This is a genomic window from Parvibaculum sedimenti, from assembly GCF_009184905.1.
GTDB classification, from domain to species: Bacteria; Pseudomonadota; Alphaproteobacteria; order Parvibaculales; family Parvibaculaceae; genus Parvibaculum; species Parvibaculum sedimenti.
In genome coordinates this window covers 56,941-113,113 of record NZ_WESC01000001.1, presented here as the reverse complement: position 1 = coordinate 113,113, position 56,173 = coordinate 56,941, and the positions used below count along the sequence as shown (strand labels likewise).

The window sequence follows — 56,173 nt, the reverse complement described above, 5'->3', positions numbered from 1 at the left end:
AAGCGTGGCGGGCCGTTTCCTGTCCATGAGGGGAAAATAGGACCCGCATGGCCCCGCCGTCAAGCCGGTGAGGCCCTATGGCACAGATCGACGGGCCGCTCAGAGATAGGAGGCGATCTTCTCGGCCATCTGGTCCGGGCTGACGCCGGGTGGAAAGAAGGTCAGGAATTCGCCGTTCGGCCCCATCAGATAGGCGACCGAAGAGTGGTCGACGGTATAGTCGGCATCCGCAGCCTTGGAACCATCGGCAGGCTGCTCCTTCACCTTCTCGTAGAAGACCCGGTAGGCTTTGGCCACAGCGGCGATCTGTTCGGCCGAACCGGTAAGGCCGATCAGGCGCGGATCGAACTGCTTGACATATTTGGCCAGAACCTCGGGCGTATCGCGATCGGGATCGACGCTGACGAAGATCGGCTGCACGTTCGCGGCCTTGTCGCCGAGCTTTTCAAGAGCGCCGGAAATGACCTGAAGCTCGGTCGGGCAGACATCGGGGCAAAAGGTGAAGCCGAAATAGATCAGCATGTATTTGCCCTGAAAATCCTTGTCGGTGACCGTCTTTCCGGTCTGGTCGACAAGGGTGAAGGGCCCGCCGACGCGCGGCTTTCCGACCGACTGGACGTTGGCACCCGCCTCCCCGTTCGGCCCGGTATTGTCCACAAGCCGGTCGACCTTCGGCGCAAGCGCCAGGCCAATGATGGCCGCGACGGCAAGAGCTGCGATGAGGATGATGAGGCGCTGGCGTGTCATTCGGCTTATCTCCCTTGGATATTCCTGACGTCACGGACGGGCGACCGTGACCCTGCGGCTTGAACCCGAGGGCTTGGCGAGCCTATAGAAGAGAGGAAGGTCGCCCAAGCCCAAGTCTGGCGAACCACGGCCCGGAGGCGCGACGGGTTTCGTGCTCTGGAGGGGTTTAAGCACACTCCGGCACCTTAGGAAATCCGAGGACGAAGCGATGCACGACGAAATGACACCCAGGAAGAGCCTTTTCCGACATGCCGGGCTCATACTCGCCGCTGCCCTTCTCGGCCCGGCACTGCTGGCGGGAACGGCGGTCCGCGCCGAAGACCCGCCCGGCATGAACATGCAGCTGGCGAATAATGATCTCGTAGATGCGGCCCGGGACGGCGATCTCAACGGCATCCACCTTGCGGTCATGCGCGGCCTTTCGCCCGACGACAGTGGTTCCGGCGATATCCCGGCCATCGTGGTTGGCGCCGACAAGGGCAATCTTGAGGTGGTGAAGTACCTCCTTTCGCTGGGCGCCCATCCTGACAACAAGGACAAGGACAGCCGCACGGCGCTCTCCGTCGTTGCCCAGTCGGGCCGCGCCGACATCGCCGCCGCCCTGCTCGACAAAGGCGCCAATCCGAACCTGACGGCCGAGAACAAGGACACGCCGCTGATGATCGCGATCCGCGCCCACCGGACAGCCGTGGTGAAGCTGTTGGTCGACCACGGCGCAGATCTCGAGGATACGGATGTCACGGGCCGTACGCCGCTGGATATGGCCGAAGAGCGCCATTACGAGGACATCCTCAACATCCTTCGGCAGGCCGGCGGCTAGGCCTCGATTTTCCCTCTTTTCCGGCAGGGCCTTTGCGAAGGCCCCGAGCCACCCTATCTTTGAGGGAAGATGGACATTTCCGAGAAATCGCCCCGTGTTGCCCGGATCGCTGCCAGGGTCCGCCGCAGACGCACGCCCGAAGATGAGGCGCGCAGGGATGGTGAGATGCCCCCCCGGCCCTTCCACCATTTGCCCGATGGCACTTTCCGCAACCCGAAGGGCGCGCCGAAGCGCAGCCTCGGGCGGCTGAAGCATGCAGGCCCCTTCTTCCTCGAAATGCTGAAGATGGGCGTGCGCAAGGTCGATATTCCCGAAGGCCATGTGGTGCCACGCGCCGATGCAGTGCGCGTGCTGGACGAGCACGTGGAAGCCCCGGGCGATTTCCTCACCTGGCTCGGCCATGCCGCCTTTCTCATTCGCATCGGCGGGCTCAATGTGCTCACCGATCCCTATCTGACCACCTATGCCGGCCCGGCAGGCCTGGGGCCCCGCCGCTTCGTCAAATGCGGCATCCCCATGTCCGAGTTGCCGCGCATCGACCTGCTCATCGTCAGCCACAATCATTACGATCATCTCGACGAGCGCGCGCTGGCGCGGCTGCCGAACAAGTCGCACATGACGGTGGTCGTGCCGCTGAGACTTGCCTCCTTCTTTCATGAGCGCGGTTTTCCCAATGTCGTCGAACTCGACTGGCACCAGAGCCACAAGATCAAGGGCGTGACGGTCACGGCGCTGCCCGTGGTTCACTGGTCGCGCCGCACGGGGCTCGACACCAACCGCACGCTCTGGGCGGGCTTCGCGCTCGAAAGCAAAGACCACAAGCTCTTCTTCGGCGGCGACTCGGGCTATGCCTCCGTCTTCAAGGAGATTGGCGAACAATACGGCCCCTTCGACACCGCGCTGCTCGGCATCGGCGCCTACGAGCCCCGCGCCATGATGAAGGCCTCCCATGCGAACCCCGAAGAGGCGGTGCAGATGGGCCTCGACCTCAAGGCGCGACGTGTCGTCGGCATGCATTGGGGAACGGTGCTTCTCACCGTCGAGCCGCCATTCGAGCCGCCAGAGCGCTTTCTCAAGGCGGGCGCCGAAAAGGGCTTCGCACCCAACGATGTCTGGATCATGTCGATCGGCGAGACGCGGCGGCTCAAGGGTTGGCCCTCGAACGAGTGAACCCCTCCGCTCGGCGACTGCGTAACTTTGCGTAGATGAGACAGCGCGCGCGCCACGCTACACTCCCGGCCGAACGAGACGGGAAATCATCATGGCTATTGTCGAAGACCGCGGGAGCATGGACTGGCTGAGGCGGCGTTTCCTCGCCAGTGGAAATGCGGATGTCGGCTCCGAAGCGGGCCGTGTACGTCTGCAGACGCTGGTGCTGCTGCGCTGGCTGGCGCTTGGCGGCCAGCTCGCGGCCATTCTCATCGTTCATTTCGGCTTCAGGTTTCCGCTACCGCTCGGCCTTTGCCTGACGGCGATTGCCGCCTCCGCATGGCTCAACGTCTTCCTTACGCATCGCTACCGCACGACCGTGCGCCTGCCCGACTGGCAGGCCGCCGTCTACTTCGCCATTGACCTGATGGAGCTTGCGGTGCTGCTCTTCCTTACTGGCGGGTTGCAGAACCCCTTCGCGCTCCTCTTCATGGCGCCGGTGACGATTTCTGCGACGACGCTTTCGCTCCGCAGCACCATTGCGCTGCTCTCGCTCTCCTTCGTCTATGTGACGCTGCTTGCCTTCTTCCACATGCCACTGCCCTGGCAGCCGGGCGAGCCGATCAACATTCCCTCGCTCTATATCGTCGGCCACTGGACCGCGATCTCCCTCGGCCTCGGCTTCATGGCCGCCTATGCCTGGCGCATCTCGCAGGAGTCTCGGCGCATGTCGGCGGCGCTGTCGGCGACGCAGTTCGTGCTGGCCCGCGCGCAGCGTCTTTCCGCGCTCGACGGCCTCGCCGCCGCCGCCGCCCATGAACTCGGCACGCCGCTCGGCACCATCTCGCTCGTCGCCAAGGAATTGCAGCGCGGCGGATTGAGCCCCAAGGAGATGGAGGAAGATCTCGAACTGCTGCGCAGCCAGGCAGAGCGCTGCAAGGACATCCTGTCGAAGCTCTCGCGCGAACCGAAGGGCGAGGACGCGCTGTATTCGCGCCTGCCGCTCCATGTGCTGCTCGACGAAATCGTCAAACCCCACCGCGACATGGATGTGGCCTTCAGAATTTCCGTCGAGGCGGGTGAACCGGATGTGCCGGAACCCGAAATCTGGCGCCGCCCCGAAATCCTCTACGGCCTTGGCAACTTCATCGAGAACGCCGCCGACTTCGCCCATGCCGAGGTCGCCGTGACCGTTGTATACGACCACCGCAACATCGCCATTTCCATCATGGATGACGGGCCGGGCTTCGCGCCCGACGTCATCGAGAAGATCGGCGAACCCTATGTCACGACACGGCCACGCGCCGCGCGCTCAAACGAGCCGGGCAGCGAGCACGAAGGCATGGGACTCGGCTTCTTCATTGCGAAAACACTGCTCGAACGCTCACGCGCCAAGGTCGAAATCTCCAATCGCACGGATGGCAAGCAGGGTGCGCTGGTCAAGGTAGTCTGGCCTCGTCAGGCCATCGAGGCCGAATCAGCCTTTCCGATGCCTGCCTGAAGCGGGCCTAAGCCAAGCCTGACATAGGGATTTTCCCTGAGTTGGCCTATTGCCGCAGGAAGGCCTAAAATCCGGCAGTCGAAACAGGTTGGCGGCGCCTGCCATTTCGAAATGGAAGGAAGAGAGAGCGTGCAGCACATGGCGGAGAAAATCGAGGATCAGGGCGCAGCGCCTTTCATTCCCGAAGACAAGACACTCCTTCTCGTCGATGACGACGTGCCGTTCCTGACACGCCTCGCCCGCGCCATGGAAGCGCGCGGCTATGAAGTCACGACCGCGAACACGATCAAGGAAGGCCGCGAACAGGCCCGCGCGAAAAAGCCGGGCTTCGCCGTCGTCGACCTGCGCCTCGAAGACGGCAACGGTCTCGACGTCGTCGCCGCCATGCAGGAGGCACGGCCCGAGGCGCGCATCGTCGTGCTGACGGGCTACGGCAATATCGCGACAGCGGTCGCCGCCGTGAAGCTCGGCGCGGTGGACTATCTCGCCAAGCCGTCCGATGCCGACGCCATCGAAGCCGCGCTGCTCGCCAAGACCGGCGACAAGGCGCCGCCGCCCGAAAATCCGATGTCGGCGGATCGCGTGCGGTGGGAACACATTCAGCGTGTCTATGAACTCTGCGACCGCAATGTTTCCGAGACGGCCCGCCGGCTCAACATGCATCGCCGGACGTTGCAGCGCATTCTCGCCAAGCGCGCGCCGAAGTAAGCGTCACTCCACATCCAGAATCCGGAACACGCGCCTCGCGGCGACGCGGGCGTATTGCAGCGTCAGCGCCTTTCGTCGGGCGGCGGGCAGCTGCACGTCATGCTCTCCTTCGCGCAGGATTTCCGCATCGTACTTGTCAGCGATGATGAGGCCGACATCGAGCGGGATGACCTCGCGCGGAAAATCCGGCGGCACGGCGAAAAAGAAGCGGTCGCAAAAGTCGAGATAGTCTTCCCACTTTCCATCCGTCAGATAGTCGGTGAGGCTCGACTTGATTTCGATGATGATGATCTCGCCCTTGGGGCCCAGCGCAATGATGTCGGCGCGGCGGCCCGTAGCGAGCGTGAGTTCGGTAAGCGCTGCATAGTTCATCTGCGCGAGAAGACGACCGCAACCGCGCTGCACGGCGGCCGCCGTTGCGGATTGACGCCCGTCAAAGAGGCGGAATGAGTCCTCTGTTTCGTCGCTGAAATTGGCCATGGGGCTCAAGCTACGCTTTGGCCGATGGAGTCTTCAAGGCGTCAATCTATCCCGGCCTGTGCCAGCGCCTCGTCGAGCCATTGGCGGCGGCGAAGCCCTTCGCGCGGATGGCCGCTCTCGCCGCCGAGTGCCAGCGAAACGGCCGCATTGACGGCAACCGCGAGCCGGTAGCGCGGAAGATTGGGGCTCGCGCCCGAGGCCGCAGCATAGCCGCGGAAAATGGCATCACGGAGCGGCCCTGCATTTTCGAAATGCCTGAGATCGGCTTCCGGCGCGCCGACGCCGGCTTCCGCGAAGTCGATGAAAGCAAGACCATCTCGACGCTCTTCGAGCACATTGGAGAGATTGAGGTCGCCATGCAAAAAAACGGGCGCGGGCGCGTCACGGCGCCACGCCTCTTTCAGCGCGTCGAGCTTGCGGCGCTGCTCCGCCGCGCTGATGCGCGTCATCGCCTCGTCGAGGCTTCGCATCAGACTGTCGCCGAGCTTCGCGGCGTCGGGCACCAACGAGCCTGTCAGGCGATGAAAATCGGCGATCGCCGCGCCGAGATCCTCGCCGAAGCGGTCCCTGTCGCCGGAGGCACGACCGAAGAAACCTGCCTCCTCCATATGACGTCCGGGCATCAATTCGCACCTGAGCCAGCCCGCAAGCGGTGGACCTGAATAGGTGCTGCCGAACCCCCAGGGATCGTCCCAGAGCCCCTGCCCGATGAGCTTCGGTGCGCGGAGCCGAGGACCCGAGAAGCCATCGAGCAGCCGCAAGGCGGCCGCTTCGCGGATGATCTTGCTCTCGCCGGTCCCGAGCCCGCCATGCCGGCGGGTCAGCTTCAGCACCGTGCCGTCGCCGAGATCGTAGACGCTGCCCCACAGTCCCTCGCTGACGAGACGCCAGGGCGGGGATGGAAGATTTTCGAGTTTTTCGGCGATCTTTGCCTGAAAGGCATCGCTTGTGGATTGGTCGAACATGGGCCGACTCTATCAGCCCGCCCATCGCGACGAGACAAAAAAGGGCGGCCCCGAAGGACCGCCCTCGCCTTGCCTTGGCGTCTCCGCGTTTTTATTCAGCAGCGACTGTCTGGGCGGTCTTCTTCGCGCCGAAATTGACGGTCTTGAGAAAGGCGATGCCCTGCTCTGCGATATCATCGCCGACCATGCGGTCGTCTTCGTTCTTCAGCTCGTCCATATCGACATAGATCGCATAGAATGCCTTGGTGCGGTCGGTGATGATGCCCGCCTTGAGCAGCGTTTTCACCAGAACGCGGAAGACGTTGGCAGCATCCTTCATGCCTTCGCGACGATCTTCGTCCGTCACCGCTTCGAGCATCTCGGCCTGTACGATCCGCCAGTCGAGGCCGAAATCGGCATAGATGACCTTCTTCTGCTCGGGGTTCACGAGGTTGAAGAGCAGTGTCTGGAAGACATTGGCTGCCCAGTCCTCGATGATGTCGCGCTCTTCCTGGGTGAGCTTCGGGATCGTGCGATCAGCCCAGATCTTTCCGAACTTGTGGTGGAAAGCCTCATCCGTCATGGCGAGCTGGCAGAGCTTCACCAGCAGGGGATCGCGCGCCGTGTTGAAGAAGGTCGCGAAAGTGCCCATCGCCAGGCCCTCGACGAGGAGCTGCATGCCGACGATCTTCTTGTAGACCTCCTTGGCATTGACCATTTCGGAGAGGAGGCTGCCGAGCGTCTCGCCGACCGGAAGCGGCTTGCCCCAGCGCGATTTCACATAGGCCGCGAAGGCCGTCACGTGGCGGGCCTCTTCGCGCGCCTGGTTCGCGGCATATTCCTGCGCGCCCGGATCGAGAAGGATGTGGCACAGCGAGGCGGAGAGGTTCAGCGCGCCCTGCTCGCCATGAAGGATCGCCGACATCATCCAGCGCGCCGTCTCGTTCGTGAAGCGGATCTTCTCCTTCTCGGACAAGGCCGCGAAGCAGGGAAGCGTCAGTTCCGGCACCAGATCGGGCGAGATCATCATCTCGTTTTCCTGATCGAAGGGCTCGCTGAAGTCGATATAGCGGGGGTCGACCGGGTCCCAGAAATGGTCATGGGTCGCCGAGATGATCTTGTCGAAGGCGCCGGAGCGGCGGTTGTAGCGCTCGACATTCATCATCGCTTCGAAATCGTCGGGCGAAACGGCTTCGTAGGCGTTGTCCTTCGTAATCTGACGGGCTTCGGTCATACCCTTTTCTCCCTATGGCTGGGGCGGTCCGCCGAGGCGCCGCCTAAAGTCACAATTAAGCTAGGGATTTCGAGGCGGGCTTGGCTATAGGGAAAATGACGGATGCGTCAACTTTACGCGGGTCTCTGAATATGAAAGTGACGCCTATGTCATCTTTTTTTGTGGCGCGAGGCTTCCCAAGGGTTATGCTCATCTCAACAAGATAAAAATACGGAGGAGAGATCCATGGGAATTGCCATCAAGACGTCCGGCCTGAGCTCGGCGGAAGCCGTTGAAGAGGCCTATTCGATTCCGCTTTCGGAAATCGATGTCGCCAAGCCCGAATTGTTCCGCACCAACAAGATGTGGCCCTATTTCGAGCGCCTCCGCAAGGAAGCGCCCGTTCATTATTGTCCGCACAATGAAGATGCCGGCGCCTACTGGTCGGTGACCAAGTACAACGACATCGTCTCGGTGGACACGAACCATCAAGTCTTCTCGTCGGAAGGCGGCATCACGCTGCGCGACCAGGATGAAGACTTCAAGCTGCCCATGTTCATTGCGATGGATCCGCCGAAGCATGACGACCAGCGCAAGACCGTGAGCCCCATCGTCGCTCCGGCCAATCTGGCCAAGCTCGAAGGTCTCATCCGTGAACGCGCGGGCAAGATTCTCGACAGCCTGCCCGAGAACGAGCCCTTCAACTGGGTGGATCGCGTCTCGATCGAACTGACGACGCAGATGCTCGCCACGCTGTTCGACTTCCCCTTCGAGGAGCGCCGCAAGCTGACCCGCTGGTCGGACGTCGCGACCGCTTCGACGGATTCGGGAATCATTGAGTCCGAAGATCAGCGCCGCGCCGAACTGCTCGAATGCGCCGAATATTTCATGGGTCTCTGGAACGAGCGCGTCAATGCGCGCGAGCCCGGCAACGACCTCATCTCCATGCTGGCGCATGGCGAGTCGACCCGGAACATGGACAAGATGGAGTATCTCGGAAACCTGATCCTCCTCATCGTCGGCGGCAACGACACGACGCGTAACTCGATCTCGGGCGGCCTTTACGGGCTGAACCTCTTCCCGAACCAGTACAAGAAGCTACTGGAGCAGGGCCCCGGCATCGTGCCGAACATGGTGTCGGAAATCATCCGCTGGCAGACGCCGCTGGCCTATATGCGTCGCACCGCGCTTCAGGACGTCGAACTCGGCGGCCAGAAGATCCGCAAGGGCGACAAGGTGGCCATGTGGTACGTCTCGGGCAACCGCGACGACGAGGTGATCGAGAATCCGAACGAACTCGTGATCGACCGCCCGCGTGCGCGTCAGCACATCTCCTTCGGCTTCGGAATTCATCGCTGCGTCGGCAACCGCCTCGCCGAGATGCAACTCCGCATCATCTGGGAAGAAATCCTGAAGCGTTGGCCGAACCAGCCAATTGAAGTTCTTTCTGAACCCCGTCGCGTTCATTCGAGCTTCGTGAAGGGCTATGAAGAGCTGATGGTTCAGCTGCCGAAGCGGGCCTAATCATTTCAGCAAGCGCCTCTTCCTCCCTCTGAAAAGGGGGAGGAATTTGGGCTCCGGCATATCGACAAAGAAAAAGGGCGGCTCCATGGAGCCGCCCTTTCGCATTCGTGCCCGACCGGATTATTCGGCGGCCGAAATCGTGACATTCCGCAGCGCGTCCACATTGGCGCCGAAGTTGATCTTCTGGAGGAAGCGGATGCCATCCTCGGCGATGTCGTCGCCGACCATGCGGTCGCCTTCGCCCTTCAGCTCGTCCATGTCGACATAGACCGCATAGAAAGCCTTGGTGCGCTCGGTGATGATGCCGGCCTTGAGCAGCGTCTTGATCAGAACACGGAAGATGTTGGTCGACTGCTTCATGTCCTCGCGGCGCTTCTCGTCCGAGATCGCCTCGATCATCTCATTCTGGACCTGCTGCCAGTCGAGACCGAACTCGCCATAGAGGATCTTCTTCTGCTCGGGGTTCACGAGGTTGAAGAGCAGCGTCTGGAAGCAGGACGCCGCCCAATCCTCAATGATCTCCTGCTCTTCCTTGCTGAGCTTCGGAATGGTGCGGTCAGCCCAGATCTTGCCGAACTTGTGGTGGAAGGCTTCGTCCGTCATGACAAGCTGCGTCAGCTTCACGAGAAGCGGATCGCGCGCGGTCGAGTAGAGCATCGCGAAGGCGCCCATGGCGAGGCCTTCGACCAGCATCTGCATGCCGACGATCTTCTTGTAGACCTCCGGCGCGCCGACGATGTCGGTGAGGAGATCGCCAAGCGTCTGGCCGACGGGGAGCGGCTTGCCCCAACGCGCCTGGACGTATTTCGCGAAGGCCGTGACGTGGCGGGCCTCTTCGCGCGTCTGGTTCGCGGCATATTCCTGAGCGCCCGGATCGCGGAGAATGTGGCAGAGCGAGGCGGAGAGGTTCAGCGCGCCCTGTTCGCCGTGAAGAATGGCGGAGAGGATCCAGCGGGCCGACTCATTGGCGAAGCGCACGCGCTGCTTCTGAGTCAGAGCCTGGAAGCTCGGGAGTGTCAGTTCGAGAACCAGTTCCTCGGGGAGGATCATCTCGTTCTCGATGTCAAAGCCTTCCGAGAAGTCGATGTACTTCGTGTCCAGCGGATCCCAGAAATGGTCATGGGTCGCGGAAATGATCTTGTCGAAAGCGGTCGAACGGGCGCCGTAGCGGTCCACATCCATCATCGACGGGAAATCGTCGGGAGCGACGGCGTCGTAGGCATTGTCTTTGGTGATCTGGCGCACTTCGCTCATGAAATCCTCCATTCGAGCGCCGGTCGGCAGAGCCGCCGGACACATTAAGGGCGCGCGCGGCATTCTTCAGTCCGCGCGATCTTGCTGCCAAAGATAAGCAGTCTCAATCTCAGGTCAAGAAAAAATGACGGGGGCGTCAGGTTTGTGAAGGATTCCTTATTTTCACAATTGTAAATTGTTTAATTTACCCGGCCCGTGCTATCGATAATGCAAGAGGGAAAGACCATCCCGGTCGGAAAGCGGTGGGGGCCGTGTGCTGACGAAAGAGGGATGGCGCAAAGGGAGGGGTAATCCTGCCGGATTACACGAAAAGCGCCGCGACAAACGGTGGCGCAAATGCCTGTCGGCAACCTCCGATGCGAACCGGATGATTGCGCCGGTCGGCTTCACGCACCCGCAAGGGAGCGAGGCCGCACCGGATGCGAGTTGATTTTGGCTTCGTAACCGGACCTGCCTTCCATATCAGGAAGGCAGGACAGAGACAGGTGTGCTCCAATGATCAAGTTTCTCGAGAATCTGGTCTTCAGACTCCGCGTCGTCATCCTGGCGACGCTCGCTTGCGTCACGGCCTTCGGACTTTACTTCGCCTTCCAGCTCCACATGACGGCGGGCTTCGACAAGCAATTGCCGATCGGCCACGAATACATCCAGACCTTCCAGCAATATCGCGACCAGCTCTTCGGCTCGAACCGCATCATCGTGGTTCTGGAGCCCAAGCAGGGCACGATCTGGAACAAGGATTTCTTCAAGGTCTACAAGAACCTCACCGATGAAATCTTCTTTCTGCCCGGCGTGTCGCGCCCGACAGTCACCTCGCTCTGGACACCCAATACGCGCTACCGCGAAATCACCGAGGACGGCATCAGCGCCGAAGATGTGATTTCCGGTAAGGTCACCGCCGACACGATGACGCCGAAGGCATTGACCAAGATCGAGAGCAACGTCATTCGCGGCGGCTTCGTCGGACGCCTCGTGTCGAACGATTTTACCGCCGCGATGGTCTCTGCCGAACTGCAGGATTACGACCCCTCGACCGGCCAGAAGCTCGACTACTTCGATCTGGCCGACAAGCTCGAAAAGCAGATTCGACAGAAATATGAAAACGATCAGTATACGGTCCGCATCATCGGCTTCGCGAAGTCGGTGGGCGACATCGCCGCGGGCGCCAATGGCGTTCTCGTCTTCTTCCTGATCGCCTTCCTGCTCACAGCACTATCGGTCTATCTCTATTCGCGCTCGGTGCTGCTCACCTTCGCCACGCTCTTCTCTTCGCTCACTTCGGTCGTGTGGCAATTCGCGCTGCTGAATCTGCTCGGCTACGGTCTCGACCCGCTGGCGATCCTCGTTCCCTTCCTCGTCTTCGCCATCGGCGTCAGCCACGGTGTGCAGCAGATCAACCTCATCACGGCGGAATTGAGCAACGGCGCGACGAGCGAAGAAGCGGCGAGGGCGAGCTTTTCGGGACTTCTGGTGCCCGGAACTATGGCGCTCACCACGGCGCTTGTCGGCTTCGGGACGCTTTATCTCATCCCCGTGGGCATGATCCGCGAGCTGGCCATCACGGCCTCGATCGGTGTTGCACTCAAGATCATCACCAATCTCGTTATGCTGCCGCTCGTGGTGAGCTACATGACATTCGACAAGGATTTCGTAAACCGCGTCGCTCGCTCCCGCGAATTCCGTCTGAAGATCATGCGCTGGCTGGGCAAGGTGGCCGAACCGCGCAACGCGGTTGTCGTACTTGTCGTTTCCTTCACGCTTTTCGGCTACGCGGCCTGGGAGAGCCGCAACCGGCATGTGGGCGCGCTTCATGCGGGGGCGCCGGAATTGCGGGAAGACTCGCGCTACAATGTGGACTCGCGCGACGTCGCATCGAAATTCGCTCTTGGTCTCAATCAGCTTACCGTCGTCGTCGAAACGCCGCCGGATGCCTGCGTCGATTATGAGACGCTCAAATTCCTTGATCAGTTCTCTTGGCACATGGAGAACACGCCGGGTGTGAGCCTCGTCCTGTCGCTGCCCTTCGCGGTCAAGTCATCGTCAGCCGGATGGAACGAGGGCAACCTCAAATGGCAGGCCATTCCGCGCAACAAGGACGCACTCGCGCAAGCCGTCGCCTCGGTTCCCGGCCAGAGTGCCATCATGAATCAGGAATGCACGCTGCTTCCGCATCTCATCTATCTGAAGGACGCGAAGGCAACGACCATCGCCACCGTCGTCGCATCGGTCAAGGCGTTCCGCGCCGCTCACAATATGAAGGGCGTCAACATCCGCCTTGCCTCGGGCAACATGGGCGTACAGGCGGCCGTGAACGAGGAAATCTCGCAATCCGAACTGCCGATGATGATCTGGGTCTATGTGGTCATCATCGCGCTGGTCACGCTGACCTATCGCGACTGGCGGGCGGTCATCGCCTGCTGCCTGCCGCTCACCTTCGCGACCTTCTTCGGCTACTGGTTCATGGAGGTGCTGCAGATCGGCCTCACCGTCGCGACGCTACCGGTCATGGTGCTCGCGGTCGGTATCGGCGTCGACTATGCCTTTTACATTTATAACCGTATCCAGTTCCATCTGGCGGAGGGCCGGAACATCACCGAGTGTTTCCAGATGGCGCTCCTCGAGACCGGCATGGCGACCTTCTTCACCGCCATCACGCTGGCCATCGGCGTCTCGACCTGGGCTTTCTCGGCGCTCAAGTTCCAGGCCGATATGGGCCTGCTGCTGACCTTCATGTTCCTGGTCAACATGGTCATGGCGATCACCGTCCTGCCGGCCCTCGCCGTCATTCTCGACATGATCTTCCCGCGACGTGTGCCGGTAAGGCACCGCAAGAGCATTATGGCGCACTGACAGGCACGACCAAATCCCGGGTGGGCGACCGCAAGCCCGCCCGCCCGGGCATGCGGCGCAAAAGCGCTTACACTTTTCAGGATCGCAATCTAAACTGCCCGCCAAGAACAACAGGGGGGGCCGTCCCGGGAGGGGCCGCTTCACGATTGGAGCTGAGAAAAGAATGCTGGAGAGGATTATCGAAGCCCTGAAAAAGGGCGTGGCCAAAAATGCAGCACCGGCCGCCGGCGCCGAAGTCAAGCGCCTGGCTGCCGCCGCGCTGATGATCGAGGCCGCCCGCCGCGACAATGACTTCGCGGATGACGAGCGCGCCGCAATCACTCGTATCGTCGGCGAACACTTCAAACTCTCTACCGACGACGCGGAGGCCCTGGTTGACCTTGCGGAACAGCGCCAGAAGGTTCCCTTTGGCGAGACGATCTTCACCCGGACCGTTCGCGACTCCTTCACGCCGGAAGAGCGCAAGGACGTGCTGCGCATGATGTGGGAAGTCGCCAATGCCGACGGCCAACTTCACCGTCTTGAGGGCGTGATGATCGAGCGCCTTGCGGTCGAAATCGGCCTCAACAAGGCGGATAGCGAAAGCGCCCGCGCCGAAGTAACGGCCAAGAGCTGAGCTCCCAGCCGGATTGATAAATGAAGGCCGCGCCCGGCACCGGGCGCGGCCTTTGTCATTTCCGGGTCAGACGCTGTAACGCACCGGCATTTCCTTGATGCCGGAGATGAAATTCGAGCGCAGACGGCGCACCGAACCCGAGACGTGAATATCCGGAAACCGCTTCAACAACTCCTCGAAGAGCACCGTGAGCTGCAATTCGGCAAGGCGCGAGCCCAGGCAGAAATGCTGCCCGGCACCAAAGCCGAGCTGTGTCGGCGCCGCCGCCGAGCGGAAGCGCGTCACGTCGAAGCGATAGGGGTCTTCCCATTGCGCCTCGTCGCGATTGGCCGAGGCGTACCACATCACGACCTTGTCGCCCCTGGCGATCTTCTGCCCGCGGATTTCCGTGTCTTCCGTCGCCGTGCGGCGCATGTGGAGGACGGGGCTAACCCAGCGCACAATCTCCTGAACGGCGGAGGGAATGAGCGAGGGGTCATCGAGAAGTTTCCGTCGTTCCTCCGGGTGCTCGGAGAGAGCGAGCAGCCCGCCCGAGATCGAATTGCGCGTCGTCTCGTTGCCGGCAACGACAAGCAGAATGAAGGTGCCGATATAGGCGGGGAAGGTGAGGGGCTCGCCGTCGATCTTGGAATGGACGAGCATCGAGATCAGATCCTCGCCCGGATTTTCCAACCGCTTCTGCCAGAGCCCGGCGGCGTACCCCGCCATCTCGCCCACGCATTTGCGCATATATTCGTCGGAAACCCGTAGCTCCGGGTCGTCTTCGCCGACGGTCGCGTTCGACCATTCGAAGAGTTTCGGCCCATCGCTCTCCGGCACGCCGAAGAGCTCTGCCAGAACTTCGATGGGCAGGGCGGCAGCAACGGCGGACACGAATTCCGCCTCGCCGGTCTTCGGCAGATTGTCGAGAAGCCGCGTCACGCGGGCTCTGATGCGCTCCTCCATGTTCGATATGCGCTTCGGGACAAAGCCCGGCGTGATCATGCGGCGATAGGAGGCGTGTTCCGGCGGATCCATGGAGATCATGGTCGCATCGGTCTGGTTCTCCTCAATCTCGTTCTCGTTGAAGATCCGGTGCCCGCCCATCTGCTTGGCGGACGAGAAGAGCTTCGGACTTTTCGAAATCGCTTCTATGTCGTCATAGCGCGTGATCGCCCAGAAGCCCGTGCTATCGGCTTCCGGATTCCAGTAAACCGGCTCCCGCACGCGTAACGTCCGGAAAATCTCGTGATGATCGCCGCGCAGATAGAGGTCCGGATCCTTCAGATCTGGCCTTCCGTCAAGCGCGAGCTTCTCAGCCTTGGGCCTCAGCATGTTTTCCTCCCCATTTGTTCCGGTTTTGTCAGGAAGGATATTCCCGAACCCGCGCTCTTCTCAACATCCCTCCCGAACCGGCCAAAGCCGGTCTTCCACTCCCCGACAAATTATTCCGCCGGAAGCGCTGGAATCCGCATGTCTGCCCGTATATCAAGTGCGTTGCTTTCCATGAACTAAACTATTGTTTGATTTAGGGTTTGTTCCCTCCATGAATATTCCGTGTACTGTTATACAGAAGAAAAAACTTCGTTCAGCCCTGCTCTCCCCCTTCTCGAGAAGCCACCGCAACCGGCATGAAATCAATAATCTGGACCCCGAGCTTGCCGTCGCCTATGCGCATGGCGTGACGACGCCCGATGGTCGCCTCTTCTATCTGAAGAATGCCAAATGCGGCTGCACCACGATCAGCCAGATCCTGCACACTTATGTCTTCGGTGCGCCTTTTCAGGGCAATATCCACGAATCCGGCACGCTCCCGCTCGGACTCCGGCATTTCCGTCTCCACAGGGCAGCGATCGCTAACCCCGAAGCGGTGAAATTCTCGTTTGTCCGCCATCCCGTTAATCGCCTGAGGTCAGCTTTCTGCAATTTCTTCGTCGATGACGAGAGAAATCCTCAGGCGTTGCGTCACTGGGACAATATGCTCGCGCTCGGATTCAAGCCTGGCGGCGAAATAAATTACAACTTTGATGTCTTTCTCGACTATGTCGCACTCAGCCTGGAAAAAGCGCGACTACTTTGCGACGAGCACTGGCGGCCGCAATTCATCTCTCTCGGCAGCGGAAAGATCGTCTATGATAAAATCGGTCGTTTCGAGAATTTTTCGGCGGATTTAAGTGAGATCTTTTCCAATGCGGGGCTCCCATTCCTCGTCGCGCTGGCGGAAAGAAAAATGATCTTCAACCAGAGCAGCAATGGGAAGCGTGACGATCTGATCGTCAGCCGCACACAGGCAACGAAGATCCGCTCGCTTTATGCGATGGACTTCGAAGCCTATGGCTATCAATAAAATGGAAAGGGGGCGGCCTAGCGCAGCGGGAAGCCGACCGCCTCTTCGAGTTCACGCAATGCCTGTTCGGCATTCACGACCTTGATGGTGCGCATGCCGAGCTGCGCAGCCGGCTTCAGATTGATGCCAAGATCGTCGAGATAGACCGAGCCGGCAGGAGAAACGCCCAACGCCTCACAGGCCATGCCGTAGATGCGCGGATCGGGCTTTCGAATGCCGACCTTCGAGCTCTCGATCACATGGTCGAAGAGCGACATGATCCCGGCGACCATCGCGGCCTTTTCTTCGGAGCGCGCCATGCCGGCGCCGGAACCGGCAGCCACATTATTGGTGATGCAGCCGACCTTCGCCCGTTCCTTGCAGCGCCTCAACGCCTCGACCATTTCCGGGCGGATGTCGCCGGAGAGAAGCTCGACGACATCGCGCCCGCGGACCAGCGCACCCTTCGCTTCCGACTCCTTGGCGAAAAGCTCGTCGAATTCGTCCAGCGAGCACTCGTTCCGCTCGAAAAGCGCCCAAGCATTCGTGTCGGGATTGGTGGAGTTGATACCACGGATGAAATCCTTCGGCAGCCCGCGTTCGGCTTCGTAGCGGTTGAAAGCCTCGAAGGGGCTCGACGTCAGAACGCCGCCGAAGTCCCAGATGACAGCTTCGATCATGATGTTCCTGCAGATCAAATTTCGGTTGGCGCGACCCTACACCGGGGCCGTCCAAAGCGGAATAGCCGAGCGAAATGGCGTCCTCAATTGCCCGGATGGCCGGGGGCGAGCGCTGAGGGAGGATTGTTGCGCGAAGCGCCGAAGAGCCGTTCGAAGAAACCTGGCTCTTCCCAATCGCGCTTCCGGTCAGGATCTTCAGCGCCCGCATCCGTCGTGGCCGGCTGCTGCGTCTGAGAGATTTCAGGTTCCGCCAATTGCGGCCTGTAGGTGCCCGGAAGATCGGCCACCGGAATGCCCGTCTGTGTACGAACCATGAATTCATGCCAGATCGTCGCGGGCAAACCGCCGCCCGTCACCTTTTTCATCGGCGCTCGGTTGTCATTGCCGACCCAGACGCCGACGACGAGATCATGCGTAAAGCCCATGAACCACGCGTCGCGATAATCCTGGCTGGTGCCTGTCTTGCCGGCGTCAGGCCGGTCGGAAAGCGTCGCCTTGCGGCCCGTACCCTCTTGCATGACCGCTTGCAGCATGTTGTTCATCTCGGAAAGCGCCGTCGCGCTCATCACACTACCAAGGCCCGAGCCCGAGCGGCGATAAATCTGGTCGCCGTCGCGCGTCATCACCTCGTCGATGCCATGCGGGATGACACCAGAGCCGCCATTGGCGAAGGCGGCGTAGGCGGCGGTCAGTTCGAGCAGGTTGACATCGCAGGTGCCGAGCGCGAGCGAAAGATTTGGCGGCAGCGTCTCCTGAATGCCGAGACGATGCGCGGTGCGGATGACGTTCTGTACGCCCACCTCCTGCGCCACCTGCACGGCGACGGTATTGACCGACTCCGCCAGCGCATGGCGCAGCGTCATCTCGCCTTCAAAACGGCCCGAGTAATTCGACGGCGACCAGCCGCCGTAGCTCACAGGCTGGTCGACACGTATCGTTTCCGGCGTGAGCCCATGTTCCATCGCGGTGAGATAGACGAAGGGCTTGAATGCGGAGCCAGGCTGGCGCCGTGCCTGCACCGCGCGGTTGAACTGGCTCTGGGCGTAGGAACGCCCGCCCACCATCGCCCGAACCGCGCCATCCGGCGTCATCGCCACAAGCGCGACCTGAGAGGCACCGACCTTCGCCCCCTCCGTCGCCATGAATTTTGCGACCACATCCTCGGCGACGCGCTGCATGTCCGGATCGATGGTCGTGCGGACGACGAGATCGGTATTGGGTTCGCCCGCGAAGCCGGGCAGCACATCGGCCACCCAGTCAACGAAATAATTGATCGAGCCGGAGGCCGAATAGCCTTCGAGCGAGGCGGGGTGCGCATCGGCTGCAGCGGCCTGCGCGGGTGTGATGTAACCCGCCCGTACCATGTTATCGAGCACGATGTGGGCGCGGCTGCGCGCGAGCGCCAGATCGTTGGTCGGCGAATAATGCGAGGGCGCCTTCAGCAGACCTGCCAGCATGGCCGCCTCCGACAGCGTGAGTTCGCGGGCGCTCTTCTTGAAGTAGCGCTCCGATGCGCCCTCCACGCCATAGGCGCCGCCGCCGAAATAGACGCGATTGAGATAGAGCGTGAGGATCTGAGCCTTCGAGTAGCGAGCCTCAAGCCAGATCGCGAGCAGCATTTCCTTGATCTTGCGCTCGATGGTGCGGTCCGGCTTCAGGAAGACGTTCTTCGCCAGCTGCTGCGTAATGGTCGAGCCACCCTGCACGACGGTGCCGGCGCGGTAGTTCTGGTACAGGGCACGGAAAAGGCCGATAGGGTCGATGCCGAAATGCCAGTAGAAGCGTTCGTCCTCCGTCGCGATGACCGCTTCGGGCAGATAGCTCGGCATGTCCGCCAACGCCACGCGACCGCCCAACAGATCGCCGCGATGACTGAGCGCCTCGCCATCCGCCGCGAGGATCGAGAGCGAGGGCGTATGCGCGACATCGTAAAGGCCCGACGTATCGGGTAGGGTCATGGCGAAATAGAAGAGCAGGCCGCCTATGCCGATCGCGACCCAGAGCCCGAGGACAAGCGTCCAGTAAAAGAGGCTGCCGATGATGCTTCCACCCGATTTGCGGTGCTGCCGTTCGGCGCGAGGGTGGCGGGGCGGACGCTCTGCCCTATAGGAGGAGAGCGGCGGCACGGCGCGCGTCTGCGGATCGGCGCGCAGCACCATGCCTTTGACGACGGACTTCTTCTGGGTGGATTTCGGCCTTGCCGGCTTTTTAGGGGAGGCGGGATGGGGAGGGCGGCGCAAATTGGCATCGACGCCGATACGCACCGAGCCGAGCCCCGGCACGCGGCGCGTTGTCCAACTGCCGTCATCATCGTCCCGATCGTCGGGCGGGCCGCCTCTGCCTTTTCGCGATGACATATACGCCTTGCGGATCAGTTCACTGGCCGGTTGGGCCGCCGGAACCCGTCCCGGAAACCACCGATGATTTGCGCTCTCAAATTAGCAGCCGTTCGCCGCGTCGCCAAACCGGGGCGCGCGGCAGGGCGGTCATAAAACCCAATCGGGGTCGAAATAGGGCAAGAGCGCGGGCCCGCGCGGCGCTGGAGGGACCGGGAAGGACGTCCTGTCCTTCCCGGTCCCTCCGACAATACGTCGCCTGACGTCAGGCGACGAGACCTGTCGTCACGTTCGAGCTTGCCTGGTTGGCATAGCCACTCATCATCTGCTTCAGATAGGCCTCGATCTGCTTGGCGAAATCCGAAGAGGTAGAGCCCGTGGAAGTGGTGCTGTCCGTGCTATCGGAGCTGCTGCTCGAAGCCGAGGCCAGCACATCGGCAAGCGAGGTCGCGCTATCGCTCGTCGAGCTACCGTCCGTCGAGCTCGAACCCGACGCGCTTGAGGGCGGCGGAGGCGGCGGGGGCATGTCACCCGCGCGGCCGGGACCATGCGAGGCATCGAAGCTGCTCAACTCGTCCTTCGTCACCTGGCCATCGCCATTGCTGTCGATCTGGCCGAACATCTCCTTGGCCTTGTCCGATACCGTGCCCGAAGAGCCGTCAGGACCGGCCGCCGCGAATTCAGTGAGCGACAGCGAACCATCGCCACTCGTGTCGGCCTTCGAAATCAGATCCGACGCGCGGTCGGACGATCCCTGCTGCTGAAGCTGCAGAAGCGAGGAGGTAGTGTCGGAGGTGAGCTTGCTGAAATAGGCGCTGAATTCGTCGCCCGTCACCTTGCCGTCGCCGCTGGTGTCCATCGACTTGAAGAGCGCCTGGGCCTTCGATGTGTCGGCAGAATTTGCCGAACCGGAAGAACCTGCCGAGCCGGTCGAGGTAAATTCGTCGATCGAAATCGAGCCGTCCGTGTTGGTGTCGGCCTTGGCAAATAGCATCTGCTGCAGCTGTTGCAGGTAGGAACTGCTTGATACGCCTGAGATTTGCATCGTGTTGACCTCATTTTTGCGAAAAACGCATCGCCTGAAAAGCGACGGAGTCACGGCGTCGCGCCGTTAACTCGACATGTGCGGATGCAAACCGCGCACAGAGCAGTTTTAAACATTCGTTTGAGGACTTGGATCGCGTGGGGCGACAGAATACGAAAGAACGCTTGCTGGAGGCCGCACGCGGGCTATTTGCCGAGCGCGGATTTCACAACGCGACGGTGCGTGATATTGCGGCGCGAGCGAATACCAACCTCGCCTCGATCAATTACTATTTTCGGAGCAAGGACGATCTCTACCGCGAGGTGCTGAGCCATTCCTTCCGCAAGGCGATCGACACGGACGATCACGGGGACGCACCAGCCGAGGCCGACAGTCGCGAAGATCGTTTGAAGGGCTTCATCCGCGGAATCATACCTAAATCCATCGAGGATGGGGAAGGTGCCCAGCACATGCGGCTGCTTGCCTGGGAGATGTTGTCTCCAACCGGCGCGCTGGATCACATTGAGGAAACGGAGATCAAGCCGCACCTCGATCGCGCCAAAGAGGTGGTGCGGCCCTTCCTCGCGCCCGACACGCCGGCCGCAGACCTCGCAGCCGCTGCGCTCTGGCTCGTCGGCCAATGCCTGATCTTTCGCGGACTGGCCGAACGCGTCAGGCTGGGCTTCATGCCCATCCCGACCGGGGCCGATCACGCCGAGCGCCTCGTCGCGCTCGTCACCGATCTCTCCCTCAGAGGCCTCGTCTCGAAGTCGCTTTGATCCTCAGATATCGAGGTTCGCGACGTTCAGCGCGTTTTCGCGGATGAAGTCGCGGCGCGGCTCGACCACGTCGCCCATCAGCTTCACGAAGAGGTCGTCCGCCTCGTCGAGCTCGCGGATCTTCACCTGGAGAAGCGAGCGCGCTTCCTTGTCGAGCGTCGTCTCCCACAGCTGCTCGGGGTTCATCTCGCCGAGGCCCTTGTAGCGCTGCATGGCAATGCCCTTGGAGCCCGCCGCGAAAACGGCATCCAGGAGCTGCGAAGGCGAGCGGATTTCGTGCACGTCATCCTTGCGGCGCAGCGATGCCGCCTTCACATAGATCTCCTGCAAATGGCTCGTATAGGCGTCGAGGCGGCGCGCATCGGCGCTGTCGATGAGGGGCGCGTCGATCATCACTTCCTCGCGCACACCGCGGACGTCGCGATGGAAGGAGAGGCCGCCATCCACCGTCACCTCGCCGACCCAGCCGCGCTCGGTCTCGTCGGACAGCAGATCGAGGCGACGGGCGACATAGGCCGCCGCTTCCTTCGCATGCTCCGGCTCTTCGAGAGCCTTGGGCGTAAGAGCGCCAGCAATCGCCGCCTGCTCGACGACGAAATGCGGATATTTGGGCGGCAGGCCCTTGAGAATCTTGCGGATACCACGTGCCTTTTCGACGATCTCGCGCAGATCCTCGCGCGAGCGCTGAGTCCCGTCATGCAGCGTCAGCACCATGTCCTCAAGACCCGTCTCGACGAGATAGTCTTCGAGCGCACTCTCGTTCTTCAGATAGGTCTCGGACGAACCGCGGCGCACCTTGTAGAGCGGCGGCTGCGCGATATAGAGGTGGCCGCGCTCGATGACCTCCGGCATTTGCCGGTAGAAGAAGGTGAGCAGCAGCGTGCGGATATGGGCGCCGTCGACATCGGCGTCGGTCATGATGATGATCTTGTGGTAGCGCAGCTTCTCGATGTTGAAATCATCGCGGCCGATGCCCGTGCCGAGCGCAGTGATGAGCGTGCCGATTTCATTCGACGACAGCATCTTGTCGAAACGCGCGCGCTCCACATTGAGGATCTTGCCACGCAGCGGAAGCACGGCCTGGTTCGCGCGGGCGCGGGCCTGCTTCGCGGAGCCGCCGGCCGAGTCGCCCTCGACGATGAAGAGTTCGGACTTCGACGGATCGCGCTCCTGACAATCGGCGAGCTTGCCCGGCAGGCTCGAAATGTCGAGCGCGCCCTTGCGCCGCGTGAGCTCGCGCGCCTTGCGCGCCGCTTCGCGGGCGGCGGCCGCCTCGACGACCTTGTTCACGACCGTCTTCGCATCGCCCGGATGTTCCTCGAGCCAGGTCGTCAGCGCTTCGTTGACGAGGCTTTCGACCACGGGACGCACTTCGGACGAGACGAGCTTGTCCTTCGTCTGCGACGAGAATTTCGGATCGGGAACCTTGACCGAAAGAACGCAGGTGAGGCCTTCGCGCGCGTCGTCGCCGGTGAGCGAAACCTTCTCGCGCTTCGCAATGCCACTCTCATTCGCGTAATTATTGATGACGCGCGTGAGCGCCGCGCGGAAGCCCGCGAGATGCGTGCCGCCATCGCGCTGCGGAATGTTGTTCGTAAAGCAGAGCATGTTCTCGTGGTAGCTGTCGTTCCACCACATGGCGAGCTCGACCGTAATGCCATCGCGCTCGGCCTTGAGATAGATCGGCGCGGTGATCAGCGGCGTCTTGATGCGGTCGAGGAAGCGCACGAATTCCGCAAGACCGCCTTCATACATCAGATGCAGCGTCTTCGGCTCCACGCCACGCATGTCGGAGAGGTCGATCTTGACGCCGGAATTGAGGAAGGCGAGTTCGCGCAGACGATGCTCAAGCGTGCCGTAGTCGAACTCGGTCTTGGTGAAAGTTTGCGAAGACGGATGAAAGGTGATTTCCGTGCCGGTGCGCGGCTTGCCTTTTTCGTCGAGCCCTCCATCGCCCACAACCGCGAGCGGCGCGACGGGCACGCCATTCTCGAAGCGCATGCGGTGTTCCTTGCCCTGGCGCCAGATGCGCATTTCGAGCCAGTCCGACAGCGCGTTGACGACCGAGATGCCGACGCCGTGCAGGCCGCCCGACACCTTGTAGGAATTCTGATCGAACTTACCGCCCGCATGCAGCTGGGTCATGATGACCTCTGCGGCGGAGACGCCTTCGCCCTTGTGGATCTCGGTCGGAATGCCGCGACCATTGTCGGCGACGGTGACCGAGCCATTGGCGTTGAGGCGCACGAAGACCGTATCGCAATGACCGGCCAGCGCTTCGTCGATCGAGTTGTCGACGACCTCATAGACCATGTGATGAAGGCCCGAGCCGTCATCCGTATCGCCGATATACATGCCCGGGCGTTTGCGCACCGCGTCGAGGCCCTTCAGGACCTTGATCGATTCCGCACCGTATTCTTCCGGGCTGCTATTGGGAGACATGTATATTCCTCAGATCTTTGTTCCGGCACTCGCCGGTCTCAGTTCAATTGCGTGACCGCGCCGCGCTTCACATCGAAGGATTGCGCAGCCGCTCCCAGCGCGGCGAAAAGTACGGGGTCCGTTCCCGTCATGAAGGCCTGGAGGCCCAGCGCGACGATCTCGTCGAAAAGCGCGCGGCGGCGCTCCTCGTCGAGATGGGCCGCAATTTCGTCGAGCAACAGAAGCGGCGCGCGGCCCTGCGCGGCAAGAAGCCGGGCATTTGCGAGCACAATGCCGATGAGCAAAGCCTTCTGCTCGCCGGTCGAGCAAAGCCGCGCTTCGCGATCCTTCGCCCGGTGTCGCACCAAAAGGTCCGAGCGATGCGGTCCTTCGAGCGTGCGGCCTGCGCCAGCGTCCCGCGCGCGCGCGGCGGCGAGGCGGCGAATGAAATCGTCCTCGACATCGACGGCGGGCTTTCCCGCCAGTGCCTCTTCGAGCGTGCCTTCGAGGGCGATGTCGGCGCGCGGGAAATGCGCTTCGCTCGCAGCATCGATCGCGCCGCGCAGCCGCGCCAGCGTCTCGACGCGGGCGGCGGCAATGGCGACGCCATGCTCAGCCATCTGCTCTTCAAGGCCGCCAAGCCAGGACTCGTCCATGACGCCATCGGCCAGCAGCCTGTTGCGTTCGCGCAGAACGCGCTCATAGGCATTGACCCGCGTGCCATGGGCGGGATCGAAGCCCATCACCAGCCGGTCGAGAAAACGGCGCCGCTCGCCCGCGCCTTCGACGAAAAGCCGGTCCATGGCGGGCGTGAGCCAGACGACGCGGAGATGTGCGCCGAGCGCGCCCGCGCCCGAAGCATTCGCGCCGTCGATCCGGACTGCGCGGGAGCGCGCGGCTTCCGCGCCGGGCGCAATGCCCGTGCCGATGCGAACCGGCCCTTCAGGCGTTTCGGCAGTGGCTGCAACCGCCCATCCGCCCGCGCCGCCGTCGCGCGCAATTTCGGCGTAGGCCGCGCCGCGCAAACCACGGCCCGGCGAGAGAAGCGATACCGCTTCGAGAAGATTGGTCTTGCCCGCGCCGTTTTCGCCCGTCAGCACCACGGGGCGACCGTCGAGCTCAATCTCGGCCCGCGCATAGGAACGGAAATCGGTGACGACGAGGCGGCTCAGCCGATTGGCTCGGTCTGCACACAGAACGGCCTTCGTTCCAAAGGAGCTTGGAGCGCCGGTGTCGCCACTGATCGCAAGCCTCTCACCCGTGCGGGCCAACAATTCGTTCCGTTCCTTACACGCGCCCTATGCGCGTCCTACACGCGCATCGGCATCAGCACGTAGATCGCCTTTTCGTCGTCGCTGTCGCGCACGAGCGTCGGCGAACCGGAATCCGCCAGCGCGAATGTGGCTTCGGCGCCGTCGAGCTGCCCGGTAATATCGAGCAGGTAGCGGGCGTTGAAGCCGATTTCGAGCGGCGTGCTCGAGTATGAAACCGAAAGTTCCTCAGTCGCGCTGCCCGAATCCGGGTTCGTCACCGAGAGGGTCAGGCGGCCCTCGTCGAGATTGAGCTTCACCGCGCGCGACTTCTCCGTGGAGATGGTCGAGACGCGGTCCACGGCCTCGGCAAAGCGCTTGCCATCGACCTGCATGATCTTGTCGTTGTCGGCCGGGATGACGCGGCCATAATCGGGGAAAGTGCCGTCGATGAGCTTCGAGGTCAGCACCACACCGGCGAATTCGAAGCGGATCTTGGTTTCCGAGACGCCGACCGAAATCGTGCCCGCATTGCCTTCCAGAAGCTTCTGGAGCTCGAGCACGGTCTTGCGCGGCACGATGACACCGGGCATGCCGGAGGCGCCCGCCGGAAGATCGTGGTCGACCTGGGCGAGACGGTGCCCGTCGGTCGCGACGGCGCGCAGGACGCCCGCCTTGCCGCTCTCGACGGCATGGAGATAGATGCCGTTGAGGTAGTAGCGCGTTTCTTCGGTCGAGATCGCGAAACGGGTCTTGTCGATCAGGCGGCGCATGGCCTCAGCCGGCAGATCGAAATGATGCGGCAACTGGCCGGCGGCCATGGCCGGGAAGTCTTCCTGAGGCAGCGCCTGAAGGGCGAAGCGCGAGCGGCCGGCGGTGAGTTGGAGGCGGCCCTCGTCGGCGCCGGTCGAAAGCTCGACCTGGGCCCCGTCGGGCAGCTTCCTCACGATGTCGTAGAGCGTGTGAGCCGGCGCCGTGGTTGCGCCCTTCTGCGCCACATCGGCATCGATAGACTCCACTACCTCGATGTCGAGATCGGTCGCGGTGAGGCTCAGTTGCCCGTCCTCGGCCTTGATGAGGACGTTGGACAGGATCGGAATGGTGTTCCGCCTCTCGACGACCGATTGCACGTGGTTGAGAGACTTGAGGAGCGCGCCCCGTTCGATCGTGATCTTCATGGTCTCTCTTCGGTCCCCCGTTTGGGCGCTCAGCCCTTGCCCTGATGGCCGCTAAGGCTCGTCTGCAGCGGACCCGGACCCCGGCGGCAGCGTATCCCTGAGGTGGCGCGCCTTGGCCGAAAGCATGGCCGGAGCGTCCTGTCCTGTTCGGGAACCCGCAAAACCGGGGGTCGGAAGAGGCGTCGGGAGGGACCTTCGGGCCCCTGCCTGCATACCTCCCGGCAAATGCCGGAAATCCGCAGAAAATCATTTGTTGAAGTATAGCAGATCGTCCGCGCGATGCACGTTTTTCAGCATGGAAAAACCCCTATCTCGAACGCCGGAATTACGTGATTCCGCAGGGGTTTAGCGGGGCGAGAAAAGGCGGCTTCAAAGGGGTCCGCTCAGCTTGCTCCGTTGCCGCCTTCAAGCATCCGCCGCAGCAGGTCGACATCCTCGTCCATGCCGCTATCGGCCGCGCGCAACTCGTCGATCTTGCGGACGGCATGGATCACCGTCGTATGGTCGCGGCCGCCGAATTTGCGGCCGATCTCGGGCAGCGACCGGGTGGTGAGCTGCTTGGAGAGATACATGGCCACCTGACGCGGACGCGCCACCGCGCGGGCACGGCGCGCCGAGAGCATGTCCGCGAGGCGGACGTTGTAATACTCGGCTACGCGACGCTGGATTTCTTCAATGGTGATCTTGCGGTCGTTGCAGCGCAGGAGATCGCGCAGAACGTCCTGAGACATGTCGAGCGTGATCGGACGGCCAACCAGCGAGGCATAAGCCACGACGCGCTTCAACGCACCTTCGAGCTCGCGGACATTCGAGACGATGCGATGCGCGAGGAATTCGAGCACACCATCAGGGATCGTCACCGGCCCGTTGCGGCTCGCCATTTCCTCGGCCTTGGCCTGAAGAATACCGAGGCGAAGCTCGTAATCGGTCGGATGGATGTCGGCGGCGAGACCCCAGCCGAGGCGCGAACGAATGCGCTCCTCGATGCCTTCGAGATCGGAAGGCGAACGGTCGGCCGAGATGATGACCTGACGATTGTGATCAATCAGCGCATTGAAGGTATGGAAGAACTCTTCCTGCGTGGAATCCTTGCCCGAGATGAACTGCACGTCGTCGATCATCAGCACGTCGACGGTGCGGAACTGCTGCTTGAAGGCCATCGTGTCCTTGAAGCGCAGCGCGCGCACGAACTGGTACATGAACTTCTCGGCCGAGAGGTACAGCACCTTGCGCTCCGGCTGACGGCGGCGGATTTCCCACGCGATGGCGTGCATGAGATGCGTCTTGCCGAGGCCGACGCCGCCATAAAGGAACAGCGGATTGAAAGTGACGTCCGTCGCCTCTGCGACGCGGCGGGCCGCCGCATGCGCGAGTTCGTTCGATTTGCCGACGACGAAAGCGTCGAAGGTGAGACGCGGATCGAGCGGCGCGCCGACACCCGCATCCTCGAAGCCATTCGGAATCTGCGAGGCGGAAGTCGGCTGCGGCGCGGTGAACCTCGGTGCGGCCTGGGCCACATGGCGCGGCGCGGCATGGCCGTCGATCTGGGCGGCGGGCGTGAGCGTGGGCGCAGGTGCGGCCTGAGGCTCTGCGGCGACGGGCGCAACCTCGGCGGCTCGTGTATGCACGAGAACCTCGATGCGCGAAAGCGCCGGATCTTCCTCGCTCCAGAGTGTCGACAGACGTTCAGCGTAATGGGAGAGCAGCCAGTTGCGGATGAAGCGCGTCGGCACGGCGAGCATGACGCGGCCATCACCCACGCCAACCAGTTCGATCTGCTTGAACCAGCTGTTGAAGGTCGCTTCTCCAAGCTCCGCATGGAGGCGGGCGCGCACGCGGCGCCACTGCTCGCCAAGACCGGACTCAACCAGCGATGCCGCCCCGGATCCAGTCTCCACGGCGGAGCCACTCTCCGCCGCCTCGCGCCCGGCGCCGAGAGCACGGGCCGGACGCGCTTCCGCTCGCCCTTGCTCCATACCGCGCGTTTCGCCTGCGGGACGGAAAGCCGATTTAGCCGCCGAAACCAGCTTGTCTTCGTTCACGACTTCTACCCCTCGTCTTGTCCCGGCCCCCGATCCGCCAGAACTTTCCCGGAACCGACACCGCCCCCAGTGCCGGACCCTTGCCCGTACCCCCGACAGAGGGAGAATCCACCCGCCGGTTAATTTCTCAATTCAGTGCCGCCAGCCGCTCAACCCTGTGCCCAGGGAAGGCCGGATGCCTTCCAGCCGTTGCGGTGCCCACGATGACGATCTTCATCAAGATCGCCCTCGAAGCCACCGGCCACGTTGTAGCAATGCGCAAAACCCTGCGCCGTCATCGCCACCGCCGCCGCGCGCGAGCGCGCACCCGAACGGCAGAGGAACAGAACCGGCGCATCCTTGCGCTCCTCGCCCAGCGCGCCCGCGACATCGCCCGCAAAGGCCTCGCTCACAGCCATGGAGGGAAAGACCTGCCATTCGGCGAGCAAGGGTTCCTTGCCTATGGCCGACAGGTTGGGCAGCCCTACGTAGGACCACTCCGCACGCGTGCGCACATCAATCAGGACGGCGTTCGGATTTGCAGCAAGAACACGCCAGGCCTCTTCAGCCGAAACATCGCCCGCGTAATTCGCGGGGCGATCGCCGAGGATCCGAGGCTCAACTTCCGTGCTTGCGTTAACCGACATCAGCCCCATCTCCAACAGACACCCAGCCCTCATATCGCAGGCACAGCTCTCTTCACGGCGGCAATCCCTATAGGAATTCCTCCGCCTCGTCACGCACAACTGTGTGGATACTTTTCGCCGGTCAAAGCGGCACAATCAAATACTGTATTCAGTCAATTTTTATTGAAAAACATCAGTATTCGTTGCCCTCTTCGAGGTTAACAACCATACATTCGAGGCTCTTTGGAGGCAAGCGAGAAGAGTCGTCCGCTGACAAAAAAAGTTCTTACAGCGCGCGCGAAATGTGCATGTGCGCCAGCGAAAATTGCATCTCAAACGAGCATCGTCGCAACGCACACATGAAGATGTGAATGAATCCAATTCGATGCGCAGATGTAGCGCGAAGAGTCTTCGCGCGCGCGAAAAACACATTGCGACAACGCATTCATTTTCACTGAAACAAAAGCATCACACTTGGCCATACGCGAAAAGAAAAAGCCCGCGTCATTCGCGGGCTTCGCTCTCGACTGCGCAACGCATCAATGATGCGCGTTGCGAGCGCCTGTTCGCCTCAGGCGAGTGCCTTCACGCGGGCGGCGAGGCGCGACACTTTGCGCGATGCCGTGTTCTTGTGAACGACGCCCTTCTGCGCCGAGCGCATGATCTCCGGCTGCGCTTCCTTCAGCGCGGCGGCAGCGGCTTCCTTGTTGCCGCTGGCGATCGCTTCCTCAACCTTGCGGATGAAGGTGCGCATACGCGAGCGACGGTCCTTGTTGACCTCGGTGCGCGCCGCGATCTTGCGGATTGCCTTTTTTGCGGAGGGAGTATTCGCCATGGGTATCTGACCTTTGTCTCATCGGACATCCGCGATGCCGACGCAAAATTTCATGCTGGTTCGCGAGACACCGAATGTTCGGTGACAAAGTTCCGGCCAAAGGGGCCTCGCGCCTTTTTTGAAAAGAATGACCTCAAGCCTATTGGCAGGTCCGTTCTTTCCGAGGCGCGCGTTATACGCGGGGCGGCTCTTTCCGTCAACCGCGCCGAAAAGGGCACAAAACCGCGCCTTGGCGGGGAATTAACAGATTGCCAAGCGCTAGACGGCCTCACTCAGGCTCGATCGAGAAGCGCACTTCCGTCGCGCCATCCGTTTCGGGAACGGTCTGAATTTCCAGGCGCTCCCCCTCACGACGGAAAACGAGGAGATCCTTGATGAGTTCGAGCTTCTTCTGCCGTTTCCAGCCGAGCTGGGGCAGGGTTTCCACATAAAAGCGGCGGACCGAAGCGGGAGCAACATTTCCTTTGGCCACCGTGCGAATGATCCGGCCATTGGGCTTGTCGAAGACGACCCCGCCATCCCCGGTCTCGTGCAGACCCTCCATGAGCGGCATGTCCTCGACCGCATCGAGATAGCCCGCCGCCCGTTCCTCCGCGAGCAAATGGCCGGGCAGCATCGCAAAGCCAAGAATGAAGGCGAGAGCCGCAAAGCGCATCGTCATCGAATTCGATCCCCCCTCATGCTGCCCCGATCATTTCTGACAGCGCGGGCAATAGAAGGTCGAGCGCCCGGACTGCACGATCCGCTTCACCGTACCGCCGCAGCCCGGCTTTGAACAGGCGTCGCCCTCACGGTCGTAGACGGCGAAGGAATGCTGAAAATAGCCAAGCTCCCCATCCGTGTGCGCATAGTCCCGCAAGGTGGAGCCGCCCGCGGCGAGCGCCTCGTTCAACACTTCCCTGATGGCGCGGGCGAGCCTTTCCGAGCGCTGCGGACCGGCGACGCTCGCGGCGGAACGATTGGGCGAGATGCCGGCGCGGAACAACGCCTCGCAGACATAGATATTACCGAGCCCTGCAACTGTCCGCTGGTCGAGCAGCGCCGCCTTGATCGGCGCGCGGCGTCCCCTAAGCCGCTCGGAAAGGGTGAAGGCGGAAAATTCATTACCCAGCGGTTCCGGCCCGAGGGAAGCCAGATGCGGATTGGCATCGAGATCTGCCTCCACGATCAGGTCCATGAAACCGAAGCGCCGGTGATCGGAATAGACGATGCGGGTGCCGTCCTCCATGTCGAAGATGATGTGGTCATGCTTCCCGGTTCCCGCGCCGCTTTCCGGCGTCGCGTGGTGGAACTGGCCGGGCGCAGCCTCGCCACCTTCAGGCGGATGAATGGTGAAACGGCCCGACATGCCAAGATGGATAAGCAGAACCTCGCCGCTGTCGAGCCGGGCAAGGATATATTTCGCGCGGCGATCGAGCCGCTCGACCAGCCGTCCCGTCAGCCGCTCGGCGAAACGGTCGGGCAGGGGATAGCGCAGATTGGCGCGGCGCTGGGTCGCGAGCCTGATGCGGCATCCCTCGAGAGCGGGCGCCAGCCCCCGGCGGACGGTTTCGACTTCGGGCAGTTCGGGCATGCTCTTTTGTGACTTTGGCCTTGCGACGATAGGGCGGACGAAGCCGCGCCCACGAAAGTAGCGCCGTTGAAGCCGCTAGGCTATGGTCCGCCCGATGAGTACGACACTTCACACCGCAGAGAACGACGCCGCGCCGGAAGGCGAGGCGACGACGCATTTCGGCTTCAAGACGGTTGCCGAGGACGAAAAGGCCAAGCTCGTTCACGACGTGTTCGAGCATGTCGCCTCACGCTACGACCTGATGAACGACCTGATGTCGGGCGGCCTTCACCGCGCCTGGAAACAGTCGATGATCGACTGGCTCAATCCGCCGCGCGGCGAACGGGCTTTCGCTCATATCGACGTTGCCGGCGGCACGGGCGACATCGCCTTCCGCATCCTCGACCGCGCCGGTCCGAATACGCATGTTACGGTCTGCGATATCAACCGCCATATGCTCGGCGTCGGCCAGGATCGCGCGGAAGCGCAGGAACATAGCGGGCGCGTCGAATTCGTTTGCGGCGATGCGGAGCGGCTTCCCTTTCCCGATCGCAGCTTCGACGCCTATACGATCGCTTTCGGCATTCGCAACGTCACACATATAGAGAAGGCGCTTGCCGACGCTTACCGCGTGTTGAAGCCAGGCGGTCATTTCCTCTGTCTCGAATTCAGTCAGGTCGCGGTGCCCGGACTCGATGCGATCTATGACGCCTATTCCTTCCGTGCGATCCCGCAGATGGGAAAATGGGTGACGGGCGACGGCGAGCCCTATCAATATCTCGTCGAAAGCATTCGCCGTTTCCCGCCGCAGGAAAAATTCAAATCCATGATCGAGGCCGCAGGTTTTGCGCGCGTCCAGTATCGGAACCTGACCGGCGGCGTCGCCGCGATCCATTCCGGTTGGCGACTCTAGGAGCAGGGAACTTCATGCTCCGCGCTTTCCGCAATATCTCGCGCCTCGTTCGCGCCGGCCGTGTGCTCGCGCGGCATGACGCGCTATTCCCTGTGGAACTGCGCGGCGAAATGCCCGCAATGCTGCTCTTCCTGCTGGGGGTCGCGAAGATCCGTCTCCCTTGGGAACAGTCCGTGCCTGAAACGGATGGCGCGGAACCCGCGTCGCGCCTCGCCTCCGCACTCGAACAGCTCGGGCCCTCTTATATAAAGCTCGGACAGTTTCTCGCGACGCGGCCGGACATTATCGGCGCGGAACTCGCGACCGATCTCACACGGCTGCAGGACAAGCTGCCGCCGTTCCCGATGTCGGAAGCTCAGGCGATCATTGAGGAGGAGTTCGCCCGTCACGTCGATGAAATTTTCTCATCGCTGAGCGAACCTGTCGCCGCCGCGTCCATCGCGCAGGTGCACAAGGCGCGTACGCATCCCGACGAGACACACGCCGAAGGCCGCGATGTTGCGGTGAAGGTGCTGAGACCCGATGTCGAGGCGAGCTTCGCGCGCGATCTCGACAGTTTCTTCTGGATCGCCGAAACGGTTGACCGCGTCTATCCGCCCGCGCGTCGGCTGCGTCCCATCGAAACGGTGCAGACGCTTGCCGACAGCGTGAAGCTCGAAATGGATTTCCGCCTCGAAGCGGCAGCCATGTCCGAGATGGCGGAAAATGTCGCGAAGGACAAGGGTTTCCGCGTTCCCGCCGTCGATTGGGAGCGCACCTCGCGCCGCGTGCTGACGCTCGAATGGGTGGACGGCATTCCCGCTTCCGATGTGCCCGCGCTCATCGCGGCCGGACATGACATGAAGAAGCTCGCCACGCAGGCGATCCAGTCTTTTCTTACTCATGCGCTGCGCGACGGCTTTTTCCATGCCGACATGCATCAGGGAAATCTTTTCGTCGACGCAGATGGAACGCTGGTTGCCGTCGATTTCGGCATCATGGGCAGGCTCGATGCAGGCCAGCGGCGCCTTATGGCGGAAATCCTTTATGGATTCGTGCAGCGCGATTATCGGCGCGTCGCCGAACTGCATTTCATGGCGGGCTATGTGCCGCACACAAAGAGCGTCGATGCGTTCGCGCAGGCGCTACGCGCGGTAGGAGAGCCGGTCTTCGGACGCCCCGCCCGTGACGTTTCCATGGGGCGGCTGCTCGCCCAGCTCTTCCAAGTCACCGAACAGTTCGACATGAGGACGCGCCCGGAACTCATCCTCCTGCAAAAAACCATGGTGGTGATCGAGGGCGTGGCTCGGAACTTCGACGCCGATCACAACATCTGGGACAGCGCCGAGCCGATCCTCAAATCATGGATGATCGACCGGCTCGCACCCGAAACTCGGCTCGAAGAGGCAGCTGCCGGCGCGCGTGAACTCGGACGGCTGGTCAGCAATCTGCCGGAGCTTCTCGACCGGGCCGAGCGGACCGCGCGGCTCTTTGCCGAAAGCATCGACGAGGAGGGGATCAGGCTCCATCCCGCCTCGACCGAGGCGCTGGTCCGCGCCCAGAACCGGCGCGGCCCCGGCGGTCCGCTCGTCTGGGCGATTGTCGGGGCGGCTGCCGCCGTTCTGCTGCTCAGGCTGTTCTGAACAATTATTGCCGTACGAGATCGAAGGCCGAGCCCGACCTTATGCGCGTGCGCGCCATTTTCACCATCTTATCAAGGGGAAATAATTTATCTCCACATTTGCGGCGTAAAACCTTATATTCCCCTCCGCCGACACACATGCCAGGCAACCCTGCCAAAGCCGGAGTTTACATTCCGTGAGTGACAGCGCGCTTCAAAACCGCAGCATCCTGCTCATCGTCGGGGGCGGAATCGCCGCCTATAAATGCCTTGAGCTCATCCGCCGCCTTAGGGACAAGGGGGTGCGGGTGCGCGTCATCCTGACCGAGGCAGGGGCCCAGTTCGTCACACCGCTCTCGGTGGGCACGCTGACGGGCGAGCCGGTCTTCCAGTCACTTTTCGACCTGACGCGCGAGGCCGAGATCGGCCATATCGAATTGTCGCGCGACGCCGACCTGCTGGTCGTCGCGCCCGCCACCGCCGACCTCATGGCGAAGATGGCGAACGGACTCGCGGGCGACCTCGCCACCACGACGCTGCTGGCCACGGACAAGCCGGTGCTGATCGCACCGGCCATGAATGTGCGGATGTGGGCCCACCGCGCGACGCAGCGCAATCTCGAACGGCTCATGGCCGACGGCATCGAGATCGTGGGACCGAACGAAGGCCCGATGGCCTGCAATGAATATGGGCCAGGCCGCATGGCGGAGTCGGCTGAAATCCTCGCCGCTATCGAGCAGCATTTTTCCGAAAACGCCTTCAAGGGCGAATTGCCGCTCAAGGGCATCAAGGCGCTGGTGACCTCCGGCCCGACGCATGAGCCGATCGACCCGGTGCGCTATCTCGCCAATCGTTCCTCCGGCAAGCAGGGTTACGCGATCGCGACGGCGCTCGCGCGTCTGGGTGCGGAAACCGTTCTTGTTTCGGGCCCAACCAACCTGTCGCCGCCGCCTGGCGTCACGGTGAAGAATGTCGAGACAGCGCGCGAAATGCTGGCGGCCTGCGAAGCTTCGCTGCCCGTCGATGTCGCGGTCTGCGCAGCCGCCGTTGCCGACTGGCGCGTCGATATCGACGCGACGCAGAAGATCAAGAAGGAGCCGGGCGCCAGCACGCCGGAACTCAGGCTCGTCGAGAACCCCGACATTCTCGCCACCATTTCGCATCTCACCACGAACCGGCCTTCGCTGGTCGTCGGCTTCGCGGCGGAAACGGAAAAGGTCATCGAACATGCGGTGGCCAAGCGCGCCCGCAAGGGCTGCGACTGGATCGTCGCCAACGACGTCTCGCCGGAAACGGGCGTGATGGGCGGCGAGCTCAATACCGTTCACCTCATCACGCGCGATGGCCAGGAAGACTGGCCACTCCTGCCGAAACAGGCCGTGGCGGAGCGGCTGGCGCGGCGCATCCTCGCGCATTTCACTGACAGGGATAAAAACGCATGACGGCTTCGATCCGCGTCGCAGTACAGAGACTGCCGCACAGCAACGGCCTCGCCCTGCCGCGCTACGAGACGGAAGGCGCCGCGGGCATGGACCTGCTTGCCGCCGTCGACGAAGCCGAGCCACTGACGCTCGCGCCCGGTGCCCGCGCACTGGTGCCGACGGGCCTTGCCATCGCGCTGCCGACCGGCTTCGAGGCGCAGGTGCGTCCGCGTTCGGGGCTTGCCGCAAAAAATGGCGTCACGGTTCTCAATTCGCCCGGCACCATCGACTGCGATTATCGGGGCGAGGTGAAGGTCATTCTGGTCAATCTTGGAGCCGAGCCCTTCGTCATCACGCGCGGCACGCGCATCGCGCAGATGGTCGTGGCGCCGGTGACGCAGGCCGTGCTTGCCGAGGTGGAAAGCCTTGACGAAACGGCGCGCGGCGCAGGCGGCTTCGGCTCGACCGGCACGGCTGCCAGAGGCAATTGAAGGGGAGCCATCATGCTACGCTTGTCCAAGAAAACATGGCTCGCGCTGGAAGCGGTGGTTGACGTTGCAATCAATGCGCGGCCCGATCCCGTGCAGTCGAAGGAAATCACCAAGCGGCAGGGCATTCCACAGCGCTATCTCGAGCAGGTGATGCAGCAGCTCGTCCATGCCGGCATCCTTAAAGGCGTGCGCGGCCCGCGCGGGGGCTACAGGCTTGCCCGCGAACGCCGCCGCATCACAGTGGGCGAGGTCGTGCGTGTCGTCGGCGCCATGGAGTCCGCCGACGATCCGGTGACGACCGGCCCCTCCGAACTTGGCGAGCGCGTGATCGCGCCGCTCTGGGAGGAAGTGCAGCGGGATTTGATGGAGCGCCTGGAGAAGATCACAATCGACGATCTTTGCCGCCGCGCCGAAAGCGCAAGCGCCGCAATCGATACGCCAGCCGCCGATTTCACGATCTGAACGCAAAAACGAAAACAGGAGGCCAAGATGAGCGAAGCGAAGAAAGTGCCCGGACGTGGCCGGACCTATGACAGCATCATCGAAACCATCGGCGATACGCCGCTCGTCCGGCTCAATCGCCTCGCAAAAGAGGCCGGCGCCATTGCCGACATCTTTCTCAAGCTCGAATTCTTCAACCCGCTGGCCAGCGTCAAGGACCGCATCGGCGTCGCCATGATCGAAGCGCTGGAAGCACAGGGCAAGATCAGGCCGGACACCGTCATCATCGAACCGACCTCCGGCAATACCGGCATCGCGCTCGCCTTCGTCTGCGCAGCCAAGGGCTACAAGCTCATCCTCTGCATGCCGGAAAGCATGTCGATCGAACGTCGCAAGATGCTGGCGCTGCTCGGCGCACAGATCGAGCTGACGCCCGCCGAAAAGGGCATGAAGGGCGCCATCGCACGGGCCGAGGAATTGATGCGGGAGCACCCGAATTCGGTCAGCCCCCAGCAGTTCGACAATCCGGCGAACCCCGAAATCCACCGCCGCACCACGGCCGAGGAAATCTGGAACGACACCCATGGCAAGGTCGATGCCGTGATCTCGGGCGTCGGCACGGGCGGCACCTTCACTGGCATCGGCTCGGTGCTGAAGGCGCGCAAGCCCGGCTTCCGCATGATCGCGGTCGAGCCGGAAGACAGCCCCGTGCTTTCCGGCGGCCAGCCCGGCCCGCACAAGATTCAGGGCATCGGCGCAGGTTTCGTGCCCGGCAACCTCGATCGAACGCTCATCGACGAGGTCATCACCATCGGCAATGAAACCGCCTTCGAAACGGCCCGCAAGGCGGCGAAACTCGAGGGCATTCCCTGCGGCATTTCCTCGGGCGCGGCCATCGCGGCGGCCATCGAGGTCGGCACCCGGCCCGAAATGAAGGGCAAGACCATCGTTGCCGTCATTCCGTCTTTTGCCGAACGTTATCTCTCGACAGCCCTTTTTGACGGGTTATAAAACCTCAGTTTCTGGTTCAGGTTCTCGGGCGCGCGGAAGAATGTTGCAAAAGTTCGGTCTCGATTGGTTTCTTCTCGCCCTCGTTTTCGTTGTCGCAGCAGCCGCCTTGTGGCCGGCGCCAGGCATAACCGGCGGCCCGCTCCATGTAGAGTGGGTCGCCAAATACGGCCTTGTCATCGTCTTCTTCCTATACGGGCTCACGCTCTCGCCGGAAAAGATGCGGGCGGGCCTCACCCGTTGGAAAGTGCATGTCACCGTGCAGCTTGGGACTTTCGTCCTCTTTCCGATCGTGGTGCTGATTGCCGGCTTCTTCCTGAAGGACGTTTTCCCGCCTGAGGTCTGGCTCGGCTTCTTCTACGTCGCAGCACTTCCCAGCACCGTTTCCTCCTCCGTTGCCATGACGTCTCTGGCACGCGGCAATGTGCCGGTCGCGATCTTCAACGCGACGCTATCGGCCTTTCTCGGCGTCTTCCTCACGCCCCTGCTCATGGCCTGGTACATGCACTCGACCGGCCAGTCGCTGCCGCTCGAAAGCGTCATCACCAAGGTCGTGCTTCTGGTGCTGGTGCCGACTGCCGCCGGACAGATCGCCCATCGCTGGCTTGCCGAATGGGCCAAGCGCAACGGCTCATGGCTGAAGATCTGCGACCGCGCTGTCATTCTCGCGATCGTCTACAATTCCTTTTGCGACTCCATCAGCGCCGGCATCTGGAGCGATCATGACGCTTCGCTTCTTGTGAGCATGATCGTGGGCGTCATTGCGCTTTTCTTCGTCATTTACGGTCTTATGAAGATCCCGGCGAAGGCGATTGGCCTTGACCGCGAAGACACGATCGCCTGCCTCTTCTGCGGCTCGAAGAAGTCGCTGGCGACGGGCGTTCCGCTTTCGAAGGTCATGTTCGGCGCAAATCCGGCGCTCGGCCTCATCATCGCGCCGCTGATGCTCTTCCACTTCTTCCAGCTTCTGATCGTGAGCGTAATCGCCAACCGCCTCGCGCGCGACCCCATCGCTGCACCAGTCAAAGCCTGAGCTTCAGCTAGCGCGCGCCGGCCTCGGCAGCGTTTCCTCGCCAGCCCCCGGCCCCGCCTCGACGCGGACGTCGCGCGCCCGAACCGGCTCGCCGCATTCCGAGCACACGACCACGCCATCCATGACCTTGCCGCACGTCTTGTGAACGCGCAGAAGCGGCGCGCCCTCGGTGCCGGCCATATGCTTGTCGCCCCATTGGACGAGCCCGAGGATCACCGGATAGAGATCGAGCCCCGTTTCGGTGAGGCGATACTCCTCGCGGCGAGGGCGCTCCTGATAGAGGTGTTTGGCGAGAACGCCCGCTTCGGCGAGCTTCTTCAGCCGGTCGGCCAGCACATGCCGCGCGATGCCGAGCCGCGCCTCGAATTCCTCGAAGCGGTGCATGCCCAGAAAGCACTCGCGCAAGACCATCAGCGTCCAACGGTCGCCGATCACCGAAAGCGTGCGGGCGAGCGAGCAATGCTCGCGGTCCAGATCTTCCCAGCGCATGAGCCGTTCTCCTTTGAACAGGAGATTACCTTGACAGGTTCTCTTTTGGAACCCACTTTCGCCCCGTGTTTCGCCTTGGGGAGTGTGCGCCTTGAACGTCATCGACACCAAACTGGAGCCGGTTTTCACGCGTGACGGCACCTTCTGGCTACCGCATGTGGAAGCGACGGGGCCATTCCGCGGGCTTCATGGCGGCGCCGTCTCCGGCCTCGTCGTAGCTGCGATGGAAGAGCGCGCGCGAGAGGAAGATTGGGGTCAGGCCATGACCGCCTCGGTGCTCATCCTGCGGCCCGCGCCGCTTGAGCGGCTCGAAACGCGGATCGAAGTGCTGCGCTCCGGCGGACGCGTAGCCATGCTCGAGTCGAGCCTCTGGGCGGGCGAGAGGCTCATCGCCAAGGCGACGGGCGCCTTCGTGAAGCCTATCTCTCTACCGGAGGTAAGCCGTGTCTCCGCGGCGCCAGCGCCCGTCGATCCGTCGGCGCTCCCGGTCTGGGGCGCGCGCGGACCGCAGAACCGCACAACCTTCTTCGATGCGCTCGACATTCGCGACGATGGTAATGGCATGAAATGGGGCCGGATGAAGCGGCCCATGGTCGCCTTCGAGGCGCCGATGGCGAACCTCTTCGCCTTTGCTGACAATGGCACACCCTATTGGCTCTCTGGCACCGAGTTCTGGCCGCCAACGCGCTGGGGCTTTCCCAACATCGACATTGCCGTCCATATTTCGCGCGCGCCGGTAGGCCCATGGGTCGGCGTCGAGCCTGGCTCCGACTGGCGCGACAACGGGCTCGGCCTGACGGATTCAAAGCTTTATGACGAGGCGGGGCCCCTTGGCCGCGCCTGCCAGACGGTGGTGCTGACGCCGCACTGATCGCGCGGACGGCATTGACAGCGCGCCCTCCGCATGGCGCAAAGGGAGCGGAGAAAAGACATGCCGCTTTCAGATGCCCAACTTGAACGCTATGCCCGCCACATCATTCTCAAGGAGATAGGCGGGCCCGGCCAGCAGAGGCTTCTCAACACCCGCGTGCTCGTCATCGGCGCCGGTGGGCTTGGCGCGCCTTGCCTCATGTATCTCGCGGCAGCAGGCGTCGGTACGCTCGGCATCGTCGATCACGACACGGTGTCGCTGTCGAACCTTCAACGTCAGATTATCCACGACACCGTCAATGTCGGACGGCCGAAGGTCGAGAGCGCCCGCGAAAGCCTCGCCCGCATCAATCCCGATGTGAAGGTCGAGGCGCATCAGGTGAAGCTCAGCGCCGCCAATGTGCTCGACATTATCTCGCGTTACGACATCGTCGCCGATGGCTGTGACAATTTCCCGACGCGTTTTCTCGTCAACGATGCCTGCCATCTGGCGAAGGTGCCGCTCGTTTCCGGCGCGGTCGGCCCTTTCGAGGGGCAGATAGCGACTTTCAAATCCTATGAGCGGGACGAAGCAGGAAAGCCCTTCGCCAATTATCGCGATCTCGTCGGAGAGGCGCCGCCGCCCGGCAGCATTCCGGCCTGCGAGGAAACAGGCGTGCTCGGCGCCCTCACAGGCGTTATCGGCTCGATGATGGCGCTTGAGGTCATCAAGGAAATCACCGGCGCGGGAACGAGCCTTGCCGGACGGCTGCTCATCTATGACGCGCTCGATACGCGCTTCCGCACCTTGCGCCTTCCGCACGATCCCAAAAACCCGCTCTCGGGCGACAATCCCTCGATCAGGGATTTGAATTCACACGCCTGAGCCCTTGCAGCCAGACCGCAAGATCGCGCTTGCGGGCAAGGCAGGGACGTTCGAGCCAATGCCATGAGAGTGTCGCCAGAGCGAGCGCCACAGGCATGGTCAGCGCAAACAGCATGAGTGACGTCAGGCGCGGAATGCGCTGCGTGAGAAGCTGCTGGATCGGATAGGCGTAGATATACAGACCGTAGGAATAGTCGCCGATCCGGTTGAAGTTCCGCAGAAAGGCCGAGGGCACAAGCGCCGCCCAGATGGTCGCATAAGCCGTCAGCAGACAGAGCGAGAATTCATAAAAGATGGTATCGCGCAGGAGCAGCGCCGCCGCAAAGGCTGCGACAATGCCCCATGCCGTCAATGGAATGCGGGCGGCAGCGTAGAAGGCGATGGTGCCGAGGCCGAAGCAGAGGCCGAAGCGAATGATGTGGTCGAAGGGGTGGGTCACATCATGCGCGATGGGCAAGAGGCTCGACGCGGCAAGGACGAGCATGATCGGCACCATCCAGAGCCAGAAGCGGCGCGGCGTTGAAAAGCCGCCGCAAAGGCCGAATGTGGCCAGCGCGAGATAGCAGAGAACTTCGTATTTGAGCGTCCAGAGCGGCGCGTCGACGGCCGGGTCGGTGGCAAGCGTGGTCGCGACGCCAGGAAGCGTACTGCTGGCCCCTATGAGACTTGCGACGCGCGGCACGAATTCCCATGTGCCTCGGTCATGCAGATAGTCATGCAGCGGCAGCGCGGTAAGTGCCGGCCCCACAGCGAGGGTAACGAGGGCCGAGCAGAGCAGCAGCGCGGGCCAGAGACGCAGGAGCCGCGCCGACAGGAAAACCGGCAATGAGGGCGTTCCGTTCCAGCTCCCGGCGATCAGGAAGCCGCTCGCGACGAAGAAGACGTTAACCGCATGGTAGCCGAGATCATGTCCGGTCGCCGCGACGAGCGGCCCGGCAAACCGATCGCCAGTCGCCACGATGAAACTATGCGCGAAGACGACCGTACCCGCCGCCAGAAAGCGGATCAGATTGAAATTGTTGTCCCGTCCGGACACGTGATCGGCAATGTGTTTCATCGCAGGGCGTCAATCGCGGCTAACAGCGCCCAAACTGGCGCAAGCACGGCGAAGCCTGCATCCAAAGTGCCAAGGAGAATCTTAATTTCCGTGGGACTACGGACGGATTACGAAAATTAAATAATCTGCGGAATGACCCGATTTTATGCGTTTTAAACGCTAAATGGGCGCCCGCCGCAGATCATTACATGATCGCAGGGATCACCCGGTCGGGCGGACGATGCCCATCCATGAAGGTCTTGATATTGACGATGACCTTGCCACCCATCTCGACGCGACCTTCAATGGTCGCCGAGCTCATATGCGGAAGCAGCACCACATTGTCGAGGCCGATGAGGCGCGGATTGACCGTCGGCTCCTGCTCGAACACATCGAGGCCGGCGCCTGCGATTTCGCCCGCTTCCAGCGCCCGGGCGAGCGCGTTTTCGTCGATCACCTCGCCGCGCGCCGTGTTGACGATGTAGCTGTCGGGCCGCATCAGCTTCAGACGTCGCGCATTCAGGAGGTGATAGGTCGCGGGCGTGTGCGGGCAATTGACCGAAACGATATCGACCTTGGCGAGCATCTGGTCGAGGCTCTCCCAATAGGTCGCCTCGAGTTCCTTCTCGATCACGGCATTGGCAGGCTTGCGATTGTGGTAGTGGATTTCGAGGCCGAATGCGCGGGCACGGCGCGCCACCGCCTGTCCGATGCGGCCCATGCCGATAATGCCCAGACGCTTTCCAAAAATGCGGCGTCCGAGCATCCATGTCGGCGACCAACCCGGCCATTCGCCATTATGGTCACGCAAATAGCGCGCGCCGTCGGCGAGGCGGCGGGGCACTGCGAGGATCAGCGCCATCGTCATGTCGGCCGTGTCTTCTGTCAGCACACCGGGCGTGTTCGTAACCGTAATGCCGCGACGGCGCGCGGTCTCGACGTCGATATTGTCGACGCCGGTGCCGAACTGGGCGATGAGGCGAAGCTGCGGGCCGACCTGCGCCAATACCTTGGCGTCGATGCGGTCGGTAACCGTTGGGACCAGTACGTCGGCCTCACGGACGGCGGCCACGAGCTCCGCCGTCGTCATCGGATGATCGTCCTTGTTCAATCGGACGTCGAAGAGCTCGTCCATACGCGCTTCGATGACATCTGGAAGCTTTCTGGTGACGATGACGAGCGGCTTCTTCTGGGTCATACGTGGAACGCCTGGTCGCTGCGAAACATTCTGCCGGCGCCCGCTCCAATGCGGGACTGGCCTACTCTTGTCTAGCAGAGGGCGAGGGCGCGGACAAAGCCGTTCTCATGCCTTTGCACAACGCGCCATCCGCCTTGACCCGGTCGCCGCGCCCTTGTCATAAAGGTGCAAGGGCACCCAAGAGGAAGGCCACCATCATCGCCATTTACCGGCCCCATCGACATGACGCCGGCTCCGTCCTTCGCAAGGCCGGGGGCGCTGCGCTGTGCCTGTTGCTGATCGCAGGCCTTAGCCCTGCCGAAGCCAAAACGGAAAAGGCGGAAAAAACGGAAAAGCCCGCCGCCGCGCAGCAGTTTCTGCCGCCGGATCCCGCAATCGGCGCGCCACCCAAGCGTACGGTCGGCACCACCTCTGGCTTGCCCGTGCCACGTTTCGTCAGCCTCAAATCCGGTCGCATCAACGTCCGGCGCGGGCCGGGCGACGACTATCCGATCGAATGGGTCTTCGCAAAAAAGGGGCTGCCAGTCGAGGTCACGGCTGAGTCGGACCAGTGGCGGCGCATCCGCGACAACGAAGGCGATATCGGCTGGGTCTGGCATTCGATGCTCGACGGGCGTCGCACCGCAATCGTCCAGAACAAGACCCATACCGGCGAGCCGGTGGCCTTGCTCACCGAACCAAACCCAACCGCCGGCATCATCGCCTATGCCGAACCCGGGGTCATCGCACAGATCAAGGCGTGCAAGGCGGCGTGGTGCGAACTCAAGGCGAGCGGCTACGAAGGCTGGGTCGAGCGCAGCTCGATCTGGGGCACCTATTCAGACGAAAACTTCGAATAGGGCGCGCGCTTCAGTCTAAATCCGCAGCGAGCGCAGCACGGGTGTCAGGCGCGAGCAGCGCCATGTGCCCATAATTCGGATGCGCGATGGCGATGATCACCTGCGTTGCCGGATCGCGAAACTTCTCGACTTCCTGCAGCTTGAAGGGGAAGTGCAGGAAGTGAACCGATGACGTCTTGCCGTCGGACTTCGTGCGCTCGACATCGCCTTCCGGCACCGCCGTCACGCGCAAGCCGCCAACATCGATATAGATGTGATCCTCAACGCCGGTGAGGCGGCGCAGTTCCTTGTCGCGGCGCACCTCGTCGTCGATCTCAAACATCAGCGTCGCGACAAGCTCGTCGCCCTTGGGGATCAGAGGATTATAGGCAGCAAGCTCGTCGGCAATCTGCTCCTCACCGCCCTTTTCGATGTAGAGCATCTCGTGGATCTGCTGGAACATCGTGTCGTAATTCTCGAAGTAGAAGGTCGCATAGGGCCCGACCGCGACGCGGCGGTTCTTCTTCAGCGCCGTGATCGCGGCACGCCGCTCCTTGCGCTCGCTCACATAGGTCTCGGGCGAGAGGATATCGCTGCGTTCGATGATGCGCTTCGATGCGGGCATTGTTTCGCTCCACTTCTTCTTATTCGATGAGGCCCCAGGCCCGGGCCATGATCTCGATGGGATGCTGCACCTTCGGCACCTGCGCCTCTTCAAGCGTCTCGATTTCCTGCGCGAGGTGCTTTCCGGCAAGCGGACAATCGGAGGTGACGTATTTGTTGCCGGTCTTGGCAACATTGCGCGCGGCGGGTTTGCCGACCCTCATCGCGACCTCGAAGGTTTCCTTCATCACGCCGAATGTTCCTCCGTGGCCGGAACACCTCTCAACCACATCGACCTTTGTCTCGGGGATGAGCTTCATCATCTCGGCGGATTTCGGACCCATGTTCTGCGCCCGGGCGTGACAGGCAAGATGCGCCGTGACGCCGCCCTCGACGGGCTTGAGGCCGGGCGCGAGACCCTCTTTCTTCGCAATGTCGACGACATATTCGTCGATGTCATAGGTCGCCTGCGCGAGCTTTTTGACATCCGCATTATCAGGAAGAATGAGCGGCCATTCGAACTTGAACATCAGTCCGCAGGATGCCGTCAGCGTAATGATGTCGTAACCCTTGTCGATCAGCTCGCACATTTCGCGCGAGACCCTTTCGGCCTGCTCCGCGACCTTGGCGAGATTGCCCTGTTCGAGAAAGGGCATGCCGCAGCAACCGGGATAAGCGACGGTTGTTTCGACACCATTATGCGCAAGCACTTTTCGCGCGGCCTCGCCGACCTGCGGATTGTTGTAGTTGACGAAGCAGGTGGCGAAAAGTGCGGCCTTGCGGCCTTTGGCGGGCGCTTCCTTCGGCGCGGCCTCGCCTAACTTGTCCTGCGCCTTCGCGCGCATGGTGAAGGTCTTGCCGTAAAATTTCGGCAGCTCGACGCGAGCGTCGATGCCTGCGAGCTTTTCGAGCACGGGCCGCGTCAGCCTGTTGCCACGCGCGGAGCCCCAGTTCGCCAGCGGCGCGATGGGAGCGGCCAGCATGCCGTTGCGATCTGTCTGACCAAGCTGTCCGGGCACGAAGGGATAATGCCCCTCATGCTTCGCCTCGGCGGAGCGGTAGCGCAGCATCAGATGCGGGAAATCGAGATTGAATTCATGCGGAGGCACGTAAGGGCACTTCGTCATGTAGCACATGTCGCAAAGCGTGCAGGCTTCGATGACGGGCGCGAAATCCTCCGACTTCACCTCATCGAGTTCGCCAGTGGGCGATGCGTCAACGAGATCGAAGAGACGCGGGAAACTGTCGCAGAGATTGAAGCAGCGGCGGCAGCCATGGCAGATGTCGAAGACACGGCGCAGCTCCACATCGAGCTTGTCGAGATCGTAGAAGTCCGGGCTCTGCCAATCGATCGGATGGCGTGTCGGCGCTTCCGTGCTGCCTTCTTTCATTCAATCCCCTCCCATATTCCGATTTGACCGCGAAAGGGAGGCGGGCCGAAGCCCGTCTCCCTCGCGATTTTTCGTCAGCGCTCAGGCGAGACTGTCGAGCGCCTTCTGGAAGCGACCAGCATGGCTCTTTTCAGCCTTGGCCAGCGTTTCGAACCAGTCGGCAATCTCGTCGAAGCCTTCTTCGCGCGCGGTGCGCGCCATGCCCGGATACATGTCGGTGTATTCGTGCGTCTCGCCGACGATGGCGGCCTTGAGGTTGAGGTTGGTCGGTCCGATGGGCTCGCCCGTGGCGGGGTCGCCGACCGACTCCATGAATTCCAGATGGCCGTGGGCGTGGCCCGTTTCACCTTCCGCGGTCGAGCGGAACACGGCGGCGACATCGTTGTAGCCTTCGACGTCGGCCTTCTGGGCGAAATAGAGATAGCGACGGTTCGCCTGGCTCTCGCCGGCGAAGGCCGCCTTCAGATTGTCGAGTGTTTTGGATTTTGCGAGCGACGACATGGATTCCTCACCTTTCCTCGCCGTCCGGAACAGGTTGAGCGCCCATTCCTACGGCCTGCCTGTTGGAGTTCTGGCCGGGTTTCGGGGCGACTGGCCCCGTCCGGCCACCGCCCGGGGAGGCGGTTGAGGAAAAGCATAATGCCGCTGGCCGCGAGCGGTCAACACCTTAGAATAATTCTAAATATGAGAAGGGTTCGCAGCTGACCGGATGGCTTATTCGGCCGGGCGGGGCGTTCCGTGAAGGCGCACGATAACGTCGACGCGAGCGACATCCGTGCCTTCCGGCGCCTGGGGAAGGCCCGTAATGGCGATCTTGCCGCCGTCGATATCCATCAGCGACCCCGCATTCTCGAGAAAGAAATGGTGGTGATCGCTGACATTCGTATCGAAATAGGTGCGCGCGCTGTCCACCACGACTTCGCGCAGCAGATGGGCTTCCGTGAACTGGTGAAGCGTGTTGTAGACGGTGGCCAGCGAAACGCTGACGCCAGCCGCCTGAGCTTCTTCGTGAAGGGCTTCAGCCGTGACGTGGCGATCGCCGCCATCGAAGAGAAGGCGGCCCAGAGCGAGGCGCTGGCGGGTCGGGCGCAGGCCGGCTTCCCGCAAGCGGGAGAGCGTCTGGCTATAGGGCCGATCCTGGGTCACGGGCTTCATCCTTCCGTCTGCTCATATCGAGCAAACGCCAGTTTGTAATGATTACAATGTCCAAAATGTAGTCACAGTCACGCTTTTGTCAAGGCGGGGCTTTGTAGCTCATATCGCGTGGGTTTCCGGCAGCCTCCCTATATGTTAGGAAGCGCGTCGAGGAAACCGGGGTGGGGAGAGAACCTTGCCCTTGAGCCGGGGATAGCCCTATCGCTCACACGAGAGCTGACGAGAAGGGCATAGTTGAGCGGACGGGGTATGGCTGAGCAAAAGTCGAGTTACACCTACGAAGATCTTCTCGAATGCAGCCATGGCCGCATGTTCGGCCCCGGAAATGCGCAGCTTCCCTTGCCTCCGATGCTGATGATCTCGCGGATCACGCATATCTCGGACAAGGGCGGCGATCACGACAAGGGCCAGATCAAGGCCGAATTCGACATCCACCCGGACCTCTGGTTCTTCCCCTGCCATTTCGAGGGTGACCCGATCATGCCGGGCTGCCTCGGTCTCGACGGTGCGTGGCAGCTGCTGGGCTTCTTCCTTGGCTGGATCGGCGGCAAGGGCAAGGGCCGCGCGCTCGGCGTCGGCGAAGTGAAATTCTCCGCCATGGTCACGCCCGCCGTGAAGAAGATCGAATACAACATCCAGCTCAAGCGCGTGATCAATCGCCGCCTCGTTCTCGGCGTGGCCGATTGCACCATCCTTGCGGATGGCGAGCTTGCCTATACGATCAGCGACATGAGGGTCGGGCTTTCGACAGAAGATCAGCCGGCCTGACGGAGCGGCAAATCCATTCACACGAAGCCATTCATACGAACCCGTTAACACCAAGAATGAGGCTGCCATGAGACGAGTGGTCGTCACCGGCATGGGGATCGTCTCCTCGATCGGCAACAATACGCAAGAGGTCCTCGCGAGCCTTCGCGAAGGGCGCTCCGGTATCGTCAAATCTGACACTTATGCCGAGCTCGGCTTTCGCAGCCAGGTTCACGGCAGCCTCAAGATCGACCTCGACGCAACCGTCGACCGGCGCGCGCGCCGTTTCATGGGCGACGGCGCGGCCTATGCGTCGGTCGCCATGGAACAGGCGATCCGCGACGCGGGCCTCGAGCCCTCCGACGTCAGCAATGAGCGGACGGGTCTGATCGTAGGTTCCGGCGGACCTTCGACGAAAGCGATCGTGGCCGCTGCCGACATCACGCGCGATCCGGCGAAGGGCCCCAAGAGGGTCGGCCCCTTCGCCGTGCCGAAAGCAATGTCGTCCACCTGCTCGGCCAATCTCTCGACCTGGTACAAGACCAAGGGCGTGAACTACTCGATCAGCTCCGCCTGCTCGACCTCCGCAAACTGCATCGGCAACGCTGCCGAGATGATTCAGTGGGGCAAGCAGGACATCATGTTTGCCGGCGGTGGCGAGGAACTCGACTGGACGCTTTCCGTCCTCTTCGACGCCATGGGCGCCATGTCCTCCAAGCGCAACGACACGCCGGAAAAGGCGAGCCGCGCCTATGACAAGGATCGCGACGGCTTCGTGATCTCGGGCGGTGGCGGCATTCTGGTCCTCGAGGAACTGGAACACGCCAAGGCGCGCGGCGCGAAGATCTACGCCGAACTCGTTGGTTATGGCGCGACGGCGGATGGCGCCGACATGGTCGCCCCCTCGGGCGAGGGCGCGGTACGTTGCATGCGCATGGCGATCAAGGATCTGAAGGCACCCGTCGACTACATCAATCCGCATGCGACCTCGACGCCCGTCGGCGACATTCCCGAGATCAAGGCGATCCTCGAAGTCTTCGGCGACAAGACACCGCCGATCAGCGCCACCAAGTCGCTCACCGGCCATGCGCAGGGCGCGGCGGGTGTGCATGAAGCGATCTATACGCTGCTGATGATGCAGAACGGCTTCATCGCGGCGAGCGCCAATATCGACGAAATCGACCCCGAAGTTGCCGCCGCGAATATCGTGCGCGAGCGCATCGACGGGGCGGACATCAATCTGGCGATCTCCAACAGCTTCGGCTTCGGCGGTACCAACGCGACGCTGGCCTTCCAGCGCTATAACGGCTGACACAAAAGCCGGCCAAACAACCTGGAAACAGACGGGTCGAAAACGAATGCACGGTTCGGATCATAAGACAGGTAGCGACGGCCTGGTGATGAGCGGCCCCCTGATGAAGGGACGGCGCGGTCTGGTGATGGGGGTCGCGAACGACCACTCGATCGCCTGGGGCATCGCACAGGCACTGGCGCTGCACGGCGCGGAAATGGCCTTCACCTATCAGGGCGACGCCTTCGGCCGCCGCGTGAAGCCGCTGGCGGAATCCGTCGGCTCGAAGATTCTCCTCCCCTGCGACGTCACCGACTCGCAGAGCCTCGACAGCGTTTTCCGCACGCTCAAGGAGGAATGGGGCACGCTGGACTTCGTCGTTCACGCCATCGCCTATTCCGACAAGAGCGAGCTCAAGGGCCGCTATGCCGACACGACGCGCGAAAACTTCCTGCGCTCGATGGATATTTCCTGCTTCTCCTTCACCGATGTCGCGCGCCGCGCCGCCGAAATGATGCCCAATGGCGGCGCCATGGTGACGCTCACCTATGAAGGCGCGCAGCGCGTGATGCCCAACTACAACGTCATGGGCGTTGCCAAGGCCGCGCTTGAGGCAAGCGTGCGCTACCTCGCCGCCGATTTCGGCCGCGACGGCATTCGTGTCAACGCGATCTCTGCCGGCCCGATGCGGACGCTCGCCGGTTCGGCCATCGGCGACGCGCGCTTCGTTCACAAGTGGAACAAGACGCATTCGGCGCTGAAGGAAACGATCGAGCTCGAGCATGTCGGCGGCGCCGGCCTCTATCTGCTCTCCGATCTTTCCGCCCGCGTTACCGGCGAAATCCATTACGTCGACGGTGGCTACAACATCATCGGTCTGCCCCGCGCCGAGGAAATGACGAACGACCAGGACAACGGCAACTGATCACACGCAACCGGAGGTTCCATGCTTACCGGTATAGATCACGTTCAGATTGCGATCCCCGCTCTTGGGGAAGAAGAGGCCCGGCGTTTCTATATCGATGTGCTGGGCTTCAGCGAAGTACCCAAACCGGCTGAACTCGCCGCCCGCGGGGGCGGCTGGTTCGAGCTTGGTTCGCTCAGGCTCCATCTCGGAGTCGACAAGGATTTCCACGCCGCGAGCAAGGCGCATATCGCCTTTCTGACCAGCGACCTTGCGACGCTCGTCGCGCGGGCACGCGCAGGCGGTTATCGGCTGGTCGAGGACGCTCCAATCGATGGGTACGACCGGATCTTCGTTTTCGATCCCTTCGGGAACCGCATCGAACTGATGCAGCGGAAATAAAAAGGGCGCCGGATTGCTCCGGCGCCCTTGATCTTTTTTTGGCCTGACGAAAGGCTCAGTCGCGCGGACGACGACGGCCGCGATCGCCGCTACCACCTTCGCGCTTTTCGCGCGGCTGTTCGGCCGGCTCGTTCTCGTAGACGAGCTCTTCGCCCGTCTCCTGGTTCACATGCTTCATCGAGAGGCGAACCTTGCCGCGCTCGTCGAAACCGAGGAGCTTCACCTTGACCTTCTGGCCTTCGGCAACGACGTCGGACACCTTCTCCACACGGGTTGGCGCCATCTGCGAGATGTGCACGAGACCGTCGCGGGGGCCGAAGAAGTTCACGAAGGCGCCGAAATCGACGACCTTCACGACCGTGCCTTCATAGATGTGGCCGACTTCCGGCTCGGCGACGATGCCGCGGATCCAGTCGATCGCCTTCTTGATCGAGGCGCCATCGGACGACGCGACCTTGATCGTGCCATCGTCGGAGATGTCGATCTTCGCGCCCGTCTTTTCGACGATCTCGCGAACGACCTTGCCGCCCGTGCCGATGACTTCACGGATCTTGTCGGTCGGCACCGTGATGACTTCGATGCGCGGCGCATGTTCGCCGAGCTCGCTGCGTGCCGTCGTGAGCGCCTTGGCCATCTCGCCCAGGATATGGACGCGACCGCCCTTAGCCTGCTCGAGGGCCTGCTTCATGATACCTTCGGTGATGCCGGTGATCTTGATGTCCATCTGGAGAGAGGTCACGCCCTCTTCCGTACCGGCCACCTTGAAGTCCATATCGCCGAGGTGATCTTCGTCGCCGAGAATGTCGGAGAGAACGGCGAAGCGCTCACCTTCGAGGATGAGACCCATCGCGATGCCCGCGACCGGACGCTTCAGCGGAACGCCCGCATCCATGAGCGACAGCGAGGAGCCGCAAACAGTCGCCATCGAGGACGAACCGTTCGACTCGGTAATCTCCGAGACGAGACGGATCGTGTAGGGGAACTCGTTCTTCGGCGGCAGCACGGCGCGCATCGCACGCCAGGCAAGCTTGCCGTGACCGACTTCGCGGCGGCCCGTGAAACCGACGCGGCCGGTTTCGCCGACCGAGTAGGGCGGGAAGTTGTAATGCAGCAGGAAGTTTTCTTTGTAGGTGCCTTCCAGCGCGTCGATGAACTGCTCATCCTCGCCCGTGCCGAGCGTGGCAACGACGAGAGCCTGCGTCTCGCCGCGCGTGAAGAGCGCCGAGCCGTGGGTGCGGGGCAGAATGCCGACTTCCGAGACGATCGGACGAACCGTCTTCACGTCGCGTCCGTCGATGCGGATGCCCGTGTCGAGGATCGAGTTGCGAACGACATCGGCTTCGAGCGCCTTGAAGACGCCGCCGACCGCCGTTTCGGCAACCGCATTGGGATCTTCCGGGTTGCAGAGCGCGGCCTTGACCTTGTCCTTCGTCTTGGCCAGGGCTTCGTGGCGTTCGCCCTTGTCCTTGAGACCGTAGGCGGCGCGAACGTCGGCCTCGGCCAGCGCGCGAACCTTGCCTTCAAGTTCCGACTCATCCTTCGCTTCGAAGGCGCGCGGCTCCTTGGCGCATTTCTCGGCCATGCGGATGATCATGTCGATCACCGGCTGGAACTCGCGATGGCCGAACATCACGGCGCCGAGCATGGTTTCTTCCGAAAGCTCTTTCGCTTCCGATTCAACCATCAGCACCGCATCGGCCGTACCGGCGACGACGAGATCGAGATCGCTCTCGGTCATCTCGTCGATCATCGGGTTGAGCTTGTACTCGCCATTGATGTAACCGACACGCGCGCCACCGATCGGGCCGAGGAAGGGGAGGCCCGAGAGCGTGAGCGCGGCGGAGACCGCAACCATGGCAACGATGTCGGGATCGTTTTCCATGTCGTGGCTGACGACGGTGGCGATCACCTGCGTCTCGTTCTTGAATCCCTTGGCGAAGAGCGGGCGGATCGGGCGGTCGATGAGGCGGGAGACCAGCGTCTCCTTCTCGCTCGGACGGCCTTCACGCTTGAAGAAGCCGCCAGGAATCTTGCCGGCGGCGTAGGTCTTTTCCTGGTAGTTCACAGTCAGCGGAAAGAAGTCGAGGCCGGGCTTCGGCTTGCGCTCGCCGACGACCGTCGCGAGAACGGAGGTCTCGCCATAGGTCGCGAGCACGGCGCCGTCTGCCTGACGGGCAATCTTGCCGGTCTCAAGGACGAGCTTGCGGCCGCCCCATTCAATTTCTTCGCGTGTGATATCAAACATATCTATTTCCTGTTCCGCGCCGCCGCGTTTTTCGCGTTCTTGCCACCATCAGGCGGACGGCGCCCATTTCTGCCGCTGACGTCGCGGCCGGACATAAACGGTTCAGGCTCGCGAGGGCGCGTGAAAGGCGCCGCGCACAGCCGTGAGGGACCTCAAGCCATGAGACGACGGCAGAGAGGACCACACGCGAGCTTTATTCCGTTGACGGACGATTGTCTCTTCGGACCGAGACGCGCCCATGGCCGGCGGGGTCGAAACCACGCCGGCGCATGTCGCACGAAAACTCAGGTCATGGGGAGAAGTGATCACCCCGTTTTTACCTCCGGATTCCCAGGCGGGAAATCAGGGACTCGTAACGCTTCTGGTCGTTCTTCTTGACGTAGTCGAGAAGCGAACGACGCAGGCTCACCATCTTCAGAAGGCCGCGGCGCGAATGGTTGTCCTTCGCGTGGCCCTTGAAATGCTCGGTAAGGTTCGTGATGCGCTCGGTGAGGATCGCGACCTGCACTTCGGGCGAACCGGTGTCGCCTTCCTTGCCGCCGAATTCCTTGATCAGCTGAGCTTTGCGCTCTGGCGTAATCGACATCGGGATCTCCTATGAATCGAGATTGAAAACACGCACGGGTTTCAGTTCGCCCTGGCAGTACTCGGTCAGAGCCACCGGGTGTCCCCGGTGTGTCGCCAGAACCGGCCCCGACAAGATCGGAGCGTCGCGCCCGCGCAATAAAACTCCCTGGCCTCGCCTCAAACGGAAGGCATCGTCTTCGCTCAGGGCCAGTGCCGGGATGTCGTCCAGCGCGGTCTCAAGCGGGAGCAGATGCCTCGAAAAGGCTTCGGAAGCGGGCGCAATATGGCCGAATGCCATGAGTTTATCCAGCGGAATTGCGGATTCCTCGCGGAAGGGCCCATGGGCGATGCGCCGCAGCGCCGAGACATGGCCCACGGTCCCCAGAGCCAGCGACAGGTCGCGGGCCAGTGAGCGGACGTAAGTCCCTTTGCTGCAAAGGATTTCGATCTCGGCATGGTCGGCGTCGGGGCAGCCGAGAAGCCGCGCTTCATGGATGGTCACACGACGGGCCTTGAGCTCCACCGCTTCGCCCGCCCTCGCCAGATCATAGGCCCGCTCGCCATCAACCTTGATAGCTGAGTAAATTGGTGGGACTTGTTCGATCTCGCCGACAAAGCCCGCAAGAGCCGCCTCGATAGCTTCGGGGGCGGGGCGGACGGGGCTCGTCGCCGTCACCACGCCTTCGGCATCGTCGGTCGCGGTCGCCTCGCCGAAGCGAACGGTGAAGCGGTAGCGCTTGGAAGCGTCGAGGATGAAGGGAACGGTCTTGGTCGCCTCGCCAAGCGCCACGGGAAGCACGCCGCTCGCCAGCGGGTCGAGCGTGCCGGCATGACCGGCCTTCTGCGCATTGAAGAGACGGCGCACGCGCGAGACGACATCCGTCGAGGTGAGGCCCAAAGGCTTGTCGACGACGACCCAGCCCGAGATCGCCTCACCCTTCTTGCGCCGGGACATAGAGGTCAGTTCCCGTTGTCTTCGTTGGGATTGTCGTCTTCATCGTGATCATCCGCATCAAGGTCGCGGGCGACTTTCGGAGAGTGCAGCAGCCGGTCGACCGCTTCAGCGCGGTCGAAGGATACATCCGCCTCGAAGGAAAGGTCAGGCATGAACTTGAATGTCACTTCATGCGAAAGCTGGCCGCGCAGATAACCGCGAACGCGGGTCAGCGCATCGGCCAGCGCCACCGCATCGCCGCCGCCCAGAGGCGCGACGAAGCAGACGGCGTGACGCAGATCTGGGCTCATCCGCACTTCCGAGATCGTGATCGGACGGCTGCTCAGCTCCGGATCCTGAATATCGCCACGGGCGACGATCTCGGCCAATGCACGGCGCACGAGTTCACCCGCGCGCAGCTGACGCTGGCTCGGTCCGCGCGCGTCGCGGTGTCCTGGCTTAGAATGAGTTTTCTTGCGCATGGCGAATGGTTCGTCCGGAAAATATCGGCTGGCGTTCAAAAACATCTCGTCACCCCGGGACAAAGCCCGGGATGACAAGATTGATTGAACAAGCCTCGCATCAAGCGAGGCTGCGCTTGATGACCTCGACCTCGAAGCACTCGATGACGTCGCCGGCGCGCATATCCTGGTAGTTCTCGAAGGCCATGCCGCATTCCTGACCGGACTGCACTTCCTTCACTTCGTCCTTGAAGCGCTTCAGCGTCGAGAGCTTGCCTTCGTGGACGACGACGTCGTCGCGGATCAGGCGAACGCTCGCGCCACGGCGGACAACGCCTTCGGTGACGCGGCAACCGGCGATCTTGCCGACCTTCGAGATGTTGAAGATCTCGAGGATCTGCGCATTGCCGAGGAAGGTTTCGCGCAGTTCCGGCGAAAGCATGCCGGACATGGCGGCCTTGATGTCGTCAACGAGGTCGTAGATGACCGCGTAGTAGCGGATTTCGATACCCGCCTGACGAGCGGCCTCACGCGCCTGCGCATTGGCGCGGACGTTGAAGCCGATGACCGGCGCGCCCGATGCCGTCGCCAGCGTGATGTCGCTTTCCGTCACGCCGCCGACGCCCGCATGAAGAACGCGCGCGGTGACTTCGTCGGTGCCGAGCTTTTCGAGCGCCTGCACGATCGCTTCGGCAGAGCCCTGCACGTCGGCTTTGACGATGATGGGCAGTTCCTTGACGTTCTGCGCCTTGAGCTGCGAGAGCATCTGGTCGAGCGAGGTGCGCCCACCGGTGCCGACGCGCTTGTCGCGCTGGACGCGCTGGCGATAGTCGGTGACTTCGCGCGCACGCGCTTCGCTGTCGACGACCGAGAGAGTGTCGCCAGCCTCCGGCGCGCCGCCGAGGCCGAGAACCTCGACAGGAACCGAGGGGCCCGCGCTCTCGACATTCTCGCCGCGATCATTGATCAGCGCGCGCACACGGCCCCATTCGGCGCCCGCGACGATGATGTCGCCGACGCGGAGCGTACCGCGTTCGATGAGAACCGTACCGACCGGGCCGCGGCCGCGATCGAGCTTGGCTTCAACGATGATGCCTTCGGCGGCACGATCGGGGTTGGCGCGCAGGTCGAGAATTTCGGACTGCAGAAGAATGGCTTCCTCGAGCTTGTCGAGGCCTAGGCCGGTCTTCGCCGAAATGGGAACCGCAAGGACGTCGCCGCCGAAATCTTCGACCACGACCTCATGCTGAAGAAGCTCGTTCTTGACGCGCGTCGGATCGGCGTCCGGCTTGTCCATCTTGTTGATGGCGATGATCATCGGCACGCCGGCAGCCTTGGCGTGGTTGATCGCCTCGATGGTCTGCGGCATGACGCCGTCATCCGCCGCAACGACAAGAATGACGATATCCGTCACCCGCGCGCCGCGCGCGCGCATCGCCGTGAAGGCGGCGTGGCCGGGCGTGTCGAGGAAGGTGATCTTGGCGCCCGAACCCATATCGACCTGATAGGCGCCGATATGCTGGGTGATGCCGCCCGCTTCGCCCGCCGCGACCGAAGTCTTGCGGAGCGCGTCGAGAAGCGAGGTCTTGCCGTGGTCGACATGGCCCATGACCGTGACGACCGGCGCGCGCGGAACGCGGTTCTCGTCCTCGTCGGCAGCGCCCACCAGTCCTTCCTCGACGTCGGACTCGGCAACGCGCTTCACGGTATGGCCGAGTTCTTCGGCAACGAGCTGGGCCGTGTCGCTGTCGATCACGTCGGTGATCTTCAGCATGATGCCCTGCTTCATCAGGATCTTCATCACGTCCACGGCGCGTTCCGCCATGCGGTTCGCAAGTTCCTGGATGGTGATGACTTCGGGAATGACAACTTCGCGCACGACCTTCTGCGGCGCTTCATGGACGCCGGCGAGACGCTTCTTCTCGCGCTCCACGCGGCGGCGCATCGAAGCGAGCGAACGCTGGCGCTCGCTTTCGTCGTCAAAAGCCTTGGTGATGGTGAGCTTGCCGGTGCGGCGCTTGGGCTCGCTGCGACGCGCGGGCGGAACCTTGCTGGGCGTGGCACCCGGCGCGCCATGAGCGCGCTTCGGCTTGTCCTCGTCGTCGGCGACCTCTTCCTTGAGAAGAGCGGCGCCGCGCGGGGCGCTACCCGAGCGTGCTTCCTCGTCCAGACGGCGCTTCGCGTCGTCGGCGGCGCGCTTGCGGGCGAGTTCTTCCGTCTCGCGACGCGAGACTTCCTCAGCCTCGCGAGCGGCGGCCTCCTCGCGTTCCCTCTTGCGCTGCGCATCTTCCGCAGCACGACGCTTCGTGTCTTCCTCCGCGCGCTTACGCTCCTCGCCCTCGCGCGAACGCGCGAGATCGAGCGCCATAGCGCGGGCATTCTTTTCTTCTTCGGTCAGCGTACGCAGCACGACACCGGACCGCATGGTCGGGCGCGGGGCAGGGCGGCCGCCACGAGCAGGCGCTGCCGGAGCAGCA

General features: G+C 62.4%; 52 protein-coding genes (1 of these 52 cut by a window edge). 23 read left to right on the top strand and 29 right to left on the bottom strand.

Annotation, left to right across the window (positions count from 1 at the left end):
- Positions 1–99: 99 nt before the first annotated feature.
- Positions 100–747: an SCO family protein gene (locus F2P47_RS00525; protein WP_152214207.1), complete on the bottom strand. Its 648-nt coding sequence runs from the start codon at positions 745–747 to the stop codon at positions 100–102.
- 208 nt (positions 748–955) lie between these two features.
- Here F2P47_RS00525 and F2P47_RS00520 point away from each other — a divergent pair, with 208 nt between their 5' ends.
- The 4 genes from F2P47_RS00520 (at position 956) to F2P47_RS00505 (ending at position 4,925) form a co-directional block, all read left to right on the top strand.
- Positions 956–1,567 carry an ankyrin repeat domain-containing protein gene (locus F2P47_RS00520; protein WP_152214206.1) on the top strand — a complete coding sequence of 204 codons (612 nt, stop codon included), beginning with the start codon at positions 956–958 and terminating at the stop codon, positions 1,565–1,567.
- Positions 1,568–1,732: 165 nt separating this feature from the next.
- Positions 1,733–2,737, top strand: coding sequence for an MBL fold metallo-hydrolase (locus F2P47_RS00515; protein ID WP_152214205.1), 1,005 nt, complete (start codon positions 1,733–1,735; stop codon positions 2,735–2,737).
- Positions 2,738–2,828: 91 nt separating this feature from the next.
- On the top strand, positions 2,829–4,217 hold the full coding sequence (locus F2P47_RS00510) for an ActS/PrrB/RegB family redox-sensitive histidine kinase (RefSeq protein WP_246176663.1): 1,389 nt from the start codon (positions 2,829–2,831) through the stop codon (positions 4,215–4,217).
- Positions 4,218–4,355: 138 nt separating this feature from the next.
- Positions 4,356–4,925, top strand: coding sequence for an ActR/PrrA/RegA family redox response regulator transcription factor (locus F2P47_RS00505; protein WP_152214204.1), 570 nt, complete (start codon positions 4,356–4,358; stop codon positions 4,923–4,925).
- Between the two features lie 3 nt (positions 4,926–4,928).
- Here the strand turns inward: F2P47_RS00505 and F2P47_RS00500 are convergent, their stop codons facing one another.
- From F2P47_RS00500 to F2P47_RS00490, 3 genes are all read right to left on the bottom strand, one after another.
- A complete protein-coding gene (locus F2P47_RS00500; protein ID WP_152214203.1) occupies positions 4,929–5,405 on the bottom strand; it encodes an MmcB family DNA repair protein in 477 nt (158 codons plus the stop codon).
- A 41-nt stretch (positions 5,406–5,446) separates the two neighbouring features.
- Positions 5,447–6,370, bottom strand: coding sequence for a phosphotransferase family protein (locus F2P47_RS00495; protein ID WP_152214202.1), 924 nt, complete (start codon positions 6,368–6,370; stop codon positions 5,447–5,449).
- Between the two features lie 91 nt (positions 6,371–6,461).
- Positions 6,462–7,583, bottom strand: a complete 1,122-nt coding sequence (locus F2P47_RS00490) for a ferritin-like domain-containing protein (protein ID WP_152214201.1) — start codon at positions 7,581–7,583, stop codon at positions 6,462–6,464.
- Positions 7,584–7,808: 225 nt separating this feature from the next.
- Here F2P47_RS00490 and F2P47_RS00485 point away from each other — a divergent pair, with 225 nt between their 5' ends.
- Positions 7,809–9,086, top strand: a complete 1,278-nt coding sequence (locus F2P47_RS00485) for a cytochrome P450 (RefSeq protein WP_152214200.1) — start codon at positions 7,809–7,811, stop codon at positions 9,084–9,086.
- 120 nt (positions 9,087–9,206) lie between these two features.
- Here F2P47_RS00485 and F2P47_RS00480 read toward each other — a convergent pair whose 3' ends face one another.
- The gene (locus F2P47_RS00480; protein WP_152214199.1) at positions 9,207–10,340 is read right to left on the bottom strand and encodes a diiron oxygenase; all 1,134 of its coding nucleotides are present in this window, start codon (positions 10,338–10,340) and stop codon (positions 9,207–9,209) included.
- A gap of 495 nt (positions 10,341–10,835) precedes the next feature.
- Between F2P47_RS00480 and F2P47_RS00475 the strand changes: the two genes are divergently transcribed.
- Entirely contained in the window at positions 10,836–13,190 is a 2,355-nt protein-coding gene (locus F2P47_RS00475; RefSeq protein ID WP_152214198.1) for an efflux RND transporter permease subunit, read from the top strand.
- 163 nt (positions 13,191–13,353) lie between these two features.
- A complete protein-coding gene (locus F2P47_RS00470) occupies positions 13,354–13,806 on the top strand; it encodes a tellurite resistance TerB family protein (protein WP_152214197.1) in 453 nt (150 codons plus the stop codon).
- Positions 13,807–13,872: 66 nt separating this feature from the next.
- Here F2P47_RS00470 and F2P47_RS00465 read toward each other — a convergent pair whose 3' ends face one another.
- Positions 13,873–15,120, bottom strand: a complete 1,248-nt coding sequence (locus F2P47_RS00465) for a cytochrome P450 (protein WP_152214196.1) — start codon at positions 15,118–15,120, stop codon at positions 13,873–13,875.
- Between the two features lie 211 nt (positions 15,121–15,331).
- Here F2P47_RS00465 and F2P47_RS00460 point away from each other — a divergent pair, with 211 nt between their 5' ends.
- Positions 15,332–16,132, top strand: coding sequence for a sulfotransferase family 2 domain-containing protein (locus F2P47_RS00460; protein ID WP_152214195.1), 801 nt, complete (start codon positions 15,332–15,334; stop codon positions 16,130–16,132).
- 17 nt (positions 16,133–16,149) lie between these two features.
- Here the strand turns inward: F2P47_RS00460 and F2P47_RS00455 are convergent, their stop codons facing one another.
- From F2P47_RS00455 to F2P47_RS00445, 3 genes are all read right to left on the bottom strand, one after another.
- The gene (locus F2P47_RS00455) at positions 16,150–16,791 is read right to left on the bottom strand and encodes an HAD-IA family hydrolase (protein WP_152214194.1); all 642 of its coding nucleotides are present in this window, start codon (positions 16,789–16,791) and stop codon (positions 16,150–16,152) included.
- A gap of 83 nt (positions 16,792–16,874) precedes the next feature.
- Positions 16,875–19,148, bottom strand: a complete 2,274-nt coding sequence (locus F2P47_RS00450; RefSeq protein WP_152214193.1) for a transglycosylase domain-containing protein — start codon at positions 19,146–19,148, stop codon at positions 16,875–16,877.
- Between the two features lie 244 nt (positions 19,149–19,392).
- Positions 19,393–20,172, bottom strand: coding sequence for an EF-hand domain-containing protein (locus F2P47_RS00445; protein WP_152214192.1), 780 nt, complete (start codon positions 20,170–20,172; stop codon positions 19,393–19,395).
- Positions 20,173–20,309: 137 nt separating this feature from the next.
- On the opposite strand from F2P47_RS00445, the gene F2P47_RS00440 reads away from it, so the two are divergent.
- On the top strand, positions 20,310–20,930 hold the full coding sequence (locus F2P47_RS00440; protein ID WP_185680874.1) for a CerR family C-terminal domain-containing protein: 621 nt from the start codon (positions 20,310–20,312) through the stop codon (positions 20,928–20,930).
- 3 nt (positions 20,931–20,933) lie between these two features.
- Here F2P47_RS00440 and gyrB read toward each other — a convergent pair whose 3' ends face one another.
- The 8 genes from gyrB to mutM form a co-directional block, all read right to left on the bottom strand.
- Positions 20,934–23,372: a DNA topoisomerase (ATP-hydrolyzing) subunit B gene (gyrB, locus tag F2P47_RS00435; RefSeq protein ID WP_152214190.1), complete on the bottom strand. Its 2,439-nt coding sequence runs from the start codon at positions 23,370–23,372 to the stop codon at positions 20,934–20,936.
- Positions 23,373–23,410: 38 nt separating this feature from the next.
- Positions 23,411–24,523 (bottom strand): DNA replication/repair protein RecF, encoded by a 1,113-nt coding sequence (recF, locus tag F2P47_RS00430; RefSeq protein WP_425500022.1) that lies wholly within the window; start codon positions 24,521–24,523, stop codon positions 23,411–23,413.
- Between the two features lie 137 nt (positions 24,524–24,660).
- Positions 24,661–25,779 carry a DNA polymerase III subunit beta gene (dnaN, locus tag F2P47_RS00425; RefSeq protein ID WP_152214189.1) on the bottom strand — a complete coding sequence of 373 codons (1,119 nt, stop codon included), beginning with the start codon at positions 25,777–25,779 and terminating at the stop codon, positions 24,661–24,663.
- A gap of 383 nt (positions 25,780–26,162) precedes the next feature.
- The gene (gene dnaA, locus F2P47_RS00420; RefSeq protein WP_152214453.1) at positions 26,163–27,755 is read right to left on the bottom strand and encodes a chromosomal replication initiator protein DnaA; all 1,593 of its coding nucleotides are present in this window, start codon (positions 27,753–27,755) and stop codon (positions 26,163–26,165) included.
- A 215-nt stretch (positions 27,756–27,970) separates the two neighbouring features.
- The gene (locus F2P47_RS00415; protein ID WP_152214188.1) at positions 27,971–28,447 is read right to left on the bottom strand and encodes a rhodanese-like domain-containing protein; all 477 of its coding nucleotides are present in this window, start codon (positions 28,445–28,447) and stop codon (positions 27,971–27,973) included.
- Between the two features lie 550 nt (positions 28,448–28,997).
- The gene (rpsT, locus tag F2P47_RS00410) at positions 28,998–29,261 is read right to left on the bottom strand and encodes a 30S ribosomal protein S20 (protein WP_152214187.1); all 264 of its coding nucleotides are present in this window, start codon (positions 29,259–29,261) and stop codon (positions 28,998–29,000) included.
- A gap of 268 nt (positions 29,262–29,529) precedes the next feature.
- Positions 29,530–29,922, bottom strand: coding sequence for a hypothetical protein (locus tag F2P47_RS00405; RefSeq protein ID WP_152214186.1), 393 nt, complete (start codon positions 29,920–29,922; stop codon positions 29,530–29,532).
- A 30-nt stretch (positions 29,923–29,952) separates the two neighbouring features.
- On the bottom strand, positions 29,953–30,834 hold the full coding sequence (gene mutM, locus F2P47_RS00400; RefSeq protein ID WP_152214185.1) for a bifunctional DNA-formamidopyrimidine glycosylase/DNA-(apurinic or apyrimidinic site) lyase: 882 nt from the start codon (positions 30,832–30,834) through the stop codon (positions 29,953–29,955).
- A gap of 94 nt (positions 30,835–30,928) precedes the next feature.
- On the opposite strand from mutM, the gene ubiE reads away from it, so the two are divergent.
- From ubiE to F2P47_RS00365, 7 genes are all read left to right on the top strand, one after another.
- Positions 30,929–31,726: a bifunctional demethylmenaquinone methyltransferase/2-methoxy-6-polyprenyl-1,4-benzoquinol methylase UbiE gene (gene ubiE / locus F2P47_RS00395; RefSeq protein WP_152214184.1), complete on the top strand. Its 798-nt coding sequence runs from the start codon at positions 30,929–30,931 to the stop codon at positions 31,724–31,726.
- Between the two features lie 14 nt (positions 31,727–31,740).
- Positions 31,741–33,348 carry a 2-polyprenylphenol 6-hydroxylase gene (ubiB, locus tag F2P47_RS00390; RefSeq protein ID WP_152214183.1) on the top strand — a complete coding sequence of 536 codons (1,608 nt, stop codon included), beginning with the start codon at positions 31,741–31,743 and terminating at the stop codon, positions 33,346–33,348.
- Positions 33,349–33,523: 175 nt separating this feature from the next.
- Entirely contained in the window at positions 33,524–34,768 is a 1,245-nt protein-coding gene (coaBC, locus tag F2P47_RS00385; RefSeq protein WP_152214182.1) for a bifunctional phosphopantothenoylcysteine decarboxylase/phosphopantothenate--cysteine ligase CoaBC, read from the top strand.
- The gene (dut, locus tag F2P47_RS00380; RefSeq protein ID WP_152214181.1) at positions 34,765–35,238 is read left to right on the top strand and encodes a dUTP diphosphatase; all 474 of its coding nucleotides are present in this window, start codon (positions 34,765–34,767) and stop codon (positions 35,236–35,238) included. The genes coaBC and dut overlap by 4 nt, the downstream gene beginning before the upstream one ends.
- Positions 35,239–35,250: 12 nt before the next feature.
- A complete protein-coding gene (locus tag F2P47_RS00375; RefSeq protein WP_152214180.1) occupies positions 35,251–35,700 on the top strand; it encodes an RrF2 family transcriptional regulator in 450 nt (149 codons plus the stop codon).
- A 27-nt stretch (positions 35,701–35,727) separates the two neighbouring features.
- On the top strand, positions 35,728–36,690 hold the full coding sequence (cysK, locus tag F2P47_RS00370) for a cysteine synthase A (protein WP_152214179.1): 963 nt from the start codon (positions 35,728–35,730) through the stop codon (positions 36,688–36,690).
- 40 nt (positions 36,691–36,730) lie between these two features.
- Positions 36,731–37,720 carry a bile acid:sodium symporter family protein gene (locus tag F2P47_RS00365; RefSeq protein ID WP_152214178.1) on the top strand — a complete coding sequence of 330 codons (990 nt, stop codon included), beginning with the start codon at positions 36,731–36,733 and terminating at the stop codon, positions 37,718–37,720.
- A gap of 3 nt (positions 37,721–37,723) precedes the next feature.
- Here F2P47_RS00365 and F2P47_RS00360 read toward each other — a convergent pair whose 3' ends face one another.
- Entirely contained in the window at positions 37,724–38,209 is a 486-nt protein-coding gene (locus tag F2P47_RS00360) for a winged helix-turn-helix transcriptional regulator (RefSeq protein WP_152214177.1), read from the bottom strand.
- Positions 38,210–38,300: 91 nt separating this feature from the next.
- On the opposite strand from F2P47_RS00360, the gene F2P47_RS00355 reads away from it, so the two are divergent.
- Positions 38,301–39,080 (top strand): thioesterase family protein, encoded by a 780-nt coding sequence (locus F2P47_RS00355; protein ID WP_152214176.1) that lies wholly within the window; start codon positions 38,301–38,303, stop codon positions 39,078–39,080.
- 60 nt (positions 39,081–39,140) lie between these two features.
- Positions 39,141–39,944 (top strand): HesA/MoeB/ThiF family protein, encoded by an 804-nt coding sequence (locus F2P47_RS00350; RefSeq protein ID WP_152214175.1) that lies wholly within the window; start codon positions 39,141–39,143, stop codon positions 39,942–39,944.
- Here F2P47_RS00350 and F2P47_RS00345 read toward each other — a convergent pair.
- On the bottom strand, positions 39,919–41,001 hold the full coding sequence (locus F2P47_RS00345; RefSeq protein ID WP_152214174.1) for an acyltransferase family protein: 1,083 nt from the start codon (positions 40,999–41,001) through the stop codon (positions 39,919–39,921). The genes F2P47_RS00350 and F2P47_RS00345 overlap by 26 nt on opposite strands.
- A 184-nt stretch (positions 41,002–41,185) precedes the next feature.
- Positions 41,186–42,178, bottom strand: coding sequence for a 2-hydroxyacid dehydrogenase (locus F2P47_RS00340; RefSeq protein ID WP_152214173.1), 993 nt, complete (start codon positions 42,176–42,178; stop codon positions 41,186–41,188).
- 272 nt (positions 42,179–42,450) lie between these two features.
- On the opposite strand from F2P47_RS00340, the gene F2P47_RS00335 reads away from it, so the two are divergent.
- A complete protein-coding gene (locus F2P47_RS00335; RefSeq protein ID WP_185680873.1) occupies positions 42,451–43,017 on the top strand; it encodes an SH3 domain-containing protein in 567 nt (188 codons plus the stop codon).
- 10 nt (positions 43,018–43,027) lie between these two features.
- Here the strand turns inward: F2P47_RS00335 and F2P47_RS00330 are convergent, their stop codons facing one another.
- From F2P47_RS00330 to irrA, 4 genes are all read right to left on the bottom strand, one after another.
- Entirely contained in the window at positions 43,028–43,621 is a 594-nt protein-coding gene (locus F2P47_RS00330) for a DUF3501 family protein (protein ID WP_152214171.1), read from the bottom strand.
- A 19-nt stretch (positions 43,622–43,640) separates the two neighbouring features.
- On the bottom strand, positions 43,641–44,990 hold the full coding sequence (locus tag F2P47_RS00325; protein ID WP_152214170.1) for a heterodisulfide reductase-related iron-sulfur binding cluster: 1,350 nt from the start codon (positions 44,988–44,990) through the stop codon (positions 43,641–43,643).
- Between the two features lie 81 nt (positions 44,991–45,071).
- Entirely contained in the window at positions 45,072–45,491 is a 420-nt protein-coding gene (locus tag F2P47_RS00320; protein ID WP_152214169.1) for a rubrerythrin family protein, read from the bottom strand.
- A gap of 213 nt (positions 45,492–45,704) precedes the next feature.
- A complete protein-coding gene (irrA, locus tag F2P47_RS00315; protein WP_246176660.1) occupies positions 45,705–46,136 on the bottom strand; it encodes an iron response transcriptional regulator IrrA in 432 nt (143 codons plus the stop codon).
- Between the two features lie 258 nt (positions 46,137–46,394).
- Here irrA and fabA point away from each other — a divergent pair, with 258 nt between their 5' ends.
- From fabA to F2P47_RS00295, 4 genes are all read left to right on the top strand, one after another.
- Entirely contained in the window at positions 46,395–46,913 is a 519-nt protein-coding gene (gene fabA / locus F2P47_RS00310; protein ID WP_152214167.1) for a 3-hydroxyacyl-[acyl-carrier-protein] dehydratase FabA, read from the top strand.
- A 67-nt stretch (positions 46,914–46,980) separates the two neighbouring features.
- The gene (fabB, locus tag F2P47_RS00305; RefSeq protein ID WP_152214166.1) at positions 46,981–48,204 is read left to right on the top strand and encodes a beta-ketoacyl-ACP synthase I; all 1,224 of its coding nucleotides are present in this window, start codon (positions 46,981–46,983) and stop codon (positions 48,202–48,204) included.
- 88 nt (positions 48,205–48,292) lie between these two features.
- Positions 48,293–49,108, top strand: coding sequence for an enoyl-ACP reductase FabI (gene fabI / locus F2P47_RS00300; RefSeq protein ID WP_152214165.1), 816 nt, complete (start codon positions 48,293–48,295; stop codon positions 49,106–49,108).
- Between the two features lie 21 nt (positions 49,109–49,129).
- Positions 49,130–49,489: a VOC family protein gene (locus F2P47_RS00295; RefSeq protein ID WP_152214164.1), complete on the top strand. Its 360-nt coding sequence runs from the start codon at positions 49,130–49,132 to the stop codon at positions 49,487–49,489.
- A 55-nt stretch (positions 49,490–49,544) separates the two neighbouring features.
- On the opposite strand, the gene pnp is transcribed toward F2P47_RS00295, so the two are convergent.
- The 5 genes from pnp to infB form a co-directional block, all read right to left on the bottom strand.
- Positions 49,545–51,734 carry a polyribonucleotide nucleotidyltransferase gene (pnp, locus tag F2P47_RS00290; RefSeq protein WP_152214163.1) on the bottom strand — a complete coding sequence of 730 codons (2,190 nt, stop codon included), beginning with the start codon at positions 51,732–51,734 and terminating at the stop codon, positions 49,545–49,547.
- Positions 51,735–52,050: 316 nt separating this feature from the next.
- Positions 52,051–52,320: a 30S ribosomal protein S15 gene (rpsO, locus tag F2P47_RS00285; RefSeq protein WP_152214162.1), complete on the bottom strand. Its 270-nt coding sequence runs from the start codon at positions 52,318–52,320 to the stop codon at positions 52,051–52,053.
- Between the two features lie 9 nt (positions 52,321–52,329).
- On the bottom strand, positions 52,330–53,256 hold the full coding sequence (truB, locus tag F2P47_RS00280; protein WP_152214161.1) for a tRNA pseudouridine(55) synthase TruB: 927 nt from the start codon (positions 53,254–53,256) through the stop codon (positions 52,330–52,332).
- Positions 53,257–53,261: 5 nt separating this feature from the next.
- Positions 53,262–53,717, bottom strand: a complete 456-nt coding sequence (gene rbfA / locus F2P47_RS00275; protein WP_152214160.1) for a 30S ribosome-binding factor RbfA — start codon at positions 53,715–53,717, stop codon at positions 53,262–53,264.
- Between the two features lie 100 nt (positions 53,718–53,817).
- Positions 53,818–56,173, bottom strand: partial view of a translation initiation factor IF-2 gene (gene infB, locus F2P47_RS00270; RefSeq protein WP_152214159.1) — the 3' portion only. 473 nt of this gene lie beyond the right edge of the window; 2,356 of the gene's 2,829 nt are visible here — the last part of the coding sequence; its start codon lies off the right edge, out of view — the gene reads right to left on this strand; it ends in the stop codon at positions 53,818–53,820.

What these genes read in the sequence shown, in the direction of transcription:
- F2P47_RS00510 (WP_246176663.1), top strand. Translation starts at nt 2,829, where the DNA reads ATGGCTATTGTCGAAGACCGCGGGAGCATGGACTGGCTGAGGCGGCGT.
- fabB (WP_152214166.1), top strand. Translation starts at nt 46,981, where the DNA reads ATGAGACGAGTGGTCGTCACCGGCATGGGGATCGTCTCCTCGATCGGC.
- rbfA (WP_152214160.1), bottom strand. Translation starts at nt 53,717, where the DNA reads ATGCGCAAGAAAACTCATTCTAAGCCAGGACACCGCGACGCGCGCGGA.
- pnp (WP_152214163.1), bottom strand. Translation starts at nt 51,734, where the DNA reads ATGTTTGATATCACACGCGAAGAAATTGAATGGGGCGGCCGCAAGCTC.
- ubiE (WP_152214184.1), top strand. Translation starts at nt 30,929, where the DNA reads ATGAGTACGACACTTCACACCGCAGAGAACGACGCCGCGCCGGAAGGC.
- F2P47_RS00495 (WP_152214202.1), bottom strand. Translation starts at nt 6,370, where the DNA reads ATGTTCGACCAATCCACAAGCGATGCCTTTCAGGCAAAGATCGCCGAA.
- F2P47_RS00505 (WP_152214204.1), top strand. Translation starts at nt 4,356, where the DNA reads ATGGCGGAGAAAATCGAGGATCAGGGCGCAGCGCCTTTCATTCCCGAA.
- F2P47_RS00350 (WP_152214175.1), top strand. Translation starts at nt 39,141, where the DNA reads ATGCCGCTTTCAGATGCCCAACTTGAACGCTATGCCCGCCACATCATT.
- dut (WP_152214181.1), top strand. Translation starts at nt 34,765, where the DNA reads ATGACGGCTTCGATCCGCGTCGCAGTACAGAGACTGCCGCACAGCAAC.
- F2P47_RS00325 (WP_152214170.1), bottom strand. Translation starts at nt 44,990, where the DNA reads ATGAAAGAAGGCAGCACGGAAGCGCCGACACGCCATCCGATCGATTGG.
- F2P47_RS00490 (WP_152214201.1), bottom strand. Translation starts at nt 7,583, where the DNA reads ATGACCGAAGCCCGTCAGATTACGAAGGACAACGCCTACGAAGCCGTT.
- truB (WP_152214161.1), bottom strand. Translation starts at nt 53,256, where the DNA reads ATGTCCCGGCGCAAGAAGGGTGAGGCGATCTCGGGCTGGGTCGTCGTC.
- F2P47_RS00475 (WP_152214198.1), top strand. Translation starts at nt 10,836, where the DNA reads ATGATCAAGTTTCTCGAGAATCTGGTCTTCAGACTCCGCGTCGTCATC.
- F2P47_RS00320 (WP_152214169.1), bottom strand. Translation starts at nt 45,491, where the DNA reads ATGTCGTCGCTCGCAAAATCCAAAACACTCGACAATCTGAAGGCGGCC.
- gyrB (WP_152214190.1), bottom strand. Translation starts at nt 23,372, where the DNA reads ATGTCTCCCAATAGCAGCCCGGAAGAATACGGTGCGGAATCGATCAAG.
- F2P47_RS00460 (WP_152214195.1), top strand. Translation starts at nt 15,332, where the DNA reads ATGAATATTCCGTGTACTGTTATACAGAAGAAAAAACTTCGTTCAGCC.
- mutM (WP_152214185.1), bottom strand. Translation starts at nt 30,834, where the DNA reads ATGCCCGAACTGCCCGAAGTCGAAACCGTCCGCCGGGGGCTGGCGCCC.
- F2P47_RS00450 (WP_152214193.1), bottom strand. Translation starts at nt 19,148, where the DNA reads ATGTCATCGCGAAAAGGCAGAGGCGGCCCGCCCGACGATCGGGACGAT.
- cysK (WP_152214179.1), top strand. Translation starts at nt 35,728, where the DNA reads ATGAGCGAAGCGAAGAAAGTGCCCGGACGTGGCCGGACCTATGACAGC.
- F2P47_RS00465 (WP_152214196.1), bottom strand. Translation starts at nt 15,120, where the DNA reads ATGCTGAGGCCCAAGGCTGAGAAGCTCGCGCTTGACGGAAGGCCAGAT.
- F2P47_RS00365 (WP_152214178.1), top strand. Translation starts at nt 36,731, where the DNA reads ATGTTGCAAAAGTTCGGTCTCGATTGGTTTCTTCTCGCCCTCGTTTTC.
- F2P47_RS00415 (WP_152214188.1), bottom strand. Translation starts at nt 28,447, where the DNA reads ATGTCGGTTAACGCAAGCACGGAAGTTGAGCCTCGGATCCTCGGCGAT.
- F2P47_RS00480 (WP_152214199.1), bottom strand. Translation starts at nt 10,340, where the DNA reads ATGAGCGAAGTGCGCCAGATCACCAAAGACAATGCCTACGACGCCGTC.
- F2P47_RS00375 (WP_152214180.1), top strand. Translation starts at nt 35,251, where the DNA reads ATGCTACGCTTGTCCAAGAAAACATGGCTCGCGCTGGAAGCGGTGGTT.
- F2P47_RS00515 (WP_152214205.1), top strand. Translation starts at nt 1,733, where the DNA reads ATGCCCCCCCGGCCCTTCCACCATTTGCCCGATGGCACTTTCCGCAAC.
- F2P47_RS00340 (WP_152214173.1), bottom strand. Translation starts at nt 42,178, where the DNA reads ATGACCCAGAAGAAGCCGCTCGTCATCGTCACCAGAAAGCTTCCAGAT.
- dnaN (WP_152214189.1), bottom strand. Translation starts at nt 25,779, where the DNA reads ATGAAGATCACGATCGAACGGGGCGCGCTCCTCAAGTCTCTCAACCAC.
- F2P47_RS00525 (WP_152214207.1), bottom strand. Translation starts at nt 747, where the DNA reads ATGACACGCCAGCGCCTCATCATCCTCATCGCAGCTCTTGCCGTCGCG.
- F2P47_RS00520 (WP_152214206.1), top strand. Translation starts at nt 956, where the DNA reads ATGCACGACGAAATGACACCCAGGAAGAGCCTTTTCCGACATGCCGGG.
- F2P47_RS00455 (WP_152214194.1), bottom strand. Translation starts at nt 16,791, where the DNA reads ATGATCGAAGCTGTCATCTGGGACTTCGGCGGCGTTCTGACGTCGAGC.
- F2P47_RS00360 (WP_152214177.1), bottom strand. Translation starts at nt 38,209, where the DNA reads ATGCGCTGGGAAGATCTGGACCGCGAGCATTGCTCGCTCGCCCGCACG.
- fabA (WP_152214167.1), top strand. Translation starts at nt 46,395, where the DNA reads ATGGCTGAGCAAAAGTCGAGTTACACCTACGAAGATCTTCTCGAATGC.
- F2P47_RS00485 (WP_152214200.1), top strand. Translation starts at nt 7,809, where the DNA reads ATGGGAATTGCCATCAAGACGTCCGGCCTGAGCTCGGCGGAAGCCGTT.
- dnaA (WP_152214453.1), bottom strand. Translation starts at nt 27,755, where the DNA reads ATGGAGCAAGGGCGAGCGGAAGCGCGTCCGGCCCGTGCTCTCGGCGCC.
- F2P47_RS00295 (WP_152214164.1), top strand. Translation starts at nt 49,130, where the DNA reads ATGCTTACCGGTATAGATCACGTTCAGATTGCGATCCCCGCTCTTGGG.
- rpsO (WP_152214162.1), bottom strand. Translation starts at nt 52,320, where the DNA reads ATGTCGATTACGCCAGAGCGCAAAGCTCAGCTGATCAAGGAATTCGGC.
- F2P47_RS00345 (WP_152214174.1), bottom strand. Translation starts at nt 41,001, where the DNA reads ATGAAACACATTGCCGATCACGTGTCCGGACGGGACAACAATTTCAAT.
- F2P47_RS00500 (WP_152214203.1), bottom strand. Translation starts at nt 5,405, where the DNA reads ATGGCCAATTTCAGCGACGAAACAGAGGACTCATTCCGCCTCTTTGAC.
- F2P47_RS00330 (WP_152214171.1), bottom strand. Translation starts at nt 43,621, where the DNA reads ATGCCCGCATCGAAGCGCATCATCGAACGCAGCGATATCCTCTCGCCC.
- ubiB (WP_152214183.1), top strand. Translation starts at nt 31,741, where the DNA reads ATGCTCCGCGCTTTCCGCAATATCTCGCGCCTCGTTCGCGCCGGCCGT.
- F2P47_RS00405 (WP_152214186.1), bottom strand. Translation starts at nt 29,922, where the DNA reads ATGACGATGCGCTTTGCGGCTCTCGCCTTCATTCTTGGCTTTGCGATG.
- rpsT (WP_152214187.1), bottom strand. Translation starts at nt 29,261, where the DNA reads ATGGCGAATACTCCCTCCGCAAAAAAGGCAATCCGCAAGATCGCGGCG.
- F2P47_RS00445 (WP_152214192.1), bottom strand. Translation starts at nt 20,172, where the DNA reads ATGCAAATCTCAGGCGTATCAAGCAGTTCCTACCTGCAACAGCTGCAG.
- fabI (WP_152214165.1), top strand. Translation starts at nt 48,293, where the DNA reads ATGAGCGGCCCCCTGATGAAGGGACGGCGCGGTCTGGTGATGGGGGTC.
- F2P47_RS00470 (WP_152214197.1), top strand. Translation starts at nt 13,354, where the DNA reads ATGCTGGAGAGGATTATCGAAGCCCTGAAAAAGGGCGTGGCCAAAAAT.